39 protein-coding genes and 3 tRNA genes are annotated in these 47,563 nt (G+C 66.0%); 16 read left to right on the top strand and 26 right to left on the bottom strand.

Going from position 1 to position 47,563, the window contains the following annotated elements; translation table 11 throughout:
- Positions 1-75 precede the first annotated feature (75 nt).
- Genes pgsA through NNJEOMEG_RS18350 form a run of 3 tightly spaced genes read right to left on the bottom strand, consistent with a single transcriptional unit; the run spans position 76 to position 2,267 of the window.
- Complete coding sequence (pgsA, locus tag NNJEOMEG_RS18340; RefSeq protein WP_173086926.1) at positions 76-630, bottom strand: CDP-diacylglycerol--glycerol-3-phosphate 3-phosphatidyltransferase; 555 nt, start codon at positions 628-630, stop codon at positions 76-78.
- A 32-nt stretch (positions 631-662) separates the two neighbouring features.
- Positions 663-1,598 (bottom strand): Mrp/NBP35 family ATP-binding protein, encoded by a 936-nt coding sequence (locus tag NNJEOMEG_RS18345; RefSeq protein ID WP_173086927.1) that lies wholly within the window; start codon positions 1,596-1,598, stop codon positions 663-665.
- Between the two features lie 24 nt (positions 1,599-1,622).
- Positions 1,623-2,267: a protein-L-isoaspartate(D-aspartate) O-methyltransferase gene (locus NNJEOMEG_RS18350; protein WP_268885703.1), complete on the bottom strand. Its 645-nt coding sequence runs from the start codon at positions 2,265-2,267 to the stop codon at positions 1,623-1,625.
- 134 nt (positions 2,268-2,401) lie between these two features.
- Between NNJEOMEG_RS18350 and NNJEOMEG_RS18355 the strand changes: the two genes are divergently transcribed.
- Positions 2,402-2,833: a CBS domain-containing protein gene (locus NNJEOMEG_RS18355; protein WP_173086928.1), complete on the top strand. Its 432-nt coding sequence runs from the start codon at positions 2,402-2,404 to the stop codon at positions 2,831-2,833.
- Between the two features lie 95 nt (positions 2,834-2,928).
- On the opposite strand, the gene NNJEOMEG_RS18360 is transcribed toward NNJEOMEG_RS18355, so the two are convergent.
- Positions 2,929-4,152 carry a M24 family metallopeptidase gene (locus NNJEOMEG_RS18360; RefSeq protein WP_173086929.1) on the bottom strand — a complete coding sequence of 408 codons (1,224 nt, stop codon included), beginning with the start codon at positions 4,150-4,152 and terminating at the stop codon, positions 2,929-2,931.
- On the opposite strand from NNJEOMEG_RS18360, the gene NNJEOMEG_RS18365 reads away from it, so the two are divergent.
- From NNJEOMEG_RS18365 to NNJEOMEG_RS18385, 5 genes are all read left to right on the top strand, one after another.
- Positions 4,151-5,026, top strand: a complete 876-nt coding sequence (locus NNJEOMEG_RS18365; protein ID WP_173086930.1) for a DMT family transporter — start codon at positions 4,151-4,153, stop codon at positions 5,024-5,026. The genes NNJEOMEG_RS18360 and NNJEOMEG_RS18365 overlap by 2 nt on opposite strands.
- 97 nt (positions 5,027-5,123) lie before the next feature.
- Positions 5,124-5,522, top strand: a complete 399-nt coding sequence (locus NNJEOMEG_RS18370) for a CoA-binding protein (protein ID WP_235957031.1) — start codon at positions 5,124-5,126, stop codon at positions 5,520-5,522.
- A 1-nt stretch (position 5,523) separates the two neighbouring features.
- Positions 5,524-5,979: a YkgJ family cysteine cluster protein gene (locus NNJEOMEG_RS18375; protein WP_173086932.1), complete on the top strand. Its 456-nt coding sequence runs from the start codon at positions 5,524-5,526 to the stop codon at positions 5,977-5,979.
- Complete coding sequence (locus tag NNJEOMEG_RS18380; protein ID WP_235957032.1) at positions 5,976-6,755, top strand: DnaJ domain-containing protein; 780 nt, start codon at positions 5,976-5,978, stop codon at positions 6,753-6,755. The genes NNJEOMEG_RS18375 and NNJEOMEG_RS18380 overlap by 4 nt, the downstream gene beginning before the upstream one ends.
- Before the next feature lie 13 nt (positions 6,756-6,768).
- Positions 6,769-7,212, top strand: a complete 444-nt coding sequence (locus NNJEOMEG_RS18385; protein ID WP_173086933.1) for a hypothetical protein — start codon at positions 6,769-6,771, stop codon at positions 7,210-7,212.
- A 795-nt stretch (positions 7,213-8,007) separates the two neighbouring features.
- Here NNJEOMEG_RS18385 and NNJEOMEG_RS18390 read toward each other — a convergent pair.
- The 14 genes from NNJEOMEG_RS18390 to NNJEOMEG_RS18455 all read right to left on the bottom strand — a co-directional run bounded on the left by NNJEOMEG_RS18390 (position 8,008) and on the right by NNJEOMEG_RS18455 (position 24,405).
- Positions 8,008-8,457 (bottom strand): metal-dependent hydrolase, encoded by a 450-nt coding sequence (locus NNJEOMEG_RS18390; RefSeq protein ID WP_173086934.1) that lies wholly within the window; start codon positions 8,455-8,457, stop codon positions 8,008-8,010.
- Between the two features lie 114 nt (positions 8,458-8,571).
- On the bottom strand, positions 8,572-9,729 hold the full coding sequence (locus tag NNJEOMEG_RS18395) for a SufB/SufD family protein (RefSeq protein ID WP_173086935.1): 1,158 nt from the start codon (positions 9,727-9,729) through the stop codon (positions 8,572-8,574).
- Between the two features lie 13 nt (positions 9,730-9,742).
- Positions 9,743-10,501, bottom strand: a complete 759-nt coding sequence (locus tag NNJEOMEG_RS18400; RefSeq protein WP_173086936.1) for an ABC transporter ATP-binding protein — start codon at positions 10,499-10,501, stop codon at positions 9,743-9,745.
- Positions 10,502-10,595: 94 nt separating this feature from the next.
- Complete coding sequence (locus tag NNJEOMEG_RS18405) at positions 10,596-11,318, bottom strand: rhomboid family intramembrane serine protease (protein WP_173086937.1); 723 nt, start codon at positions 11,316-11,318, stop codon at positions 10,596-10,598.
- Between the two features lie 59 nt (positions 11,319-11,377).
- Positions 11,378-13,069, bottom strand: a complete 1,692-nt coding sequence (locus tag NNJEOMEG_RS18410) for a dephospho-CoA kinase (RefSeq protein ID WP_173086938.1) — start codon at positions 13,067-13,069, stop codon at positions 11,378-11,380.
- 231 nt (positions 13,070-13,300) lie between these two features.
- Positions 13,301-13,567, bottom strand: coding sequence for a 30S ribosomal protein S20 (gene rpsT / locus NNJEOMEG_RS18415; protein WP_173086939.1), 267 nt, complete (start codon positions 13,565-13,567; stop codon positions 13,301-13,303).
- Between the two features lie 107 nt (positions 13,568-13,674).
- Entirely contained in the window at positions 13,675-15,759 is a 2,085-nt protein-coding gene (glyS, locus tag NNJEOMEG_RS18420; RefSeq protein WP_173086940.1) for a glycine--tRNA ligase subunit beta, read from the bottom strand.
- Positions 15,760-15,771: 12 nt separating this feature from the next.
- Complete coding sequence (gene glyQ / locus NNJEOMEG_RS18425; RefSeq protein WP_173086941.1) at positions 15,772-16,641, bottom strand: glycine--tRNA ligase subunit alpha; 870 nt, start codon at positions 16,639-16,641, stop codon at positions 15,772-15,774.
- A gap of 24 nt (positions 16,642-16,665) precedes the next feature.
- Positions 16,666-17,418 (bottom strand): DNA repair protein RecO, encoded by a 753-nt coding sequence (gene recO / locus NNJEOMEG_RS18430; RefSeq protein WP_173086942.1) that lies wholly within the window; start codon positions 17,416-17,418, stop codon positions 16,666-16,668.
- 30 nt (positions 17,419-17,448) lie between these two features.
- Positions 17,449-18,408: a helix-turn-helix domain-containing protein gene (locus tag NNJEOMEG_RS18435; RefSeq protein ID WP_173086943.1), complete on the bottom strand. Its 960-nt coding sequence runs from the start codon at positions 18,406-18,408 to the stop codon at positions 17,449-17,451.
- Between the two features lie 25 nt (positions 18,409-18,433).
- Complete coding sequence (locus NNJEOMEG_RS18440; protein WP_173086944.1) at positions 18,434-19,396, bottom strand: SurA N-terminal domain-containing protein; 963 nt, start codon at positions 19,394-19,396, stop codon at positions 18,434-18,436.
- Between the two features lie 96 nt (positions 19,397-19,492).
- Complete coding sequence (locus NNJEOMEG_RS21070) at positions 19,493-20,410, bottom strand: peptidylprolyl isomerase (protein WP_268885704.1); 918 nt, start codon at positions 20,408-20,410, stop codon at positions 19,493-19,495.
- 2 nt (positions 20,411-20,412) lie between these two features.
- Positions 20,413-23,859 (bottom strand): transcription-repair coupling factor, encoded by a 3,447-nt coding sequence (mfd, locus tag NNJEOMEG_RS18450; RefSeq protein ID WP_173086946.1) that lies wholly within the window; start codon positions 23,857-23,859, stop codon positions 20,413-20,415.
- A gap of 69 nt (positions 23,860-23,928) precedes the next feature.
- Positions 23,929-24,405 carry a chemotaxis protein CheW gene (locus NNJEOMEG_RS18455; RefSeq protein ID WP_173086947.1) on the bottom strand — a complete coding sequence of 159 codons (477 nt, stop codon included), beginning with the start codon at positions 24,403-24,405 and terminating at the stop codon, positions 23,929-23,931.
- Positions 24,406-24,602: 197 nt separating this feature from the next.
- Between NNJEOMEG_RS18455 and NNJEOMEG_RS18460 the strand changes: the two genes are divergently transcribed.
- Positions 24,603-24,824 carry a hypothetical protein gene (locus NNJEOMEG_RS18460; protein ID WP_173086948.1) on the top strand — a complete coding sequence of 74 codons (222 nt, stop codon included), beginning with the start codon at positions 24,603-24,605 and terminating at the stop codon, positions 24,822-24,824.
- Between the two features lie 84 nt (positions 24,825-24,908).
- On the opposite strand, the gene icd is transcribed toward NNJEOMEG_RS18460, so the two are convergent.
- Together icd and NNJEOMEG_RS18470 are read right to left on the bottom strand one after the other, a co-directional pair.
- The gene (gene icd / locus NNJEOMEG_RS18465) at positions 24,909-26,057 is read right to left on the bottom strand and encodes an NADP-dependent isocitrate dehydrogenase (protein ID WP_173086949.1); all 1,149 of its coding nucleotides are present in this window, start codon (positions 26,055-26,057) and stop codon (positions 24,909-24,911) included.
- A 58-nt stretch (positions 26,058-26,115) separates the two neighbouring features.
- Positions 26,116-26,526, bottom strand: coding sequence for a gamma-glutamylcyclotransferase family protein (locus NNJEOMEG_RS18470; protein WP_173086950.1), 411 nt, complete (start codon positions 26,524-26,526; stop codon positions 26,116-26,118).
- 83 nt (positions 26,527-26,609) lie between these two features.
- Between NNJEOMEG_RS18470 and NNJEOMEG_RS18475 the strand changes: the two genes are divergently transcribed.
- Positions 26,610-27,701 (top strand): hypothetical protein, encoded by a 1,092-nt coding sequence (locus NNJEOMEG_RS18475; RefSeq protein WP_173086951.1) that lies wholly within the window; start codon positions 26,610-26,612, stop codon positions 27,699-27,701.
- Between the two features lie 62 nt (positions 27,702-27,763).
- On the opposite strand, the gene NNJEOMEG_RS18480 is transcribed toward NNJEOMEG_RS18475, so the two are convergent.
- Positions 27,764-27,840: transfer RNA gene (locus NNJEOMEG_RS18480), tRNA-Asp, on the bottom strand.
- Between the two features lie 224 nt (positions 27,841-28,064).
- Between NNJEOMEG_RS18480 and NNJEOMEG_RS18485 the strand changes: the two genes are divergently transcribed.
- Entirely contained in the window at positions 28,065-28,541 is a 477-nt protein-coding gene (locus NNJEOMEG_RS18485) for a chemotaxis protein CheW (protein WP_173086952.1), read from the top strand.
- 84 nt (positions 28,542-28,625) lie between these two features.
- On the opposite strand, the gene NNJEOMEG_RS18490 is transcribed toward NNJEOMEG_RS18485, so the two are convergent.
- The 5 genes from NNJEOMEG_RS18490 to NNJEOMEG_RS18510 all read right to left on the bottom strand — a co-directional run bounded on the left by NNJEOMEG_RS18490 (position 28,626) and on the right by NNJEOMEG_RS18510 (position 34,118).
- A tRNA-Asp gene (locus NNJEOMEG_RS18490) sits at positions 28,626-28,702 on the bottom strand.
- 626 nt (positions 28,703-29,328) lie between these two features.
- Positions 29,329-31,050, bottom strand: a complete 1,722-nt coding sequence (locus NNJEOMEG_RS18495) for an alpha/beta hydrolase family protein (RefSeq protein ID WP_173086953.1) — start codon at positions 31,048-31,050, stop codon at positions 29,329-29,331.
- Between the two features lie 140 nt (positions 31,051-31,190).
- On the bottom strand, positions 31,191-32,318 hold the full coding sequence (locus NNJEOMEG_RS18500; RefSeq protein WP_173086954.1) for a hypothetical protein: 1,128 nt from the start codon (positions 32,316-32,318) through the stop codon (positions 31,191-31,193).
- Between the two features lie 75 nt (positions 32,319-32,393).
- Entirely contained in the window at positions 32,394-33,701 is a 1,308-nt protein-coding gene (locus NNJEOMEG_RS18505; RefSeq protein ID WP_173086955.1) for an alpha/beta hydrolase family protein, read from the bottom strand.
- A gap of 341 nt (positions 33,702-34,042) precedes the next feature.
- Positions 34,043-34,118 (bottom strand) — tRNA-Val (locus NNJEOMEG_RS18510).
- Between the two features lie 167 nt (positions 34,119-34,285).
- Here NNJEOMEG_RS18510 and NNJEOMEG_RS18515 point away from each other — a divergent pair.
- The 7 genes from NNJEOMEG_RS18515 to NNJEOMEG_RS18545 all read left to right on the top strand — a co-directional run bounded on the left by NNJEOMEG_RS18515 (position 34,286) and on the right by NNJEOMEG_RS18545 (position 46,930).
- A complete protein-coding gene (locus NNJEOMEG_RS18515) occupies positions 34,286-35,191 on the top strand; it encodes an alpha/beta hydrolase (protein WP_173086956.1) in 906 nt (301 codons plus the stop codon).
- A gap of 36 nt (positions 35,192-35,227) precedes the next feature.
- On the top strand, positions 35,228-38,296 hold the full coding sequence (locus tag NNJEOMEG_RS18520; protein ID WP_173086957.1) for an ATP-binding protein: 3,069 nt from the start codon (positions 35,228-35,230) through the stop codon (positions 38,294-38,296).
- Positions 38,296-39,696 carry a sigma-54-dependent transcriptional regulator gene (locus tag NNJEOMEG_RS18525; protein ID WP_173086958.1) on the top strand — a complete coding sequence of 467 codons (1,401 nt, stop codon included), beginning with the start codon at positions 38,296-38,298 and terminating at the stop codon, positions 39,694-39,696. Before NNJEOMEG_RS18520 ends, NNJEOMEG_RS18525 begins: the two co-directional genes overlap by 1 nt.
- A gap of 872 nt (positions 39,697-40,568) precedes the next feature.
- The gene (locus tag NNJEOMEG_RS18530; RefSeq protein ID WP_173086959.1) at positions 40,569-41,951 is read left to right on the top strand and encodes an FAD-binding oxidoreductase; all 1,383 of its coding nucleotides are present in this window, start codon (positions 40,569-40,571) and stop codon (positions 41,949-41,951) included.
- A gap of 4 nt (positions 41,952-41,955) precedes the next feature.
- On the top strand, positions 41,956-43,245 hold the full coding sequence (locus NNJEOMEG_RS18535) for a (Fe-S)-binding protein (RefSeq protein WP_173086960.1): 1,290 nt from the start codon (positions 41,956-41,958) through the stop codon (positions 43,243-43,245).
- Between the two features lie 30 nt (positions 43,246-43,275).
- On the top strand, positions 43,276-44,910 hold the full coding sequence (locus tag NNJEOMEG_RS18540; protein ID WP_173086961.1) for an L-lactate permease: 1,635 nt from the start codon (positions 43,276-43,278) through the stop codon (positions 44,908-44,910).
- A gap of 121 nt (positions 44,911-45,031) precedes the next feature.
- Positions 45,032-46,930 carry a methyl-accepting chemotaxis protein gene (locus tag NNJEOMEG_RS18545; RefSeq protein ID WP_173086962.1) on the top strand — a complete coding sequence of 633 codons (1,899 nt, stop codon included), beginning with the start codon at positions 45,032-45,034 and terminating at the stop codon, positions 46,928-46,930.
- Positions 46,931-47,563 lie beyond the last annotated feature (633 nt).

Genomic DNA, 47,563 nt, shown 5'->3' on the forward strand with positions numbered 1-47,563 from the left:
CAAAGCCGCCCTGCTCCAGGCTGCGCTTCGCGCAGGGCTGCTGAAAAAGCCGCAAAGCCGACTTTATCAGCAGCCTCAGGTCCTGGCCGGAGGCCAGGACCTGAAAAACGTATACATGTAATTGGCCCCGGACCCGATGGTCAGGCCCAGCGCCACATAGAACAACATGAGCCCCAGCGGCTGCGGGTCGAGTCCCCACGTCGGGTAGTGCAGGATGAGCGGGCACAGGGCGAACGTCTGGATGATGGTCTTGAGCTTCCCGAAGCGGTCCGCCGCGATCACCACGCCCGCGTCCGAGGCCACGGCGCGCAGGCCCGTCACGGCCATTTCGCGCCCGATGATGGCCGCGGCGGCCCAGGCCTCCACCCAGTCCAGGCGCACAAGCATGATGAGCACCGAGCAGATGAGCAGCTTGTCCGCCAGCGGATCCAGGAACTTGCCCAGGTTGGTCACCAGGCCCATGCGCCGCGCGATGATCCCGTCCACCACGTCGGTCACGGAGGCCAGGATGAACACCACCGTGGCGGCCACGCACATGCCCTCGCCGGGGAAATAGAGCATCGCCACCAGCACGGGCGCCACGGCGATGCGCGCCAGGCTCAGGATGTTGGGCAGGTTCAGGCCTTCCATGGCGTCCTCCTTCCGCGCCGCTTCGGGGCGCGTCAGTTCCTCAGAGTGGCGTGGGCCTCGATGCTGGACTTGGCCGCGCGGTCGATGTTGGCGGCCAGGGACTTCAGGGCCTCCTTCACCGGCGAGGGTTCATCCATGAGCACCACCGGCCTGCCCACGTCGCCGGCGACCACCGTCACAGGGTCCAGGGGCACGGCGCCCAGGAACTCGATGCCGTATTTCTTCGCCAGCTCCTCGCCGCCGCCCTTCTTGAAAAGGGCGATCTCCTTGGTGCAGTGCGGACAGATGAGCCCGCTCATGTTCTCCACCATGCCCAGGATGTTGGCCTTGGCGTACTGCAGGAAGTTGATGGCCTTGCGCACGTCGGCCAGGGAGACTTCCTGGGGCGTGGTGACCACCACGCACAGGGCGTCGGGGATGGTGCGCAGCACGGTCATGTGTTCGTCGCCGGTGCCCGGGGGCGAGTCGATGACCAGGTAGTCCAGGTCGCCCCACTGCACGTCGGAGATGAACTGGCGGATGGCCGAGGTCTTCATGGGGCCGCGCCAGAGCACGGCCTGGTCCGGATCCTTCAGCAGCGATTCCATGGACACCACGAAGAGGTTCTCGCCGTAGGCCTTGGGCGAAACCTCGCCCATGGCGCTGGCTTCCAGGTTGCCCGAGAGGCCCAGCATGCGCGGCACGCTGGGGCCGTGCAGGTCCACGTCCAGGATGCCCACCTTGTTGCCCATGGCGGCCAGGGCGGCGGCCAGGTTCACGGCCACGGAGCTCTTGCCCACTCCGCCCTTGCCGCTCATGACGAAGAGCTTGTAGGTGATGCGCGAAAGCGCCGTGCTGATGCGCGCGTTCTGGCGCGCGGTCTTCTCATCGGCGCAGCCCGAGGGGCTGCCCTTGGAGGAGCAGGCCGAAGCCTTGGAGCAGCTGCCGCAGGCGCTCTGGCTCTCCTCCCCCTTCTTCTTGATCTTCATATCCTTGCCATCCTTTCCGGCGCTCTACCAGCCGTGCTTCCCCACCAGGTCCACGAACGTCACCTGGCCCAGGGTCTTGCGGCCGATCCTGCCGTCTTGTTTCTTCACCATCACCAGCGTCTGGCTGCGCCGTTCCGCGCCCACGGGCATCACCAGAAGCCCCGGGTCGGCCAACTGCTCCAGGTAGGACTGGGGCACCTTGGGGCCACCGGCCGTGACAAGGATGCGCTCGAAGGGCGCGTGTTCCGGCCAGCCCATGGTCCCGTCGTCAAGCTTGAGGTGCACGCTCCCCAACCCCATGGCCGCCAGGCGGTTTCCCGCCAACTTGTGGAGTTCCGGCACGCGCTCGACGCTGTACACCTGCGCGCCCATCTCGGCCAGCACGGCCGTCTGGTAGCCCGAGCCCGTGCCGATCTCCAGCACCTTCATGCCCGGGCCCACGTCCAGCAGTTCCGTCATCCAGGCCACCACGTAGGGCTGGGAGATGGTCTGGCCGTATCCGATGGGCAGCGGATGGTCCTCGTAGGCCTGGGGCTTGAGGGCCTCTTCCACGAAAAGGTGGCGCGGCGTCTTGCGCACGGCCGCCAGCACCGCCGGGGAGCTTACCCCACGGGCGATGATCTGTTCGCGCACCATGCGCTCGCGGCTTCGTCTCGGGTCGATGTCCACGGCTTCTCCACTGCGACGGCAAGGGGCATTACCCCACTTTGCGCCGGGACGCCAGACGCCCGGGCCGTCTTTACAGCCTCCGCCCCCGCTGCTAATGCTCTAATCGGGCAAAGACCCGAACCAGGAGAACCTCCATGCTCACCGTGCAAGACCTCATGACAACCCAGGTGTTCACACTGCTCGAATCCGACACGCTCTACACCGCCCGGCAGATCATGGAGATGGCCCGCGTGCGGCACGTGCCCATCGTGGACGCCCAGGACCGCTTCATCGGGCTCATCACCCACCGCGACATGCTGGCCCTGGCCGTCTCCAAGCTTTCGGAGATCGACCAGTCCACCCAGGACGAACTCGACGCAGGCATCCCCCTCAAGGAGACCATGCGCCAGGACGTGGCCACCGTCGCGCCGGACACCCGCCTGCGCGACGCCGCCCAGATGCTCCTGGAGCACAAATACGGCTGTCTGCCCGTGGTGGACGACGGCAAGCTGGTGGGCATCATCACCGAGGCGGATTTTCTGCGCCTGACCATCAGCCTCATGGACGCCCTGGACGAACGTGGCTGACGCCTCCGGGTAGACGCCCGGACGCTCCGGACGGACTCGGAAAGCCCGGACGACGAGGATCGACGCGGCCGGGTCGGCGCCCGGTCGCGACGGCCCTACTCCACGGCGATCATCCCGAAGGCGTCGCCCGTGATGCAGGTCGAGCCCGTGGCCGTCACCTCGAAGGTGTTCTCCACGCCCACCATGCCCACGCCCGGCACGCCCATCTTGGGCTCCACGGCCATCACCATGCCCTCCTCGAAGGGCTCGTCGAAGCCCTTGGCGAATACCGGCCAGGCGTCCACCACCAGGCCGATGCCGTGGCCCAGGAAGGGCACCTTGTTGCCGCCAAGGCCCATGAACCCCTCGGCGAAGCCCGCGCGTTCCGCCCAGGCCCGGCAGTGCTCCCATATCTGCGAGGGGATCGCCCCGGGCTTGAGGTTTTCGGCCGTCCAGGCCTGCACGTCCATGCAGAAGGAATGGGCGCTCTTCACCGCGTCGGGGATTGAGGCCTCGGGACCGCCCCAGTAGACCTGGGTCTTGTCCGTGACGTAGCCCTCCAGGGCGAAGCCGCAGTCCACCGAGAGGGGCTCTCCCTTCTTCCAGACCTTGCCCGCGTAGCCCATGAAGGGCACGGCCGGATGCTCGCCGCGAAGCCCCAGCGGCCCGTTGAACACGCTGGGGTAGTTGCCCGAATCGCCCGCCGACACATGCCCCAGGAAGATTTCCTCCCCGGGCGCGTCCATGCGCACCATGCCCGAGTGCCCCAGCTCGAAGAAGGCCTCCCACACCTGGTGGGACACCTCGCGCTCGCTCATGCCCGGACGCAGGCGGCCCGGCAGCAGCTCCGTCATGGCCCGGTTGTGGCGCTCTCCGCACAGGCGCATCTTGGCGAGCTCCCACGGACTCTTCACGGCCTGGGCCTTTGCCAGAGCCATGTCCCCCGCCACGAAGCGCACGTCCTTCACCCGGGAGGTGAAGAGCGTCGCAAGGTTCCAGGGCAGCGCGGCCATCTCGGCCGCAGCTACGGGCGAAAGGGGCGATCCGGCCTCGGCGCACAGCCCGGCCACGTCGCCGTAGGAGCGGAAGGGGACCACCGTCATCAGAGGCGATTCCAGCCGCGCGCGCTCGATGCCCTTGCGCACCATGAGCACCGGCTCGCCCTCCATGGGCAGCCACAGCAGGCCGTTGCCAAAGGTTCCCGTCAGATAGTAGATGGCCAGCCGGGAAAAGACCACCAGACCGCCCGCCTCGGGGGCTAGCCGCGCCAGGTGCGCCCTGCACGCCGCGTGACGCCGGGCCATTTCACCCGCCGGAAGGATTTCCAAGGCTTCGAACATGTCCAAGACTCCGTTTCATGCCGCCGCGCTCGCGGCGCTTCTGGCGGCCATGCTGCTCTGGGGCGGTTCCTTCGTGGCCATGAAGGCCGCCGTCCAACACCTCGATCCATGGCTGATCGTCCTGGGCAGGATGCTCCTGGCCACCCTGGCTTTCGCCCCGCTTGCGCGGCGCATGCCTCCGCGGCCCCTGGTGCGCGCGCACCTGCCGGGGCTTCTACTCATGGCCCTGGCCGAACCCTGCTTCTATTTCGTCTTCGAGGCCAAGGCGCTCACCCTTACCCAGGCATCCCAGGCCGGGGTCATCACGGCCATGCTGCCGGTGATGGTGGTCTGCGCGGCTGGGCTCTTTCTGGGCGAACGCACTTCGGCGCGGGGCTGGGCGGGCCTGGCCCTGGGCGTGGCCGGGGCAGGCATGCTCTCCGCCTTCGCGCCCGAAGATGCATACTCGCCCGACCCCCTGCTGGGCAACCTCCTGGAGATGGCCGCCATGGGCTGCGCCACGGTGTACACCCTCATGGTCAAGCGCCTGGCCCCGCATTTCTCCCCGGCCTTCCTCACGGCCTTCCAGGCCGCCACGGGCACGGTTTTCTTCCTCCCCGCGCTCTGGTTCTCCCCCTGGCCCGCCACGTTCACCTGGCAGGGGCTGGCCGCCATGGGCTACCTGGGCCTCTTCGTGAGCGTGGCCGCCTACGGCTGCTACAACTTCGCCCTCTCGCGCCTCCCGGCCTCCCGTGCCGCGGCGGCCGTGAACCTCATCCCCGCCTTCACCCTGGTCATGGGCTGGCTCCTCCTGGGCGAAACCATCCAGGGCTGGCAGTGGGCCGGCATCGCCCTGATCCTGGCGGGAACGCGTCTCACCGGACATACCCCTTGAGGCCGCCGGGGTTTGGCGTTAGAAACCCCGATGCCGGGCCGTCGCCCGGCATCAAGGATATCAAAAGGCGGCTCAGATGCTGTTGAACGAAGCCGATATGCGTGAGGCCCTCGCCGGTTGCCGGTCCGTGGCCGTTGTCGGGGCCAAGGACAAACCGGGCAGCCCCGTGGACCGCGTGGGACGCTACCTGCTCGAAAAGGGCTTCACGGTCTACCCCGTGCACCCCGTGCGCAAGACCGTCTGGGGCCTCCAGGCCTTCCCCACCCTGGCCGACGTGCCCGGTCCCGTGGACATCGTCAACCTTTTCCGCGCCGCCGAGCACTGCCCCGCCCACGCCCGGGAAACCCTGGCCCTGCCCACGCTCCCCAGAATCTTCTGGATGCAGCTGGGCATCTTCAGCTTCGAGGCCCGCTCCATCCTGGCCAAAAGCCCCGTGATGGTCATCGAGGACAGCTGCCTCATGGTGGACCACCGCCGTATCTTCCCCGACGCCTGACATGGAAGCGAACAACCTGGCCTTCGACTGCCGCCGCTGCGGCCACTGCTGCAAGGGCGCCGGGGGCATCGTGCTCACCGGCAAGGACCAGCAACGCCTGGCCCTCCACCTGGACCTCCCCCTCGACCGCTTCCTGGCCGACCACACCGTGCGCAAAGGGGAGCGAGTCCTCCTGGACGTGCGCGACGACGGCTTCTGCATCTTCTTCCAGGACGGCTGCGGCGTGCACCCCTCCCGCCCCGACATCTGTCGCGCCTGGCCCTTCTTCCGGGGCAACCTCCTGGACGAATCGAGCTGGGAACTCTGCCTGGAATACTGCGCGGGCATCAACCCCTCGCTCCCCCACGAGGAATTCGTGCGCCAGGGCCTGGCAACCCTGCGCGAACAAGGCGTGGGCGGCTGCGGCGACCCCGACGCGCCCAGCGCCCTGCGCCTGGACGGGATCGCCAAACCGTGAACGTCGCCGAGGCCCACAAGATCCTCGGCCTCGCTCCCGACGCCGGGCCGGAGGAGCTCAAGAAGAGCTACCGCCAGCTGGCCTTCCGCTACCACCCGGACCTCCACCCCGGCGATCCCCTCGCCAAGCGCAAATTCCAGCACCTCAACGAGGCCTACCTCCTGCTCAAGCAGGTGATGGCCGAAGGCCCGCCCAAGGCCGCACGGCGTCCCGACCGCGACAAGGAACCGCCCAAGGCCGACCCCAACGCCAAGCGCAAGGCCAAGGCCGCCTACTCCAAACAGGCCTACACCAAGGCCGACGACCCCGGCGATACAAAAACCAACTACTACTTCCGCCGCGAAGACGTGCTCACCGACCTGCTCAAGGACTCCTTCGCCCGACAGGTCTTCGAGGACATCTACCGCGAGCTCCACAAGCCGGGAGCAGCCCCGGGCCAGACCCAGGCCCAGGACAGCGCCAGCCGAACCCTGGACATCCGCGCCGGAAAATCCCGCCTGCGCATGGACCTCTCCGGAGGTCTCATGAACGGGCTCAAAGGCATGCTCCTCAAGCAGCTCGACGACGAACAGACCGTCCAGGTGCCGCCCACCTCCATCCTCCCCGGCGCGAAGCTTCGCGTGGGCGTCTCCCAAGGCCTCTCCGGCGAAAGCCGCACCGTGGAGTTCACACTGCCCAAGGACTACACCCTCGGCCAACCCATCCGCCTCAAGGGCCTCGGCCGACGCCTCGGCCCCTGGAAGGGCGACCTCTACCTGCGCCTCACCCTGGGCTGAAACCGGATTACGCGTGCACAAGCTCTACGTCCTCCTGCTGGCCCTCTCCATCCTCCTGGCGCTCCTGCTCTTCGCCTTCCTCAAACCCCTGCGAGCCGCCCAAATGGCCGGTGGCCCCTGCGACTACGACCAATTCCCCGGCACGGCCCACATCCTGGAAGCCGTACCCGTACCCGCCGAAAAGGGCGCACCCTCGCACGCCCCCCAACGCTACCGCGTCCTCATCAGCTTCGAGCCCGCCAAACGAGTGGACAACCCCCTCTACCAACCCGCCAAAGCCCACGAATTCACCCTCGCGGGAGGGGGACGCCCCACCAGGCCCTTCCTGGAAAAGTACCGCATCCGACCCGGCGCGACCTTCCCCGCACAACTGATGCTCATCCGCAAAGGAACCTGCACGCCCGTCCTGTTCACCCTGGAAGGCGTGGACGCCGCCGACCACGACGCCCACCGCTGACAAAGACGCGGCGGCAACACGGTCGCGCAACAGGCCCCCGGCGGCAAGGGCTTCGCCCGGATCAGACGGGGCTTCGCCCCGGACCCCGGCAGGGCTCCGCCCTGCACCCGTATATGGCCCCGCCCTCGCGACGTCGGATGGTACGGACAGGTAAGAAGCCTCCGGCGGGCAAAGAGGGCTCCGCCCTCTCTGCACTCACCCGCCGGGGGGAGAGCCTCCCCCCGGACCCCGGCAATTGCTTCGCGTCGGCGGGAGGGGCGGCAGGGCCGGGTGGCGGGGCGGTCGGAGAATATGCCTCCGGGCAAAGGGCTACGCCCTCCGCACTCCCACTCCGCTTCGCGGGCTTCACCAGCGACGACAGTCTGGCCAGCAAGACCTTTGCGGCTGCGCCGCCTTTCGCGCGGGAATTCGCGCAAAGCCGCGAATCCCCGCGCGGGGGGCCGTGGCGCTGCGCGCCAGATTTTCGAGCAAGATCCGTTTCTTGGAATTTTGAGGATAATTCCTTGTTCATCGTCGCTTGCGACGATGGCAATCCGCCGGGATAAGCGCTGCTTTGAGCGTGTTCCCGGCGGTTGTCTGCTGCTGCCCGGGCGTTCGGGGTCTGTCCGCCCCCTCTCACACAGGCCTACCCGGTGAAACCCGCGAAGCAACTGCCGGGTCCAGGTGGGGCTCCCCCTGGCGGGTGAGGTCTGGAGAGGGCAGCGCCCTCTCCAGCGGGTCCAGGGCAGAGCCCTGGCCGCCGGAGGCTTCTTCCTCCGACTGCCCTCCCGCCACCGAGACGACTGTCTTACCGGATCAAAATTCCCCGTCCAGGAGCAGGTGCGAATAATAACCCAGCACGGCGGCGAGGTAGAAGGGCAGCAGGACTTTCAAGGCGACGCCCATGAGCATCATGGGCGCGATGAGGATGGGGCTGGGGATGACGAGCCCGGCCCACCAGGTGTGGGTCCATCCCCGATGGGAACCGATGGCGGGGAGGATGGCGCAGAAGCCCAGGAGCGCGGCATAGCGGTACTGTTCGCGCAGGATGAGCACTGCGTCGGCGGCCAGGGCCACGCCGTAGTAGAGGTGTCGGCCTTTGGAGCTGGTGTCCACGTCGGGGAAGAGCGCGCCCAGCACGGCCAGGGCGGCCATGAGGGCCATGGTCTTGGGATCGGGTTTGTAGAGGCCGAGCCACCACGCTCCGCCCAGGGCGGTTGCTGTAGCGGCCAGGGCTCCCGCGATGTGTCCTTTGTAGCCGGGCATGTGGGGCGGGGCTAGCAGTTCGCGGCGGGAAGTTCAAGCCTGGTGGCCGTTTGAGAAAAGGCCGGGCCGGAGCATCGTCCCGGCCCGGCCTTGCGATCGAGGGCGGTCAACGGTTTAGAACATGTCCTTTTCGCATTCGGAGATGGTCTCGTCGATGACCTTCTTGAGCTTGTCGGGCAGGCCCATGATGTCCACGTTGAGGAATCCGCGCACGATGGTGGAAGTGGCTTCCTCCTCGTCGAGGCCGCGCGCCATGAGGTATTCGATCTCTTCCTGGGCGATCTTGCCCACGGCGGCCTCGTGGGAGAGTTCCACGCCGTCCACGGTGGCTTCCAGTTCGGGGATGGCGTGGATGACGCCGCCGCCGAGGATCAGGCCCTTGCACTCCAGGTGTCCGCGCGCGGGCACGGCGTTGCCGGCGATGTGGCCTCGGGCGATGATGGTGCCGCCGGTGGTGATGGTGCGCGCGATCATTTCGCCTCGCGTGTCGGGCGCGGCCAGGATGATACGGCTGCCGGTGTCCAGGTGGGAGCCCGTCGGGGCCACCATCACGGAGTTGAAGCGGGCCACCGCGCCCTCTCCCGCCAGGGTGACGGTGGGGTACATCTGGAGGTCGCGCACGGGCTTCAACAGCACGTAGTTGTTGAGGAACACACCGCCCTCCTCCACCTTACCGGCGGAGCGCGGGCGCACAACGGTGTTCTCGGCCCAGTTGTGGATCATGGTGAAGGTGAGCTTGGCGTTCTTCTTCACGAAGAATTCGGAGATGCCCAGGTGCGCCGCGCCCTTGGAGGAATGGGCCACGGAGCATCCGGTGATGATGTGCAACTCCGAGTCTTCCTCGACAACGATGATGTTGTGCACGGCCTGACCGGTCATGTCGCCCTTGATGAACAGGCAGGACTGCACGGGCTCCGTGATCTTCGCGCCCTTCTCGGTGCGGATGAAGTATCCGCCGTGGAGGTCGCTGGCGGCCTTGCGGGTGAAGTCGTCCTTGTCCTTGTCGACAAGGGTCCACATGTATTCCTTGAGGCCGTCGTACTTGGCCATTGCGGACTTGATGTCCAGGATCTCCACGCCGGGGCGCTTGCTCTTGCAGTGCACCGCTCCGTGGTCCATGTGCATGTAGGTGCCGCTGACGGCGCTGGCGGCCACGTCCACGCCCGCCATGAGCAGCTGGTGCTTATCGGCCTCGTCGAGGGTGTTGAGGTCGGCGATCTGGCCCGGGGCGGGGGCGGCGAAGTCGAACTGCGAAAGGTCGATGGGCTTCATGGGAAACTCCGTATCAGGCCAGGCAGCGCAGGCATTCCTGGTAGCCGAAGCGGCTGACGTGGTCGAGGATGTCGCGGGGGTTGGATTCGCAGCAGAGCTTGCCTTCGTACATCACCTGACCGCGGTCGGCGTTGATGTATTCGAGGATGTAGCCCGTGTGCGTGATGATCAGGCCGGCCACGTGGCGTCCGCATTTGGCCATGCGCAGGCTGCGTTCGGTGCCCATGGCGCATTCGCCGCCCAACAGTTCGCGCACGGTGTTGCCGATGAGCTTCATGTTTTCCAGGTCCACGCCGGACTCGGGCTCGTCGAAGAGCACCATGTGGGGCTGCTGGGCCATGAGCTGGAGCAGCTCCGAGCGCTTGATTTCGCCGCCGGAGAAGCCCGCGTTGACGTCGCGGTCCAGGAAGGTGTCCATGTTCACGCGGTGCGCCAGGGCGTCCACGGCCACGGGCCTGCCCTGGGCGGTCATGGAGACCAGGTGGCGCAGCTTGAGGCCGTGGATGGTGGGCGGGCGCTGGAAGGACATGCCGATGCCCAGCTTGGCGCGCTCGTGGATGGGGGCGTGGGTGATGTCGTGCCCCCGGAACATGATGCGCCCTTCGGTGATGGTATAATTGCCGAAGCCCATGAGGGTCATGAGCAGGGTCGTCTTGCCGGAACCGTTGGGTCCGAAGAGGATGAAGGTCTCGTTTTCCTTGATTTCCAGGTCGATGCCCTTGAGCACCTCCCGGTCGCCGATCTTCACGTGCAGGTTTTCGATACTGAGCATGGAAGCCTCGTTGTTGGGGGGGACGCCTTGGCCAGCGCGGGCCAAGCGGGATGGATACGCGCGGACGCCCGCGATGTCCAGAACGGCGGCCGGGTCACTCCCGCCGGTAGGCGCGGCTCTCGGGCAGGTAGCAGTAGCGGCAGTCCCGCTTGGACAGAACGCTCACGAGGAACATGCCGAAGGCGAAGCCCCCTGCGTGGGCCCACCAGGCCACGGATTGGCCGTCCACTCCTGCTCCGGTCTCCGAGAGGCCGGACCAGACCTGGATAATGAACCAGAGCCCCAGAAAGAGCGTGGCCGGCACTTCGACGATCCACGGGATGAAGATGATGGGAATGAGCACGATGACGCGCGCGTGGGGGAAGAGCCGGAAATAGCCCCCCATCACCCCGGCGATGGCCCCGGACGCACCCACCACGGGCATGCGCGAGTCCGCGTTGAAGGCCACGTGCAGGGCCAGGGCGGCCAGACCAGAAAGCAGGTAGAACAGGGCGAAGCGCCGGTGGCCCAGGGCGTCCTCAACGTTGTCCGCGAAGACCCAGAACACCCACATGTTCAGGAGAAAGTGCATCCAGCCGCCGTGCAGGAACATGTAGGTGACGGCCGTGGACCATGCCCCGCGGGGATAGCCCATGGCCAGGGCCAGTTCCGGGCTGGTGAAGCGCAGCGGCACGGCCCCGTGCAGGTTGAAGAGCAGGGCCTGGCCGCGCTCCGTGAGGAAGAGCTCCCCCACGAACACCGCCGCGTTCAGGAAAAAAATCGTCCAGACCACGAGAGGCACGCGGATGCGCGGGATGTTGTCCTTGAGGGGGATCACGCGCCACGCCCCGGGGCGCGGCGCGAAACCCGCGCGAGAGGATCGGGAGCCGTCATCATCTAGGAACAATACCCCTTCACGCGCATCCAGGCAAGCAGGGAGGCGACGCCGGCCCGGCGCAGGCCCGCAAGATCACGGAGCAGACGGGCGGCGGCCCGGTCCACGGCGGCAAGGTCCGAGGCGTTCTCCACCACGAAGGCGCAGGCAGCGAGCTTCTTCTCCCGGGGCCACTGCCAGGAGTCCACCTGTGCGGACAGGGCGTCGTCCCAGCCGCGCTTCTTGCGCAGGCGTTGATGGCGCAGGTCATCCGGGCAGTCCACGCCGACCACGAGGTCCACGGCCCCAGCGCCGGTCCATCCCGCCTCCAGGAGCATGGGGACCTCGGCGAAGGCCACGCGGACGCGCGTCTGCTCGCGCCAGAAGTCCTCCAGGCCGCCGCGCACCACGGGATAGAGCAGCTCCATCACTTCGCGGCGCAGGCTCTCGGAGGCGCGCATGGCGGCCAGGAGCGCGGCCTTGTCCACCCCGCCACGGGCCTCGGGCACGAAGCGTTCCCCGAAGCGGGAGCGCAGGAGGTTCGCGCCGTCGCGGCCCGGCTCGTAGAGCGCGGCCACGTAGCGGTCGGCGCTCCACGCGGGCAGGCCTCGGGCCTCGAAGGCTGAAAGCAGCGCGCTCTTGCCCGAGCCCGGGAGCCCCACCACGCCCACGCGCTGGCAGCCGCGGCCAAGATGGAGCAGCACGCGCCAGAAATCCCCGGGCGGCGGACAGACGAAATCGAGGCGTTCCGGAACGCCCTCCTCCGACTCGCTGGAACCAAAGGCCGGATGCGGCAGCCCCAGCTTCCAGGCGTGGAGCATCTGGCGCGAGGCCAGCTTGTGCAGCAGCGGGTCGGAGCGCTTCAGCTCGGCCTGCTCGCGCGAGGCGTACACGACGTCGCCCAGCAGGGGATGCCCCGCATGGGCCAGGTGCACGCGGATCTGGTGCGTACGCCCGGTGTCGATCTCCACTTCCAGCAGGCTCGCCCGGCCCGAGGGGGCGCTCCAGGCCACGCGCCAGCGGCTGTGGGCCTCGCGGCCGCCGCGCTGCACGCACATGCGCGTCTTGTGGGAGGGGTCGCGGCCGATGGGGGCGTCGGAAGAGCCCACGTCCCGGGCGGGCCTGCCGTGCACCAGGGCAAGATAGGTCTTGGAGACCTCGCGCCCGGCGAAAGCCTCGGAGAGGCGCAGACGCGCGGCCTCGTGGAGCGCCACGGCCAGGAGCCCCGAGGTGTCCTTGTCGATGCGGTGGACGATGCCCGGGCGCTGCCCTTCGATGCGCGCCAGTTCGGGAAAGTGGTGCAGCAGCCGGTTGACCAGCGTGCCTTCGGGACAGCTGGGGGCGGGGTGCACGGTGAGGCCCGGGGGCTTGTCCAGCACCAGGAGGTGGGCGTCGCGGTAGAGCACGTGCAGCCCGCCCTGCTCGGGCGCGGGCGTGTCCCGCGCTTCGGGGATGTCCAAGGTCAGGGCCTCGCCGCCGCCCAGCTTGTGGGAGGGACGCGTGACGCTCTGACCGTCCACGCGGGCCAGCCCCGCCTTGATCCACTCCTGGATCCTGGAGCGGGCCACGGGGCGGTGGGCCAGGAGCGCGGTCCAGACCTGATCGAGCCTGCCGGGCTCCGGGGCCGCGGCAGATTCGCGGGAGGCGACGGAAAGCTCGGCCGGATCGGCCGTTTCGAGAACCGGGACGCGTTTCTTGGTGCGGGAAGAGGCCATGCGTTGTGGGATGCCCGGAAAGCCGCGCGGGGTCAACGATTGGAAACACTCAGCCACCGGCGCGGCTGAGGCGCACGGCATGGCGGGATGCCTGGCCCGCGACGGAGACGTCCGTAGCGGCCCGCACCCGGCGGCGCAAGCCGACAGACTGCGAGGCGAAAGGCGCGGGACAAAAGGAAAGAGCCCGCACGGCCACGCCGGCGGGCTCGGGAATGCTTCGTCTGCCGGTGGCTAGACCGCGAGCTTGTTCACGGCCAGATTCAGCCGGGAAACCTTGCGGGCGGCGGTCTTCCAGTGGATGATCTGTTTGGAGGCGGCGCCGTCGAGCACGGCGGTGGCGGCCCGCAGAGCGTCCTGGGCGGCGGCGGTGTCCTTGGACTCCACGGCCTCGCGCACGGCCTTGATGGCGTTCTTCACACGGGTCTTCATGGCGCGGTTGCGGGCACGGGCGATCAGGCTCTGACGGTGCCTCTTCAGCGCGGACTTATGATTGGCCAAGGGATTTCCCTCCTCGCTTCAATTTCAAAGACGGATTTAATAGGCCGGAGTGCGACGGGTGTCAAGCATTTCCCGTCGAATTTCCCGGCCGCCGCATACATTTTCCGCTAGACCTGCAGGGCCGAGAAGTCGGCTAGCCTGCCCAGGCGGTCCACCAGGGAGCGCAGGAGGTTGAGCCGAGCGCGCCGCTGGCCCTCGTCCTCGCACATCACCATCACGTTGTCGAAGAAGGCGTCCACGCTGGGGCGCAGCTCTCCCAGGAGCCCGAAGAGGGCGTCGTAATCGTCGTCTGCCCAGAGGGTCTCGAAGCGGGCCGCCGTGGCCTCCAGGGCCTCGGCCAGGGCCAGTTCGGCGGGTTCCACAAGCAGGGACTTGTCCACCTGGCCCGTAAGCTCCATGCTGGAGGCCTGCTTGCGGATGATGTTGGCAGCGCGCTTGAAGGCCAGCACCGCCTGGTCGAAGCCCTGGGACTTGCTGAAGCGCGTCAGGGCCGCCGTGCGGGCCTCCAGGGACCATGGGTCGGTGAAGCCCGCGCCCAGGGCCGCCTCGGCCACCTGGGGCCGCACGCCGCGTCCCAGAAGCCAGGCCTTCAGGCGCGAACCGAAGAACTCCACGAGCTTTGCACGGGCCTCCTCCGGGTCGAGCTTCCAGGTCACCCCTTTGTAGTCCGCGAAGGCGGCCCGGGCCAGTTCGCCCAGGTCCAGGCGCAGGCCGTGCTCCACAAGGATGCGGCACACGCCGAGCGTCTGGCGGCGCAGGGCGTAAGGGTCCGCCGCGCCGGTGGGGATCATGTCCAGGCCGAAGCATCCGGCCAGGGTGTCCATCTTGTCGGCAACGGCCAGGAGCGCGCCGCCCAGGTCGGCGGGCACGGGGCTCTCAGGGCCAAGCGGCAGATACTGCCCGGCCACGGCCTTGGCCACGGCCTCCTTCTCCCCCTTGCGCCGGGCGTAGATGCCGCCCATCACGCCCTGGAGGTCGGCGAACTCGCCCACCATCTCGGAAACCAGGTCGGCCTTGCAGATGCGGCCCGCGCGGGGCAGGCTGGCGGCCATTTCCGGGGCCAGGTGCGCGGCAAGCCAGGCGCAGAGGGTCTCCACGCGACGGCTCTTGGCCCCCATGGAGCCCAGGGGGGCCAGGAAGGTCACGTTTTCGAGCTTGGCGAGCCACGCGTCCAGGCTGGCCTGCAGGTCGGTCTCCCAGAAGAAGCGGGCGTCCTCCAGTCGGGCCTTGAGCACGCGCTCCCAGCCCTTGCGCACCAGGGCCACGTCGGTGGGCTCGATGCCGGAGGTGGTCAGGAAGTGCGGCAGGAGCTTCCCGGAGGCGTCCTCCACGCCGAAGCTCTTCTGGTGGCTCTCCATGCTGGTGAGCAGCACCTCGCGGGGCAGCTCCAGGTAGCGCGGGTCGAAGTTGCCCAGGATCACCAGGGGGCGCTCCACCAGGCCGCAGACCTCTTCCAGCAGGCGCTCGTTGACCACGGGCTTGCCGCCCACGGCCCGGGCGGCCTTCTCGCACTGCTCCAGAATGGAGACGCGCCGGGCCTTGGCGTCCAGAACCACCCTGCCCTTTTCGCCCAGCGTGGAGAAATAGTCGTCCGCGGAGCCCAGTTCCCAGGGGCCCGGGCCCATCACCCGGTGTCCGCGCGTTGCGCGCCCGGAGGCCACCCGCGCCACCTCGAAGGGGACCACCTGGTCGTCGAGCAGGGCCACGATCCAGCGGATGGGCCTGCCGAAGGTGTAGTCGAGGCTGCCCCAGTGCATCTTCTTGGGGAAGTTCAGGGCCTTGAGCGCCGCCGGGCAGATTGCGGGCAACAGGTCCAGGGCCATGGCCCCGCCGGTGGCCTTGCGCACGGCCAGGTACTGCCCCTTGGGGGTGTCCACGGTGAACACGTCGGAGAAATCCGCCCCCTGGCCTTTGGCGAAGCCTAGGGCCGCGGCGGTGGGATTGCCCGAGGCGTCGTAGGAGGCGCGCACGGGGGGGCCGGTGACCACCTCCTCCTCGCGGCGCTGCACGGCCTCCAGTTCCGAGACCAGGGCGGTGAGGCGACGGGGCGTTGCCCAGGTCTCCACCTTTGCAAAGCCGAGCTTGTGCTGTTCCAGGAGTCCGGCCAGGCCCTGGCGCAGCTCGGCGCACAGGGAGGCCAGGAAGCGCGACGGCATTTCCTCGAAGCCGATTTCCAACAGGAAGGATGGCATGTCTTGCGTCCTTTAGCGTTGCAGGAGGGGGTGGCCCATTTCGGCGCGCTGGGCGGCGTAGAGCCTCGCCAGGGCGGAGGCCAGGGCGCGCACGCGGGCGATGTAGCCCGTGCGCTCGGTGATGGAGATGGCCCCCCGGGCCTGGAGCATGTTGAAGGTGTGCGAGCAGCGCAGGCAGTAGTCGTAGGCGGGCCAGGGCAGGCCCAGCTCGCAAAGGCGCTTGCACTCGGCCTCGCAGGAGTTGAAAAAGCCGAGGAGCATGGCGGCGTCGGCGTGCTCGAAGTTGTATTTCGAGTGTTCCACCTCGCCCTGGTGGTGCACCTGGCCGTAGGTCACGGAGTCGTTCCAGGCCAGATCGTAGACGGACTCTTTCTCCTGGAGATACATGGAGATGCGCTCCAGGCCGTAGGTGATTTCCACGGACACGGGCGAGAGTTCGATGCCGCCCACCTGCTGGAAGTAGGTGAACTGCGTGACCTCCATGCCGTTGAGCCACACCTCCCAGCCCAGGCCCGATGCGCCCAGGGTGGGGGATTCCCAGTCGTCCTCGACGAAGCGGATGTCGTGGGCCTCGGGGGGCACGCCCAGGGCGCGCAGGCTCTCCAGGTAGAGATCCTGCACGTTGTCGGGCGAGGGCTTCAGAATCACCTGGAACTGGTAGTAGTGCTGGAGGCGGTTGGGGTTCTCGCCGTAGCGGCCGTCGGTGGGCCTCCGGGAGGGTTCCACGTAGGCCGCGCGCCAGGGCTCGGGGCCGATGCCGCGGAAGAACGTGGAGGGGTTGAAGGTCCCCGCGCCCACTTCCAGGTCGTAGGGCTGGACGATCAGGCATCCCTGCCTGGCCCAATAGGACTGCAGGGTGAGGATGACGTCTTGGAAGTTCATGAAGGCTCCTCTGGGGTTAAGGCGTCAGAAGCGCCTAAACGAGCCGTGGTCCCAGGTCAAGCCCAGGTGGTATTCCACGAAAAGGTCCACGGACCGGGCAACTTCGCCGCGCGCCCGGGCCGGGAGTGACATGTCCGCCCAGCGCGCAGGGCCATGCTCCGACAGGTCGCGCAGGGCCTGAAGGGCCTCGCCGCCCAGGATTGCGGCGGCCCCTTTGCCCCAGCGCCGGCACTGCGAACAGTGGAGCCTGCCCTGCTCCACAAGGAACAGCGAGGGGGGCGGGGCCTGGTCCAGCAGGACGCCGCAGCGGGCGCAGGCGGTGAAATCAGGCCGGAAGCCCTGGTCGAAGGCCATGCGCGCGCGGAAGAAGAGCGGCAGGAGTCCGCAGGGGTTGCCCCCGGCTTCCAGCGTGTCCAGGGTCTCCAGCGTCAGATCGTACACGGCCTCGCTGCCCGGGTGCCCCAGGTGGACGGCCTCCAGAAACTTCAGGCAGTTCACGGCCATGCCCAATCGCTCCTGATCCTGGCGCAAGCGCGGGTGGGCGCGCACGAGCGCCCCTTCCAGCAGATAGGTGTAGCCCTTGGCCGCATCGGACTTCACCTTGAAGGTCACCACGTTGAGCGGGTCCAGGCAGCCCAGGAAACGCCTGCGGCTCACGGACCCCCCGAAGGCGAAGGCATTGAAGACGCCCTTGCGCGGCGAGAACAGCTTGAGCCAGGCGTCCACCTCGCGGAAGCGCCCCACCTTGAGGACCAGGGCTTTTTCGATGGACTCCATGGCTCGCGGCCGCCCGTCAGCCGCCGGGGGCTAGGGGAAGGTGATGGACCGGCCGTCGGCCTTGCCGCCCTCCAGGGGATAGTCCTTGCCGTTGAACTTGATGCCCACGGCCGGGGCCTGCTGGAAGCGCAGGGTGGCCTTGCCGTCGAAGCGCAGCACGAGGCGCTGTCCCTTCACCAGGGTGAAGGCGCGCTTCTGACCGTCCTCAAGGGATGCCTCCAGCACGGCGGCCTGCGTGGCGTTGACCTCCAGCGCCTGCTTGCCCTGGCTGGCGAACTGGGCCTCGGAGGCGAGGGCCTCGGGGCTCACGGCCGTTTCGGCCTGGGCGGGCGGCAGGGGGAAGGGGCGCGCCGGGCCGGAGCCGGTGGCCAGGAGTTCGCGGGGAACCTGGGCGTCCTGGGCCTGGGGCGCGGGGGGGGCCGACGGCGAGGCGGGGGCGGGCTCGGCCTTGGGTTCGGGCTTCGGGGTCGGCTGCGCCGGGGCCGGAGCGGCCGACTGTTGCGGGGCCTGGACCTCGGGCTTGGAGGCGAAGAGGCTTGTGAGGCTATCCAGGGAAAAGCTCGCCCCCATGTTGGAGAAGAAGAAAAACCACACCAACCCGGCGAACACGGCCACCAGGGGCAGGCCCAGCCAGAGGGAGGGCTTGAAGCCGGAAGCTCCGGAGGAGACGTACCCGGACTTGCGCTCCTTGATGGGCTGGGGGCTCTCGCGGTACTCCGCGCCCGGCCCGCTCTGGAGCTGGTCTTCGTCCACGGCGTAGTGCCTGGAGAGCACCTCGCCCATCGCCTCGGGGTCAAGGCCCAGCAACCGGGCGTAGTTTTTCACGAAACCCTTTGCGTAGACCGGATGGGGCAGGTCCTTGGTAAGCCCCGATTCGATCGCGACAAGGTATTTCTTGCTGATTTTGATTTCGGCGGCCGCCTTTTCCAGGCTCAACTCACGCCTTTCACGCTCCTGACGGAGCAGCGCGCCCATTTCCTCGAGGGTCATCACGCGTCCTTGATTACTTTCTGGCTCACAGGTTGATCTTGATGACCGACTTCGCCCGGAGCTTGTCCATGTAGTCGGTGAACTGCTTCTCTAGCTTTTCCTTGTAGAGTCGATCCTGGATCTCGTCGCGCACGGACTCGTACGAGGGGCCGCCCGAGGCCTGCGCGGCGGCAGCCGGCGCGTCGGGAGCGGCCATGGTGAGCAGCACCGGCTTGCCGTCGAGCATCACCGGCTCGCTCACGCCGCCCTGAGGCACGTTCCTGATCGCCTGAGCCAGTTCCGGGGCGAGGTCCTTCAGGTCCACCTTGCCCAGGTCGCCGCCCTGCTCCGCGCCGGGGCCGATGGAAAACTTGCGCGCGGCATCAGCGAAGGAAATCTGCCCGGAGACGATGCGCTGGCGCAGGGCCTTGGCCTCCTCCGGCTTGGCGAGCATGATGAGCCCGATGCGCTGCCCCGTCTGGACGCGCAGGCCGGACTTGTTCTGCTCGAAATAGGCGCGGATCTCCTCGTCGGTGACCACCACCTTGCGCTGGACCATGTAGCCCAGCAATTGTTTCTTGAGGATGTCGCGCTTGATGGCGTCGGCGAATTGTTTGCGGGTCATTCCTTCGAGCCGCAGCTGCTGGACGAACTGGGCCTCGGAAAGCCCGCCCTTCTCACGCAGTTCCCTGATGCGCGTCTCCACCTCGGCGTCGCTGATGTTCACCTTGAGCCGGACCGCCTCCTGCTTGAGCAGGATGTCCTCGATCATGGCCTTGAGCATGCGCTCCTGGAGTTCGCGGAGGATGGGGTCGGAAGGGTTGAACGGTTTGCGTTCCACCTGGGTGACGTAGTTCTTCACGCGCTCGTTGAGATCGAACAGGGTGATCATCTCGCCGTTGACCTGGGCGACGATCTTGTCCACCACCTGCTGCTGCGCGGCAGATGCGGGACTGGCCAGATACAGCGAAAGGACGGCGGCAAGGAATAGGCGGGAAACGACGGGCAAGGGCATCCTCCACGGAGGCAGATTGGCGAATGGGGCCGTGCGGCCTTCGGCTGGGACCTTGTATGCGCTTTTGGGAAGGCTTGCAACGAATCTGCGTCAACGTCCCGCGGACGCCGTAAGGCCGGGATTGATCTGGATCACCGAGGTGTTCAGGGCCTGGGTCAGCCAACGGGTGAACTCCTCGGAGAGTTTGGCCTCGGCAAGACGCTTCTCCACAAGTCCGTAGACCTGCACCAGCCCCTCCGCGCGGGCCTCGCCGCGCTCCAGCACCACGAAGGCCTCCCAACCGATGCCGCCCTGGACGGGCGACCCCGCCTCGCCGGGTTTGAGTCTGGCCAGGGCCTCGCGCCACTTGGCGGGCAAAGCCGTTTCCTCCAGCGCCTGGGACTGCACGTGTACCTCGTCGAAGACGCCCAGCACCCCGGCCGGGTCCGCTGCGCCGCGCGCCGACTCCAGGGCCGAGCGCAACGCTTCGGGAGTCTTCGATTCCACCCGCACGAACTTCACCCACGCGGGCTGCACGAACTCCTGGCTGGCGCTCTTATAGTAGGCCTGCACCTCTTCGGGGGCAAGGCTCACGCGCGGCCGGAGCACCCGCTGCGCCAGGGCGTCCAGGGCCAGGCGGCCGCGCAGGCGCTCGCGCCACGAGGCGAGGTCTATGCCCTCTTCGGTCAGGGCTTCCTCGAAGGCGTTGCCCGGATAGCCCGATCGCACGGCCGTCTCGGCCGTGACCAACTCCGCCTCGGTGATCTCCAGGCCGCGCCTCGTCAGCTCCTGGTGGGCCAGCTCCTCCACCACCAGCAGGGCCAGGGCCCGGCCATACTCCGCCGAGAGGCTTTCCAGGGCCTTGCCGGTTTCCAGGGGGGGCGAATAGGGGCTCAGGCCGTGTACGAACTCCACCGTGCGCACCATGATGGGGCGTCCGTTCACCCGGGCGGCCACGCCCTGGTCCCTGGGCTCGGGCTGACAGGCGGCGGCAAGGAGCAGCGCGGCGGCCAGCAGGAGGAAACGCATGCTCACGGCAGAAGGCCCGCCAGATCCTGGGCGGCTCGCTCCAGGGCGCGGCGCGTGGGGAGCGCCTGATCGAGGCGCAGTTCCAGCTTCGCAGGGGGGAAAAGCTTCGCCTCGGCCGGGCGGGCGGCGATCCAGGCAAGGAGGGCCTGGGGGTCCACGGCCTGGGATTTCTCGTCCCAGGTGAGGGCCACCTTGGCGGCGTGCACGTCGGCGCGGCGCACGCCCAGGCGGGTGAGCACGCGTTTGAGCCCCAGCACGGCCGCGAAGTTCTCCAGTTCCTCGGGGGCATGGCCGAAACGGTCGCGCACGCCGGCCATCACCTCGGCCAGCCCGGCCTCGCCCTGGGCGGCCGTGAGGTTCTTGTAGAGCCGCAGGCGCTCGCGGGGATCGGGCACGTAGGTCTCGGGGATGCGAGCGGGGATGGAAAGGTTGAGCTCCGTCTCCACTTCCTCACGGGCCGGTTCGCCCTTGACCCGGCGGACCTCCTCGTCAAGCATCTCCAGGAAGAGGTCCAGGCCGATGCGCGCGATCTGGCCCGACTGGGCCTCGCCCAGGATGTTGCCCGCCCCGCGCAGGCGCAAATCCTCCATGGCGATCTGAAAGCCCGCGCCCAAGTAGTCCATGTCCAGGATCACCTGGAGTCGCTTGCGGGCCAGCTCGGGCACGTGGTCCAGGGAGGAGACCACGAAATAGGCGTAGGCCTGGCGTTCGGAGCGCCCCACGCGCCCGCGCAGCTGGTAGAGCTGGCCCAGGCCGAACATGTGGGCGTTGTCCACCACCAGGGTGTTGGCCCGGGGGAAGTCCAGGCCGGATTCCACGATGGCCGTGCACACCAGCACGTCGATCTCGCCGTGCCAGAAGCCGTGCATGGCCTCTTCAAGGTCCTTCTCGGCCATCTGGCCGTGGGCCATGCCGATGCGCGCGCCAGGGGCCAGCTTGCGCACCAGATCGGCTGCCTGGGGCAGGCTCTGCACCCGGTTGTGCACCCAGAACACCTGCCCTCCCCGCTCCAGCTCACGGGCCAGGATGTTGGCCAGCATGCGTTCGTCGCGGTCCACCAGAGCGGTCTCCACGGGCTTGCGGTCCGCCGGGGGCGTTTCCATCACGGAGAGGCCGCGCAGCCCCGAGAGCGAGAGCTGCAGCGTGCGCGGGATGGGCGTGGCCGTGAGCGTCAGCGCGTCCACGTTGCGCTTGAGAAGTTTGAGCTTCTCCTTGTGCTTCACCCCGAAGCGCTGCTCTTCGTCCAGAATGATCAGGCCCAGGCGGGGGAAGCTCACGTCCTTGGAGAGCATGCGGTGCGTGCCGATGAGGATGTCCAGCTCGCCCTTGGCCGCGGCCTCGGTGACCATCCTGGCCCGCTTGGGCGGCACGAAGCGCGAGAGCATGCCGATCTGCACCGGAAAACCCTCGAGACGTTTGGAGAAGTTCTGGTAATGTTGTTCGGCCAGCACCGTGGTGGGGCACAGAAGCGCCACCTGCTTGCCGTCCAGCACGGCGCGGAAGGCGGCGCGCATGGCCACCTCGGTCTTGCCGAAGCCCACGTCGCCGCAGACGAGGCGGTCCATGGGCTCGGGGCGCTCCATGTCCTCCAGCACCTCGGCGATGGCGCGGTCCTGGTCGGGGGTCTCCTCGAAGCCGAAGGTGGCCTCGAATTCCCAGTAGAGCTCGTCCACGGGGCCGTAGGCGTAGCCCTTGGCCACGCGGCGGTAGGCGTACATCTCCACCAGATCCTGGGCGATGCGCTCGATGGCCTTGCGCGCCTTCTCCCGGCTGGATTTCCAGCGCGTGCCGCCCAGGCGGTCCAGGGAGGGATCGGCCCCCTCGGGCCCCTTGTAGCGCTGCACCAGGTTCAAGCGGTCCACCGGCAGGTAAAGGCGGTCGTCGCCGTCGAAGACCAGCAGGAGGTAGTCGTTGGCGGCCTGATCCACCGAGAGCCTCGAGAGGCCTTCGAAGCGGGCCAGGCCGTAGTCGCGGTGCACCAGGAGGTCGCCCGGGTTCACGTCGTCGAAGGCGGCCAGACCCTTGAAGCCCTTCTCGGGACGGGAGCGCGCCTGACGTTCCGCCCCGGGCTGGAGCACGTCCTCGGGCAGCACGAGGCAGTTGCACCAGGAGAGCTCCATGCCCCGGCGCAGCGGCGAGACCAGCGCGTGGAGCCCGGGCTTGCCCGGCGCGGGCTGCTCCAGGGAGAGGGCCACGCCCTCGTGCTCGCAAAGCTTGAGGAACTTGCGCCGCGACTGCCGCGAATGGAACGACAGGAGTACCTGGCGGCGCTCCTCCTCCCAGCGGCGCAGGCCCGCCACCAGGGTGGACCAGGGCCTGCGGGCCTCGTCGGGACGCCAGAAGAGGTCCTGGAAATTCTCGATCTTGCGCTCGGGCAGGTCCACCCCGTGCTTTTCGTGGCCGATCACCAGATCCTCGAAGACCAGCTGGGACTTGTCGCGCCAGGTGCGCCGGGCCATGGCCTCGGGCCAGAGCAACTGATGGCGCGGCCAGGGGAAGCCTTGCTGCTGGGAGGTCTTCTCCAGGGTGGTCACCCAGCCGAACTCCTGCTCCTCCAGGCGGGGGCGCAGATTGGAGGACTGGGCCAGCACGTAGACGGCGTTCCCGGGCAGCCACGCCTCCAGGGGCACGGGTTGGTCGTAGAAGAGGCCGGGAAAGATGGTCCCATCGCCCTGGAGGAGCATTTCCTCCATGCGGGCCTGGGCGGCGCGGCCCAGTTCGCCGGTCTGGGCCAGCCTGGCCCAGTTTTCCCGGGCGCGCGTCACGAAGGGCTCGGCCAGGATGGCAGGGGCCACGGGCAGGATCACCGCGCGCTGGGCCGGGGCGAGCGAACGCTGGGAGTTGGCGTCGAAGGCGCGCAGGCTCTCCAGGGTGTCTCCGAAAAATTCCAGGCGCAGGGGGTGTTCGTGCCCGGGAGGGTAGATGTCCAGGAGGTCGCCGCGCAGGGCCATCTCGCCGGGCTGGGAGACCATGCCCACCCGGCGGTAGCCCCAGGCCGCGGCCTGTTCCAGCACCATGTCCGGCGCGAGTTCCTCCCCGGCGCGCACCTCCAGCACGGAGTGCTCCAGGGCCTGGCGCGGCGGCCATTTGGGCAGCAGGTTCTCCACGCTCAGGCAGAGCACCTTGGGCGTGACGGTGTTGGCCGCCGCATGGAGGAAGGCCCAGCGCCTGGCCCAGGAGGCCAGGCCCGGCGGACCTGGCACGTAGGACGGCAGCGCGGCCCAGGGGCGCTCGTCCAGGGGCTCGCCCCCCGGCGGGAAGTGCAGGGCGAGAAGGGCCGTCAGCTGGGCCAGGTCGGCCGCTCCGGGGGCCACGAGCACCACGGACCGGCCCTTGTGGACCAGTTCACGGCACAGGGCGACGACGGACCCCGGTCCGCTCTTGTAGATGCTGACCGTCTGGGACTTGCCGGAAAGAAGGGCGCCGAGAGGACTGTCTGGATGGGCCATGGGCCTTGCGCGCGAAAGCCGCCGGACCCGTGAGGGACCGGCGGCGCAGCATGTTCGGGGTCGAAAGGCCTAGACGCCTATGAGGTTTTCGCGTTCCTCGTGGGAGAGGAGCTTGTCCAGGTCGAGCAGGATGAGCAGCCGGTCCTCCAGCTTGCCCACGCCGCTGATGTATTCGCTTTCCAGGCCGGAGACCACGGGCGGCGGCGGCTCCACCGTGCTGGAGGGAATGCGCAGCACCTCGGAGACCGAGTCCACCACGAAGCCAACGATCATGTTGTTGATTTCGATCACGATGATGCGCGTGTGCTTGTCGTGCCCCCGCGAGGAGAGTCCGAAGCGCCTGCGCAGATCGATGATGGGAATCACCTTGCCGCGCAGGTTGATCACCCCTTCCACGAACTCGGGAGCGCGCGGGACCTTGGTGATCTCCATCATGCGGATGATTTCCTGGACCTTGAGGATGTCCACGCCGAATTCTTCTTCGCCGATGGAAAACGTCACCAGCTGCATGAGTTCGGCGTCCTGCTTTTTCTGAGCCTCGTCCATCCTGGTTCCTCCGGGTATGGGCACTGGCGGCACCGCAAAACGCGGATGCCCGCAAGCTCTTCGTGTAGCTCCAAAAACGCCCCCTGGCAACCCCGGACCAGGACAGCCGCGCGCGGGGCAATGACGAAGCTTGCAAAAAAACGCCGCTCGTTTAAGGATGAAGCGCCGGAAACGTCCGGCGGAGGCATTTTCCGACCATGGGACAGCACTACCCCGAGAACGATCCCTACCCGCTCGAGGACCAGGTGAAGAACCTGGCCGACGACGAACTGCTCGACTTCTGGGAAGAAGCGCAGTTCATCGAGGGCGGCCCTTCCGAAAACGCCTGGAACGCCCTCCCGGCTTCGCTGGACTACGAGCGCATCATCCTCCAGGAACTCATGCTGCGCTCCTGCATGCGCGGAGTCGGCCCGCGCTGACCCGCCCTCCCCTGAAAGCCAGGGGCGGCGGAGCCATCCGGCCCCGCCGCCCTTTCATTTCGTTTCCGACCCGAAGCTGAAGCCCTAAAAGTTCTTCTGGAGCAGTTCGCCGAAGGCCTTGCAGCCCACGGTGGTGGAGCCCGGGATCTGGGAGGCCAGGTCCACGGTGACGGTCTTGGCGCTGATCACCTTGTCCATGGCGTCGTGGATGAGCTTGGCGGCCTCGAACCAGCCCACGTGCTCCAGGAGCATGGCCCCGCAGAGCACCAGGGAGCCGGGATTGGCCTTGTCCATGCCCGCGATGGTGGGCGCGGTGCCGTGGGTGGCCTCGAAGAAGGCCAGGCTGGCGCTCATGTTCACGCCAGGGGCCAGGCCGAGGCCTCCCACCTGGGCGGCCAGGGCGTCGGAGATGTAGTCGCCGTTCAAGTTCGTGGTGGCGATCACCGAATACTGCTCGGGGCGGATGAGCACTTCCTGGAACATGGCGTCGGCGATGCGGTCCTTGATCACCACGGGCTTGGTCCCGCCTTCCTTGGCCTGCTGCTCGGTCATCACCTGGTCGGCGAACTCCTCGGCGGCCAGTTCGTAGCCCCAGGCGCGGAAGCCGCCCTCGGTGAACTTCATGATGTTGCCCTTGTGCACCAGGGTGACGTTGGGCTTGCCCTGGCTCACGGCGTGCTCGATGGCCTTGCGGACAAGGCGCTTGGAGCCAGCGGGGGTCATGGGCTTGATGCCGATGCCGGCCGTGGCGTCCACCTTTTTGCCCATGGACTCCAGGAATTCGATGAGGCGTTTGGCCTCGGGGGTTCCGGAGGCCCATTCGATGCCCGCGTAGACGTCTTCGGTGTTTTCGCGGAAGACGATCATGTCCACCAGGTCGGGGCGCTTCACGGGGCTCTCGATGCCCTGGAAGTATTTGATGGGCCGGATGCAGGCGTAGAGGTCCAGCACCTGGCGCATGGTCACGTTGAGGCTGCGGATGCCGCCGCCCACGGGGGTGCCCAGGGGGCCTTTCATGGCCAGCTCGGCCTTGGCCAGGGCGTCCAGGGTCTCCTGGGGCAGGTAATTGCCGGTTTCCTTGAAGGCTTTCTCGCCGGCAAGCAGCTCGTGCCACGAAAGCTTGCGGGAATCGCCGTAGGCCTTGGCCACGGCGGCGTCGATGACGGGACGCGCGGCGGCGAAGACCTCAGGCCCGATGCCGTCGCCGACGATATACTCGATGGTCTTGTTCATGAAGCGCTCCTGGACGATCTTTGTGAACAAAAGCGCTTAAAGGCCGTGGGCGGCCCTGTCAACCGCCGGGGCGCGACAGCCAGTCGCCGCCGGGCACGGGCTCGGCCAGGGGCGAGCCGTAATGGATGTAGGTCCAGCAGGGGATCTGAACCCTTTGGTCCATGCGGACGGGGACGATCTCCCGGCGGTAGCCCTCCGCGCGGCCGGTATGGCCCTCCAGGGCGTCCAGGGCGCGGACCGCGCGCGCGGAACGGATGAGGAACACGTCGCCCCGGATGCGGTCCCGGGCGGGCTCGCGCAGCACGTAAGGGAACCCCGCCGCGAGCATGGAGAAGCGCTCCACGGTGAGCCCGCCGCCCACATGGATCACGCCGGGGCGGCCGTCCAGAAAGACGGCGTGGTTGCGCTGCCCGGGGCGCAGCGTGCCGTAGAAGAAGAAGTGGCGCACCACAAAAGTAAGCCTATGCATATCAATAATCGCATCCAATGCACAATAAAGTTGACGGTTTCAGCAAAAAAAATAGCATCATGAAAACGGCACAGGAGGGAGCTATGCTGGAACTTTTCAGAAAACTCTACGTAAGTTTTGATAAGTACAGAAAAACATACAAAGACAGATACCTTGCCTACCTCAGTATATATGTCGGAATTATTGGCATAGGCATCTCACTCATCCTGTTTGCATTCGACACAAAGTCCATAAACGCAATATTTGCCTTTCAAAACGCAGCAATCGTGTGTTGCTCAATATTTATTATAATATATCTCATTAGAAGACACAATATATTCACAACACAACTACACTCACTTGTAAAGTTTTCAAGATTTATATGCAACGTAAACAACAGCATCATCAACAAGAAAAACAGTTTTCGTTTCAAGACAAATCGCGACAACGACGCATTATACAGCAATATGAAAGATATTTTCAAGAAAGTAACAGACGATCTGCGCATTGAATTACTGTCATACTACGAATCCATCGGAAAAAACCGAGACAATGACCTGAGCGTAGCCATCAGACTAATTTGCAAAAGAAGCGACATTCAACACTTCATCGACAACTGTGACAACGAAAACAACTACCCTATCAAAAACTTCTGCGTCAATCCAAAAGCAGATCTTGTTATCGCAACATGCTGGAGAGATTGGTATACATTCAAAGAGCTAAACAGATCAAAAATAACAATATACGACATCGACCAAAACACACCATACTGGTCTATCATAAAAACACAGTCACCATATTCTTGTATTTACAGATGCAACGACATCGCCGCTACAGACGCATCGTTTTTGTGTCAGAACGAAAACTGGAGGAAACATTACAACGCGACGCTTGTAGCCCCAATCAAGTACCCACCTTTCTACCTGAAACCGGGAGAGATCCCGCACAGCAACCACCTGGGGTTTATCACGGTCGACAGTAAAAACGCCGGAAAGTACGACCTCTTCGACGACGAGATCGCTCAAAACCTTCTTAGATTCGTCGCAGGTGAGATGCTAGATACCATCATCGCGTATACGAAACTAAGTCAAACAAAGACGCCGGTTGATTTTGTGGGTAGCCTAGTCTCGGACATCATCGAAACGCGCGCCAAACAGGAAGGACAAGACTTCGAAGCCCAGGACAACGCCTCATAGCAGCGAGCAAATACAAGAAACTAAAGGAAAAGGCCCGAATTTCTTCGGGCCTTTTCCTTTAGTGGCGCGAGGGACGGGACTTGAACCCGCGACCTCCGACGTGACAGGCCGGCGTTCTAACCAACTGAACTACCCCCGCGCTTGCCGGTGCGGTTTCCCGCACCGGGAAGAGCCTTCTATAAGCCCCGGCAAAAAAGGTCAAGCACTCTTTCGCCCTGACCCGAAAAAAAACGTCTGCCGCGCCGGACGAGACGAGCGCGGAATTTTCGCTGGAAATCGGCGCAAAATTCACGCATTCAGGAAAAGGACCCGGTATGCTCCCGGGCGTACACAGGCCCTCGACGTCAACCCAGAGGTCACGCAATGGACATCGACAGCCAGAAGAAAGACGGTTCCCTGCTCCAGTTGGTCACCTTCACCATCTCCAACGAGGAGTTCGGCATCGACATCCTCAAGGTGCAGGAGATCATCCGCACCATGGAGATCACCAAGGTGCCCCGCGCCCCGGATTTCGTGGAAGGGGTGATCAACCTGCGCGGCAAGGTGATACCCATCATCGACCTGCGCAAGCGCTTTTCCATGGAGTCTCGCAAGCACGACAAACAGACCCGTATCGTCGTGGTGGACTTAAACGCCATGATCGTGGGCTTCGTGGTGGACGGAGTCTCCGAGGTGCTGCGCATCCAGTCCAACACGGTGGAGCCGCCCCCGGCCGTGGTCTCGGGCGTGGACTCCGAGTACATTTCCGGCGTGGGCAAGCTCGACGACCGCCTGCTCATCCTCATCGACCTGGACAAGCTCCTCACCTTCGAAGAGCAGCAGAGCCTCGCCGGGGGCTGATCTTGAAACGTCACTAGAAACGCGAAAGGGGCCCGGATCGACGATCCAGGCCCCTTTTCGTGGTCTTGCGACCTTGGTTTCTAGTGGCGCGAGGGACGGGACTTGAACCCGCGACCTCCGACGTGACAGGCCGGCGTTCTAACCAACTGAACTACCCCCGCGCGTGCGTTTCACGCCTGTGCCGCACCGTTGTCTTGCGACGTGTTCGTGGTGTGGCGTTGCTCATCTGCATGAGCACCCAGCCCGGCAACAAAACATCGTCTATGAGATGCGTTGCGCCTGCAAGGCGACTGACCGGCGTTCGACGGCGACCGACTCTTTAGGCCAATCGTCCGACCCTGTCAACATTTCCGTGGACATTTCCTCCCAAAATCACCCCCGAAGAACGTTCTGGAATCCGCGAAAACGATCCGACGTCGAATGAATGCGTCGCAACGCAGACCATCGCCGCCGACAAGGACGATCAACGCATCGCTTGCGCCATACGTCGCCATCAGGGGTTCCGGAGCATGCTGCGATAAACGTGCTGCGTTCATTCTTCAGTGTGCTTGAAACAGAATGAAGACGTTCTCCATTACAAGGAGCCCCATTCGCACTCTCCACAGGGAACGGTCGAGGCTCGCAGCGTCCGCACGAAAGGCGAGCCCCGGACGCCTCCTTGCCAGCGCGGGAAACGGCTAGGACCGCCCGCCCCGGAAAATCTTGGCGTCCGGGACCCTCAGCGCCAGGCCATCACGGCGTTACGGCGCACGCAACGCCCGGTCAACCCGGGCGTCACGCGCCGTCGTTACTGCCTGGGCCTGGCCCGCTCGTCCAGCCAGTCCAGGATGCGCTCGCTGGACGCCAGGGGTGCGCCCAACTGGCAGTGGAACTGCGTGCCCCTGGACGCGTCGAACTCCATGTATGTTTTCTTGGCCTTCACTCCGTTGAAGAACAGCTTGGACTGGGCATTGGAGGCGGCCACCTGGTCCTCGCTGGAGTTGACCACCAGCATCTCCGTCTCGATCTTGCCCATGGTGTCCGCCTGGTTGAACCGCTTGAGCTTGGAGAACAACGCGCTCGGGGTTTTGGCCTCGAAGGTCCAGAGCATCTGGCTGATGAACTGGTTCAGCTCCGGGTGCCTGGCCATCTCCTGGGCGACGATCTCGTCCACCCTGGCCGCCTGGGCCGGAACGTCCACGCCCTTCTGCACTTCGGCCGGGAATTTGGTCATCACGCCCTCGAAGGGGCTCACCACCCCGCCGTCGGCGATGCCCCACTGGATGCGCTTCTCGAAGGCCAGGGCGCGCGGCACGAGGTAGCCGCCCATGGAGTAGCCGATGATGGCCATGCGCCTGGGGTCCACGCCCGGCAGGGTCATGGCGAAGTCCACCACGGGGGTTACCACCTTCTCCCAGTCGGAGCGGAAGGGCAGGTTCTGCTTGACGATCATCTCGCCCTGCCCTGGGCCTTCGTAGATCAGGCAGGCGTAGCCGCGCTTCACGGCATGGGCGGCGAGGATGAAGTAGAGGTCCTCGGCGGTGCCGTCCAGGCCGGTCTGGATGAGCAGCAGCGGGCGCTTGCGGTTCGTGTTGTCCGGGGTCACCAGGTAGCCCGGCAGGGTGGTTTTCTCGTAGGGGATGCGCACGGGCCTGATGCGCCCTTCGGAGAGTTGGGCCGCCTTGAGGAACGTGTCGCGTCCGTCCTGCCAGGCCGTCGCGCCGCGCGGGTCGCTGCCGAAGAGGTAGATCGAGCTGGCCCGGAAGTATTCCGTGGCCCGGAAATACTGCTGCATGGCGCTTACGGCGTGCCCGGCGGCGGCGTCCCGGTCCGCGGCGTCGCGCACCCGGCGGGCCATGGCGTTCCAGGCCTGGTACCAGCTCTCTTTGTCGTAGTCCTTCACCTGGCTGGTGATGGTGAGCATCTCGCCCAGATCCGCCCCGCCCGCCGCGATGAGCCCCGCCCTCCAGAGGCACTGGAACACGAAAGCGCCGTCGTTGAAGAGGAATCTGCCCATGGCCCGGTCGGCCATGTCCCGCAAGGGCTTCTCGGGCTTGCCGCGGTAGTTGTCCCAGCGGGAGACTTCGCCGCTGATGTACACCTGTCCCTGCAAGGGGAAGTGGGTGTGGACGAAGACCCATTTCTTGTCCAGGCCGGTGTTCTTGGAGAGCGAGTCCGCCAGGGCGGACATCATGGCGCCCACCTGCTCGTCGGTGAAGAACCCGGGCACGTAGAGGTCCACGAAAAGGGGTTTGTCCTTGGCGGGCTGGCCCATGGCGTGCACGGCGTCGAAGGTCTGCCAGTAGTAGGTGACGAACTCCTCGCCCAGTCCCGTGGCCTTGGAGACTTCCCGGCTCACGGCGGCCAGCACGGCGGGAACGTCGAGGCCGGATTTGGGATAGGTGATGCGCACCATGGGGTCGGCCGGATCGATGCCGCCACTGGCGGCGGCGTCGGCCGCGGGGCAGGACAAGACGGCCAGCACGACGAACAGCGACGCGAGGACGTGTCTCGGGGTAACGGGCGTCATTGGCGGAATACCTCCTGGGAACGGTTTCCCGCGCATGCGGGAGGGCGGACGTTTCGGCCCCTGGCGGGACTGGCCCGCGCCGCGTCCGCCGGTCGCCGGAGAGCGGCCGGGGACGCGCGCGGCGCGGGCTCTTTCGGGCCTTATTGCACCGGGATGGTCAGCTGCGGGGGCAGGGAAATGCCCTTCTCCTCCATGAGCGTGAAGGCCAGCATCAGGAAGGAGAACACCCGTTTGGTGGAGAGGTCGTGGTCGTCCACCCAGAACCAGTGCCCCCGGTAATGGATGGCCGCGAAGGCGTCGAAGGGTTTGGCCATGCCGCTCTTCACGGTCACAGGGTTCATGACGGCCGCTCCCGGGGCGTCCGCCGCCGCGGGCAGGGCACGCTGGGTGGCGATGTCCTCCACTGGGATGTCCGCGCGGGCGGCCACGGCGGCCATGATCTGCATGAGCGAGAAGGCCTGGATGGCGATCTGGCGACGGTTCTGGACTTCGGGTTCTCCGGTCACCTCGTATTCGTGGACCGCCGGGTCGAGGTCCAGGATCGTACGCAGTTCGGAGACGAGCGCGGCCACTTCCTGTGAGGGCTTCCTGCCGCCCAGCACCAGGTAGAGCCGCCCCTCCGCGCCGCCCTGACCGGGCTCCACCCGCACGCGCAGGGCGTTCTCCGTCTGCAGGAGGGCGAGTATCTCCACGGCGCGCCGGAAGCCCTCGTGCGCGGACGCGGTTCCGGTGGCCGTGAGCGAGGCGTTGCGCAGGCCGTTGACGGAACGGATGCCCAAGTTGAACAGGAACTGGGCCGACATGCCCGTGTCCAGCCCAGCCATGACGTTGCGCACCGGCAGGGCGGACATCACCCCCCTGCGGAAGGGCGTGCCGGTCATGGGCTTGTAGGTGATGGTGGGGCGGTCGGTGTAGCGGGCGCTCAGGCCGAACTCCAGCCTGCCGAAGTTGCCCAGCACGGGGTTGTTGTTGGTGGTGATCTGGGTGGGGCCGTCGTAGAAGGAGCGGGAAAAGCCCGCGTTGCCCCCGGACTCCACCGTGTAGCCCGCCACGATGTCGCCAACCTCCATGAAGAAGATGGGCTCCGCGTAGCGGATCTTCACGATGTTCATGAGGATCTGGCGCTTCCAGGACTCGGTGAACGAGGCGTTGTAGTCGGTGCGGTCGGTGAGCATCCGGCCAGGCCCGATGGAGGAGCATCCGGCCAGGACGGACAACGCGGCCAACAGTGCGAACAAGGCTGGATTGCCGCGTGAAACCATCTTCATGAGCACATCCTCCCGGTGTCGGTGGAAAGGGCGGCGCGCCCTCTACCAAGGGTGCGCCGTCCGGTTTGGTCCCATCTACTTCTTGAACACGCCGTCGAGCCAGTCGAACACCACCTGGCCCACCAGGCTGCGGTTCTCCATGACGCAATGGTTGGAAGCGCCCTCGCTCAGCGGCGTGACCACAAAGCTTTTCAGGGGGTTGGGCAGGCCGTCGATGCAGATTTTCTGCTGGCGCTTGGTCTCGTCCCCGCTGTATTCGCCCTCACCCACCACCACCAGGGCGGGGATGGTCACCTGGGCGGGGTCGAAGCTGAAGCCCGTGTTGGCCTCCACCAGGCCGGGGATGTTGTCGAAGGGCACGCCCCAGCGCCAGGCCACCATCTTCACGGTGTTGCCGTGGAAGCTCGTGAAGCCGGCCACCTTCTCGGGCGTGGCGGTGACCACCGGGGTCATGCTGGCGAAAAGGGGCCTGGCGTCCACCACGCAGGCGTTCATGACCACGGCCTTGATGCGCTTGTCGTGCTGGGCGGCCTGGGGGGCGAAGCCGCCGCCGCCGGAGATGCCGTAGACGGCCAGGCGGGAGCGGTCCACGTCCTTGCGGGTCATCAGGTAGTCAACGGCCTTCTTCACGGCCAGGTGCATCTCGGGCCGGAAGACCTTGCCCTCCAGGGGCATGATGCCCTGGCCGGGCAGGTCCAGGGTCATGAAGTTGTAGCCGCGCTCGATGGCCTGGGGCATGATGTAGAAGATCAGGTCTTCGGCGAAGGTCTCGCCGCCGCCCAGCATGAGCAGGGTCTTGCGGGGCTTGTCGTCCTTGGCGGCCTTGCGGAAGTAGCCCGGCAGCACCGTGCCCTCGAAGGGCAGCTCCACGTATTCCATGGGAGGATCGATGAGCGCCGCCGCCTGTTTCATGTTCTCGCGGGCCTTGACCGCCGTGGGCTTCAGGCGCGGATCGTCGGCCATCATGGCCAGGGTGCCGAAGCGGTAGTAGTTGGAGGCGCGCAGGAACTGGTCGCGGGCGCTCACCGTGTGGCCGGCCGCAAGGGATTTCTGTCCCCTGGCCTCGACCAGGCCCGCCATCTGGATCCACTGTTCCTGCCAGCTGGCGGCGTCGCCGTCCTTGATCTTGGCGGCCACGGCGAAGGCCTCGCCCGTCTCGGCCCCGCCGTTGCCGGTGGAGCCCAACACGAGCGAGCCGAAGGTGAAGTCCATGTCCGGGTCCTGGAAGTGGTAGCGCACGTAGGGGGCGTGCATGTCGAATTCCTTGGCCGGGGCCTTGGTCGCATCCGCCGTGGCGACGCCGCGGGTCCGTTCGGCGGTGCAGGAGAGGATAAGGCCCGACAGCAACACGACGCCAGCCAGCCACACGCGAGTTCCGCTCATGGTTCGATCCTTCCCGGTTGTGCGTTTCAGGCCGGGGGGGGTGAGAAGGGCCGACAGGCCGCTCGTCCGCCCTCGGGGCATGATCGATTCTGCTAGCATGTCCACGCTAACAAAAACCTTACAGGATCGCGCTGGCGAAATTTTCGCCCCGAAAAATTCCGTGCGGGCAGGCGCGGTTGCGTGTCGCAGGGAAAGGCTTCGTTGCGGCCAGCCTCCCCGCCGCGTCGTGCGGGGACAGGGACCCGTCATGGTCCACGGCCGGGCCGGGAAGGCCGCGCGGCGTGCAAAAAAAAAAGCAGCAATACCCCACTTCGGACGGATATTGCTGCATCGGATGCGCGTGGTAGGCGGAACAGGGCTCGAACCTGTGACCCCCGGCTTGTAAGGCCGGTGCTCTTCCAGCTGAGCTACCCGCCCACTTGGCAAAAAAGTTTTATTATATATCATGGCAGGAAGCGTCAAGCCTCATGCGGGGAGCGTTCCAGGACGCCCCAAGCCGCCACGCCCCCCTTGCGCCGCGCCACGCCGTGCCGTATCGCCTCTTCAAGAGACAGCCGACCGGCCCGGCGTCCCGGGAGCGCCCCATGTTCGTCACCGCCTTGTCCATCCTCCTGATCCTGGCGGCCTGCATCGCAGGCCTGACCTACGCCGTCTATTGGCACGAAGCCCGCCGCGAGCCCCATCCCGCCCTTCTGGAGTCGATGCGCTGCAACGGCGGGCTCCTGCGTTGCGCGGCCATGGGCTTCTTCTCCAGTTTCGCCAGCGTGCTCACCGTGATCCTGGCCAATCCCCTCGCCCTGGCGCGGGGCCTCTGGCGGCCCGCCCCGGACCCGGGGTGCGCCCGGCCGCCGGTGCTCCTGGTGCACGGACTCTACCACAACGCCTCGGCCTGGTGGCTCTACCGCCTTCTCTTGCGCCGCCGTGGATACGTCAACGTCTTCGCCTGGGACTACGACACCCTGGGCGGCGACTTCGAAGACCTGGCGCAAAGGCTCAGCGCTGCGGTGCGCGAGCTTTCCGCGCGATGCGGCGGCGAGCGCGTGGTGCTGGTGGGCCACAGCCTGGGAGGGCTGCTTACGCGCGCCGTGCTGGCGGATCCGGCAGCCGTGGCGTGCGTGCGCGCGGCCGTGGTGCTTGGCGTGCCCAACCGGGGGAGCGTGCTCGCGGCCCTGGCCGTGGGCTCGCTGGGACGCAGCCTGCGTCCCGACGGCAGGACAACCCGATGCGCGGACGCCCTGAACGCCCCTCTGGAACTGCCCAAGCTCAACGTCTATTCGCCCCTGGACAACATGGTGGTGCCCACCAGCTCCCTGGAAATTCCCGAGCCCGGCTGGACCCAGCGCCGCACCGCGCCCATCGGCCACGCCGGGATGCTCTACCACACGCCCACAGCGCGCATGGTCCTGGATTTCCTGGAAGCCCACGCCGGGAATTGCGAGAGGAAACGCCCGGGCGCCGCGCGGCTTGAAGAGCGCGACGCCATGGTCTAGAAGGAGTTGGCCCGGACGCCGTCCGGCCCCACGACCATGCCATCCGCAAGCCCCCAATCCAGGCCATACCCGGCCTTTCGCTGGCCCGCCAGAGTTCTCGCGGTTCTCCTCACCGTTCTGGCCTGCCTCGGCTGGGCCGGCGTCTCCCTGGCCCAGCCCGACATCAACAAGAAGAAAATCCTCTACCTCAATTCCTACCACAACGGATACGCCTGGTCCGACCAGATCCTGCAAGGCCTGCGCGACGCGCTGGACAAGTCCACCCTGCCCTACGACCTGCAGATCGAATACATGGACTCCAAGCGCTTCTACGGCACGAGCATGAGCGACACCCTGGCCACCCTCTACCGGGAGAAATACCAGGGCGTCACCTTCGATGTGCTCATCGCCTCCGACGACAACGCCTACCAGTTCCTCCTGGAGCACCAGCCCTCGCTCTTCCCCGAAACCCCCGTGGTGTTCTGCGGCGTCAACGACTACGATCCGGCCACCCTGCGCGGCCACTCCAACTTCACCGGCGTGGTGGAGACCACCGACATCAGCGCGAACCTCCAGCTGGCCCACCGCCTGAGCCCGGAGATCACCCGGGTGATCGTGGTGTCGGACATGTCGCTCACGGGCCAGGCCATCCGCAAGCAGGTGCAGCGCGCCGCCGCCCGCGTGAGCAAGCTCTTCGCCTTCGAATACTGGGAAGTGCACACCCTGCCGGAACTCCTGGAAAAGACCGACGCCCTCTCCCCTTCGGACATGATCTTCCTCATTCCCATCTACCTGGGTTCGGGCAAGCAGGTGTTCTCGGTGGAAGAGGTCTGCGAGATCGTCTCGCGGCGCTCGCCCGTGCCCATCTACAGCGCCTGGCAGTTCATGCTGGGCCACGGCATCGTGGGCGGCAAGCTGCACTCGGGCCAGGGCGAGGGGCAGATCGCGGGAAACATGGCCCTGCGCATCCTCTCGGGGGAATCTCCCGCCAACATACCCGTCGTGGACAAGTTCGACGACCCCTACCTCTTCGACTACCTGGCCCTCAAACGCTTCAAGATTCCAGAGGACGCCCTGCCCCTGGGCTCCACACTGATCAACGAACCCCTCACCTTCTACACCATCAACAAGCAGGTGGTGTGGGTTGGCCTGGTGGGCTTTTTCCTGCTGGTGTTCATCCTGGTGCTGCTCATCACGTCCATCGTGCAGAAGCGGTCGGTTGAACTCCAGATCAAGAACCAGCTCTCGTTTCTGCACATCCTCATGGACACCATCCCCCTGCCACTCTCCTATAAGGGCGTGGACGGCAGCTTCCTTGGCTGCAACCTGGCCTTCGAGAAGTGGTTCGGCGTGGCCCGGGGCGACCTGCTCAAGAACCTCCAGCACCCCCTCGCCCGCAGGCATGACGCCGCCGAGCGCCACCTCCTGCGCGTGCCCGGCGTGCTGAGCTACGAAACCGACATGCAGGACTCCGCGGGGGCAACCCACGGCGTCATCGTGAGCAAGGCCACCTACCTTTCGGCCAAGGGCGAGGTGGCGGGCGTGGTGGAGGCCATCCAGGACATCACCCTGCGACGCGAGGCGGAAAAGGCCCTGCGCCGCTCCCAGGCCATGCTGCGCACCGTGCTCGACAACATCCCCCAGCTTGTCTACTGGAAGGATCGCGACCTCAACTTCATGGGCGTGAACCGCTCCTTCGTGGACTTCTTCGGCCTGGACAACGCCCAGTCCATCGTGGGCCGCCGCGTGGGGGCCATCATGCCCCTCGAAGCCTCCGATTCCGCCGAGAAGGTCAACCGGCGCGTGCTGGCCTCGGGGCATTCGGTGCACCGCCGCGAGTGGACCATCGAACTGCCCGGCCGCGACCCCGTCACCCTGGAGATGACCGTCGTGCCCCTGCACGACGAAACCGGCGAGATCATGGGCATCCTGGGCACCGCCGAGGACGTGACCGCCAAGCTCTCCCTGGAGCGCCAGCTGCTCCAGTCTCAGAAGATGGAGGCCATCGGCGCGCTGGCCGGGGGCATCGCCCACGACTTCAACAACATCCTCACCTCCATCATCAACTCCACCGAACTGGCCCTCATGGACCTGGCGGAAGACTCCGAAACCGCCCAGGACATGGAGCGATCCCTCAAGGCGGCCCGGCGCGGCTCGCGGCTTGTGCAACAGATCCTGGCCTTCAGCCGCCCCTCCCAGCAGGGCTTCGCCCCCACCGACATGGCCGAGGTGGTCCACGAGGCCCTGGCCATCTTCGCCGCCACACTGCCGCGCAACATCACCCTCTCCGAGAACATCCAGGTCAACCCCGCCATCGCCTTCGCCGACCCAACCCAGGTGCACCAGATCGTCATGAACATCTGCGCCAACGCCTTCCAGGCCATGCGCGACACCGGCGGACATCTCGCCCTGGAACTCGTGGAAGCCGACCTGGACGAGACGCACGCCGAGATGGTCAACGTCCAGCCCGGCCGCTACCTGCGCCTGGCCGTCTCGGATTCGGGACCGGGCATTCCCCCGGACATCATGGACCGCATCTTCGACCCCTTCTTCACCACCAAGGCCAAGGGCGAAGGCACGGGGCTCGGCCTGGCCGTGGTGCACGGCATCGTCAAGTCTCACAGGGGCGGCCTGCGCGTGGCCAGCCAGCCCGGCAAGGGCACCACGTTCGAGATCTACCTGCCCAAGCAGGGCGATTTCGACGCAAGCTTCCCCCGCGCGCTCATAGCCGCCAAGGCCGCCGCGCGCCGTGGCGACGAGCGCATCCTTTTCGTGGAGGACGACGCCGACCAGCTCACCGTGATCCCCCGCGTGCTGAGCCTGCTGGGCTACGAGGTCACCGCCGTGAGCGGCGCGCAGGAGGCCCTGGACGCCGTGACGGCCCTGCCCGGCGCGTTCGACGTGGTGGTCACCGATTTCGACATGCCCGCCCTCTCCGGCGTGGAACTGGCCCAGCGCATCGAGGACATCGCCCCCAACCTGCCCGTGATCCTCGTCTCCGGCAGGCGCAGCGCCTTGACGGCCGCCCAGCACGCGGGCAACATCCGCACCGTTTTGCTCAAACCCTACAACGGCGAGGAGCTGGCCGGCGCCATCGGCCTGCTCCTGGACGAGAACCAAGCCTGATGTCCACCATCCTCGTCATCGACGACGACCCCGAAATCCGGGGCACCTTCCAAAGCCTCTCCCGCCGCATGCGCTTCGATTTCCTGGGAGCGGGAACCCTGGCCGAAGGCCTGGCCCTCCTGCGCACCAGCCAGGTGGACGTGGTGCTCCTGGACATTCGCCTGCCCGACGGCAACGGCCTGGAAGCACTCCCCGCCGTGCGCCGGGGCGACAACCCTCCCGAGGTGATCATCCTCACGGGACTGGGCGACCCCGACGGCGCCGAAGTGGCCATCTCCGGCGGCGCCTGGGACTATCTGGTGAAGCCCGCGCCCATCAAACAGACCATGCTCTCGCTCACCAGGGCGCTCAAGTACCACAAGGAGAAGGAGCAGGCCGGGGCCACCGTGGCCCTGCGCCGCGAAGGCGTGGTGGGCTCGAGCCCGCGCATGGAGGCCTGCCTGGACCAGGTGGCCCAGGCGTCCCGCCTCACCGGGCCGGTGCTCGTCACGGGCGAGACGGGCACGGGCAAGGAACTCATGGCCCGCACCGTGCACGCCAACTCCATGCGCTCCTCCGGCGAGTTCGTGGCGGTGGACTGCGCCTCGCTCACCGAAACGCTTCTGGAGAGCACGCTGTTCGGCCACCGCAAAGGCTCCTTCACCGGCGCGGACCAGGACCGGCCAGGCCTGGTGAAGCTGGCCGACGGCGGCACCCTTTTCCTGGACGAGGTGGGCGAAATGCCCATGACCATCCAGAAGGCCTTTCTGCGCGTGCTCCAGGAGAAGCGCTTCCGCCCCGTGGGCGCGAGCGTGGAGATCCAGAGCGACTTCCGGCTCATCGCCGCCACCAACCGTGACCTGGAGGAAATGGCCGCCAGGGGCGAGTTCCGCCAGGACCTGCTCTTCAGGCTCAAGACCTTCGTCATCGCCCTGCCGCCCCTGCGTGAGCGGCGCGAGGACATCAAGAGCCTGGCCGCCTCGCACCTCACGGACCTCTGCGAGCGCTACGGCCTGCCCACCAAGGGCATGGGCACCGATTTCTCGGACATGCTCATGGCCTACTCCTGGCCCGGCAACGTGCGCGAACTCTTCGGCGTGATGGAGCGCTCCCTGGCCTCCGCCGGGAACGAGCCCACCCTCTACGCCAAGCACCTGCCCGTGGAGGTGCGCCTGCACGTGATGAAGGCCAACATGGAGCGCGTGCGCCCCGCCGAGCCCGCCGCTCCCCTGCCTGGCCCCGTGGGGCTCTGCGCGGGAATGCTCACAACGCTCAAGGCCTTCAAGGAAGCCAAGGAGCGCGAATACCTGGACGCCCTCCTCTTCCAGTGCGGGAAGGACCTCCAGGCCATGCTGGACACCTCGGGCCTTTCGCGTTCGCACTTCTACGCGCTTCTCAAGAAGCACAACATGACCCTCTAGCGGCCGGATGGCAGATACGCGCGATGGCCTCCAGAAGCCGCCGCCGCGCCGACAGCCTTCCCGAAGCGGTCGGGAAGTACGGGGGGCGAAGCCTCCGCCCGCCGCGCTCCGTGCCGTCCGTTCGCCCACGTTCCCTGCCGTCCGACCGCCCGCACCGATCCTTCGAGACCTCTCGCCGCCGCGCTGCATGGCGGGATTCCGCATGAGAGACGCCCGGCCGACGGGGATTCCTCCCTACCGGCCCGACGTCCGATCCTGCTGGAACGCGCAACGACTCGCGGTTGAACCCGTGCCAAGCAGGCGCGGCCCAAAGGCCCCAAGGGTCTGATGAACCGCCACGTCCTGCGCTGGAAGCGCTGTCAGGCGGACCGGACGCCTCTGTCCCGATGCGGCATTGCCCCGGAGAGGACTTAACCGCCTTATTGTCCACATTTTCACAATGCTGTCGTCGCGCACATAACTTATTGATATAATGCAAACAAACGATTTCAAAAAAGGTCTTTTGCGCAGGAGAACGGCATCTCTCCGCAAAATGAACCCTGACTCGCAAGGCCAGATCATGAACCTTGACCAGTCAACTTCCCGTCTGAAATCCCGGACGCAGGCAGACCATCCGGGAAACCGGACTACCGCCGCGGCACGCAACACGCCTACTAACAACAGAGAATATAAAGACTAATTTTCTTCAGACAGAGATTGAGATTAATTTCCCAAAGACGCCGACTGGAGACGGTAACATCTCCAGCACATTGAAATAAAAGGTAAATCAAAGAAATGCGATCTTGGCACGATTGTTGTTAAGGACGGCTGACCGAACCCTCCTTGACCGGGGAGGGTGATGCAACCTCAAAACGACCGGGAGAATCACCAGCATGGTCAGCCAGTCCCTCAAACAAGCTTTTGTCGGCATAGTCGGCGCTGAAAACGTCATGGACGCCGAGGCGGACAAGCACTCCTACTCCTACGATGCCGCCGTGCTCGATCCGGTGCTCCCCGCCCTGGTGGTGCGCCCCTCCGAAATGGACCAGGTGGGCAGGATCGTGAAACTGTGCAACGACAACGGCCTGCCTCTCACCGTGCGCGGCGCGGGCTCCAACCTCTCCGGCGGCACCATCCCCTCCAAGGGCGGCATCGTGCTCCTGAGCAACGCCCTGAACAAGATCCTCGAAGTCAACGAGGAAGACATGTACGCCGTGGTCCAGACCGGCGCCATCACCGCCAAGTTCGCCGCCGCCGTGGCCGCCAAGGGCCTGTTCTACCCCCCCGACCCGGGCTCCCAGGCCGTCTCCACCCTGGGCGGCAACGTGGCCGAGAACGCCGGAGGCCTGCGCGGCCTGAAATACGGCGTCACCAAAGACTACGTGATGGGCGTCAACTTCTTCGACGTGGAAGGCAACTACTGCAAGTCCGGCTCCAAGACCGTGAAGTGCGTCACCGGCCTGAACATCCCGCAGCTCATGGTGGGCTCCGAGGGCACCCTGGCCGTGATGAGCGAGTTCATCCTGAAGCTCGTTCCCCCGCCGCAGGCCGCCAAGTCCATGATGGCCATCTTCCCCGACATCATGACCGCCTCGCGCACCGTTTCGGCCATCATCGCCGCCAAGGTGGTTCCCTGCACGCTGGAGTTCATGGACAACTTCACCATCGGCGCTGTTGAAGGCTTCGCCAAGGTGGGCCTGCCCACGGACGCCGGGTCGCTCCTGCTCATCGAAGTGGACGGACACCCCGCCCAGGTGGCCGAGGAGGCCGAAAAGGTCGAGGCCATCTGCAAGGCCAACGGCTGCACCCGCATCCAGGTGGCCAAGGACGCCGTGGAGCGCAACAAGGTGTGGGAAGCCCGCCGCGCGGCCCTCTCCTCGCTCGCCCGCCTGCGCCCCACCACGGTGCTGGAAGACGCCACCGTGCCCCGCTCCAAGATCCCGGCCATGATGCAGGCCCTGGACAAGATCGCCAAGGAATACAAGCTGACCATCGGCACCTTCGGCCACGCGGGCGACGGCAACCTGCACCCCACCATCCTCTGCGACCGCCGCGACAAGGAAGAGTTCCACCGCGTGGAAAAGGGCGTGGACGCCATCTTCGAGGCCGCCCTGGGCCTGGACGGCACCCTCTCCGGAGAGCACGGCATCGGCCTGGCCAAGTCGCGCTGGATGGAAAAGGAAACCAACCGCGCCAGCGTGCTCTTCTCCAAGCGCATCAAGGCCGCCGTGGACCCCAAGAACGTCCTCAATCCGGGCAAGATTCTGGGGGAGTAGCGACATGGCCGACCTCAACCACATGCTCAAACTGTTGAACGAGCTCGACGACCAGATCGTCGGGTGCATGCGCTGCGGCATGTGCCAAAGCGTGTGCCCGGTGTTCGCCGAAACCGGCCGCGAGGCCGACGTGGCGCGCGGCAAGATCGCCCTGCTGGAGTTCCTGAGCCACGAGATGATCAAGGACGCCGAGGCCGTGAAAGAGCGCCTGGACAAGTGCCTGCTCTGCGGCTCCTGCGCGGCGGCCTGCCCCTCCGGCGTGAAGGCCCTGGACATCTTCATCAAGGCCCGGGCCATTATCACGGCCTACCTGGGGCTCTCCCCCGTCAAGAAGGCCATCTTCCGGGGTATGATCACCAAGCCCGCCCTGTTCAACAATCTCCTGGCCCTGGGCTCCAAGTTCCAGGGCTTCTTCACGACCCCGGTGAACGACATCATCGGATCGTCATGTTCCAAGCTTCTGTCGCCGCTTCTGGGAGACCGTCACCTGCTCTCCCTGGCGGACAAGCCCCTGCGCGGCAACGGCACGATCGACACCGCGCCCGGACTGAGCGGCTTGAGGGTGGCCTTCTTCTACGGCTGCGTGGTGGACAAGATGTTCACCAGCGTGGGCGAGGCCGTGCTCAAGGTGCTCAGGCACCACGGCGTGGGCATCTACATGCCCGTCGATCAGGTCTGTTGCGGCGTGCCCTCCCTGGCCTCAGGCGACCTCAAGAGCTACGAGGACCTGGTCCGCATGAACCTCAAGGTGTTCGGCAAGGGTGATTTCGACTACATCCTCACCCCCTGCGGCACCTGCACTTCGGCCTTCCATCACATCTGGCCGTTGATGAACTCGGGGTTCTCGCAGTCCGAACGGGAGACCATCGCCATGCTCGCCGACAAAGCCATGGACATCAACGCCTTCATCGCGGACAAGCTGGGCGTTTCCAAGGCGGAACCGGCGGCGGGGGCCAAAACGGTCACGATCCACGATCCCTGCCATCTCAAGAAGAGCCTTGGTGTGAGCGGGCAGGTGAGGACCGTGCTCGGCGCCAACCCCAACCTGAAACAGGTGGAAATGGCCGGTTCGGACGTCTGCTGCGGCTGCGGCGGTTCGTTCAACCTGCAGCATTACTCCGTCTCCACCAAGATCGGGAAGAAGAAGCGCGACAGCATTGTGGCTACCGGGGCCGACGTGGTGGCCGCGGGATGCCCGGCCTGCATGATGCAGATCGCAGACATGATGTCCCAGGCCGGAGACCGCATCGCGGTCAAGCACCCCGTGGAACTCTACGCTCAGACCCTGGGCTAGAATTCAACCAACCCATTGAAGGAGGAACTGATGAGCGCATGGTTGCAGGTCTACAAACCGCTGGGTGACAGCTATGTCATGTCAGCGCTGGTCGCGGGCATCCCCATCTACATTCTGTTCTACATGCTCGCGGTCAAGCGCGCCAAGGGCCACGTGGCCGGCGCCGTCGCCAGCTTGGCCGCCCTCGTGCTGGGCATCGTGTTCTGGGGCATCCCCGCCTCCACCGCCATCGGTTCCTACACCTACGGCTTTGTTTACGGCCTCTTCCCCATCGTGTGGATCGTCGTCACCGCGGTGTGGGTCTACAACATGACCGTTGAATCCGGCGAGTTCGAGATCATCAAGAACTCCCTGGCGACCATCACCGACGACCGCCGCCTCCAGGCCGTGTTCGTCGGCTTCGCCTTCGGCTCCTTCATCGAGGGCACCGCCGGCTTCGGCACCCCCGTGGCCATCACCGCGGCCATGCTCGCCGGCCTGGGCTTCAACCCCCTCTATGCCGCGGGCATCTGTCTGCTGGCCAACACCGCCCCCGTGGCCTTCGGCGCGGTGGGCATCCCCATCACGGCCGTGGCCGGCGCCACCAAGCTCGACGAACTGGTCCTTTCCCAGATCGTCGGCCGCCAGCTGCCGTTCCTGTCCGTGATCGTGCCCATCTGGCTCTCCGTGACCATGTGCGGTTTCAAGCGCACCATGGAAGTCCTGCCCGCCCTGCTCGTGGCCGGCGTGGCCTTCGCGGGCACCCAGTTCCTGATGTCCAACTTCCACGGCCCCACCCTGCCCGACATCCTGTCGGCCATCGTGACCATCATCGCCCTGTGGGCCTTCCTGCGCGTCTGGAAGCCCAAGACCACCTTCCACTTCGCCGATGAAGCGCCTTCCACCGGCAAGGCCACCAGCAACTACTCCGCTGGCGAAATCCTGCGCGCCTGGATGCCCTACCTGATCCTGGCCGTGCTGGTGCTCATTCAGGGCTGGCCTTCCATCAAGAAAATCCTGGCCGCCGCCATCAACATCCAGATCGAATGGCCTCTGTACCACAACATGGTGGCCAAGATGGTCAACAACGTGGCCACCCCCCAGGCCGTGAAGTACGCCTTCCAGCCCCTGGCCGCCGCCGGCACCGCCATCCTGCTCTCGGGCCTGCTCTCCGTGTTCATCATGCCCGGCTACACCATGGGCAAGGCCATCGCCTGCTTCGGCAAGACCTGCAACCAGCTCCGCTGGCCCATCATCTCCATCGGCAACATCGTCGGCCTGGCCTTCATCATGAACGCCAACGGCATGTCCACCTCCCTCGGTATGGCTCTGGCCGGCACGGGCGTCATGTTCCCGTTCTTCGCCCCCATCCTCGGCTGGCTGGGCGTGTTCCTGACCGGTTCGGACACCTCGTCCAACCTGCTCTTCGGCAACCTCCAGAAGACCACCGCTCTGGAAATCGGCGTGCGTCCCGAACTGTGCGTGGCCGCCAACACCTCCGGCGGCGTCACCGGCAAGATGATCTCGCCCCAGTCCATCTCCGTGGCCGTAGCCGCCACCGGCCTCCACGGCAAGGACGGCGACATCTTCCGCTTCACCCTGTGGCACTCCGTGGCCATGGTGCTCTTCGTCTCCTGCCTGACCATGCTCATGGCTTATCCGCTCAAGTGGATGCTGCCCGGCTAGGCGCACATCCCGCATCATCCTGGGGGGCCGTCCGGCCCCCCTTTTTTTTCTTGCCCAAGGAGTGCCGTTTCGGGTTATTGTAACCAGAATTGAATTCTTTCCATTCCAGGAGGATCGATCCATGACCTCAGCCAACCCCCGGGCCAATGGATTCCGCCTCTTCTTCCGCCGCCTTTCCATCTCCTGGCGCTTCGCCCTGCTCATCATTCTCTTCTCGGCCTTCGTGGGTGGCGTGGTCACAGCATTTTACCTGGGCATCAAGCAGGTGCTCGACCACAACGTTCTCGCGGCCCAGAATATCATGATCGAAGGTGAAAAGCAGAAGCTCGCCATCGCCTCGGACTCCATGGCCCTCTCCATCGGAGAGGCAATCAAATCGCAGGCCGACCCGGCAAAACGCATCGACCTCATCCGCCAGATGGTCGATCCCATCCGCTTCGAGGCAGACAAGTCCGGCTATTTCTTCGTCTACGAGAACACCACCAACGTGGCCCTACCCACCCGCAAGGAAACGCAGGGCAAGGACCTCGCCGATTCGAAAGACAAAAACGGCGTCTACTTCGTGCGTGACCTCATGCTCAAGGCCAAGGCGGGCGGGGGGTTCGTGGAATACGTCTTCCCCAAGCCCGGACAGGGCGACCAGCCCAAACTCGCCTACGCCACCATGATCCCCGGCACCACCATGTGGATCGGCACAGGCGTCTACATCGACAACGTGGAACGCCAGAAACAAGTCATCCGCACGGAAAGCGAAGAACGCATCCGCTCGATCCTCACCAGGATCTTCACCGGCATCGCGATCACCCTGGTGATCATCATCGGCCTGTGCGGGCTGATCATCTCCACCATCACCGGCCCCATCCGCGAGGCCACCGCAGCCGCGGAACGCTGCGCCAAGGGCGACCTGGACATCAACCTCGACGCCCAGGGCAACGACGAAGCCGCGCACATGCAGGCCGCCCTCAACACCATGGTGGCCACCCTGCGTTCCAACATCCAGGCCATCGAATCGAAAACCAGGGAAGCCGAGGAGAAGGCCGCCGCCGCGGAGCAGGCCCGGCTCATCGCCGTGGAGGCCGTCGACAAGGCTGAAAAAGCACGCTGCGACGGCATGGGGCATGCCGCCGCCCTGCTCGAAACCGTCGCCAACCACATCGGCGCCGACACCGAGGAGGTCTCGCGGCAGGCCTACGAAATCAAGGACCGCGCCGGACTCCAGAGCGACCGCATCCGTGAAACCGCCACCAACATGGAACAGATGACCGAGGCCGTCGTCGACGTGGCCAAGAACGCCGCCTCCGCCTCCTCTGAAGCCGAACAGGCCAAGGCCAAAGCCCTCGAAGGACGCAGCGTGGTGGAGCAATCCATACAGGCCATGCGCCAGGTGGCCGGACAGGCCCAAGCCCTCAAGGCCAACATGGACGACCTGGGCAAACGCTCCCAGGATGTGGGGCGCATCCTCACCGTCATTTCCGACATCGCCGACCAGACCAACCTCCTGGCGCTCAACGCCGCCATCGAGGCCGCACGCGCGGGCGAAGCCGGACGCGGTTTCGCCGTGGTCGCCGACGAGGTGCGCAAACTGGCCGAAAAAACCATGACCGCAACCAAGGAAGTCACCGAATCCATCACCGCCATCCAGGACTCCGCAAAGGACAGCATCGCCAACACCGACAAGGCCATCACCAGCATCGAACAGGCTCGCCAGATGGCCGACACTTCCGGCGCCGTGCTCGGTGAACTTGTCCAGGGCGCACAAAGCTCCGCGGACAAGATCCAAAGCATCGCCACGGCAGCCGAAGAACAATCCGCCGCGTCCGAGGAGATCAACCGATCCCTCGACTTCGTGCGCGAACTCACCACCCAGACCACCAACTCCGTGGAAAACGCCGCTCACGCCATCTCCGGCCTCGTCGACCAGGCAGGAGAACTCGGGCGCATCATCGACCAACTCAAAACCGAAGCCGGCTGCGCACTCGCCGCCGACTCACCCAAGCCCGCCCTGCCCCGCCGATCCTGACCCGCCCTCTTCGCGCCGTGAGCCATCCGAAGGCAGGCCTTCGGATGGCTCACGGCCATGACAACTCACCGCGATCGCTCAGTCACCCAACCGGCAGAATACTCCGACCTCCCCGCAGCGCTTCCGCGAGGGCGCAGCACTGCCCCAACCAGACCCGCCTTTGCTTCACGGTGACGCCCGGTGCGGTTACGGCGGTGGAGGGAGGGGAGGAGGAATAGCCTCCGGCGGCCAAAGGGCTACGCCCTTTGGAATCCCATGTTGCTTCGCGGGTTTCACCGGGTAGGCCTGTGTGAGAGGGGGCGGCTGGTCTTCAGACGTCCGGACAACAGCAGACACCCGCCGGGAACGCGCTCAAAGCAGCGCTTATCCCGGCGGACTGCCATCGTCGCAAGCGACGATGAACAAGTAATTATCCTTTAAAATCCGAGAATTGATTCTTGCTCGAAACCCTGGCGCGCAGTACCACGGCCCCCCGCGCGGGGATTCGCGGCTTTGCGCGAATTCCCGCGCGAAAGGCGGCGCAGCCGCAAAGGTCTTGCTGGCAAGACTGTCGTCGCTGGTGAAGCCCGCGAAGCGGAGTGGGAGTGCAGAGGGCGTAGCCCTTTGCCCGCCGGAGGCATATTCTCCGACCGC

Source organism: Fundidesulfovibrio magnetotacticus (assembly GCF_013019105.1).
In the GTDB taxonomy this organism is placed as follows: Bacteria; Desulfobacterota; Desulfovibrionia; order Desulfovibrionales; family Desulfovibrionaceae; genus Fundidesulfovibrio; species Fundidesulfovibrio magnetotacticus.

What these genes read in the sequence shown, in the direction of transcription:
- pgsA (WP_173086926.1), bottom strand. Translation starts at nt 630, where the DNA reads ATGGAAGGCCTGAACCTGCCCAACATCCTGAGCCTGGCGCGCATCGCC.
- NNJEOMEG_RS18345 (WP_173086927.1), bottom strand. Translation starts at nt 1,598, where the DNA reads ATGAAGATCAAGAAGAAGGGGGAGGAGAGCCAGAGCGCCTGCGGCAGC.
- NNJEOMEG_RS18355 (WP_173086928.1), top strand. Translation starts at nt 2,402, where the DNA reads ATGCTCACCGTGCAAGACCTCATGACAACCCAGGTGTTCACACTGCTC.
- NNJEOMEG_RS18365 (WP_173086930.1), top strand. Translation starts at nt 4,151, where the DNA reads ATGTCCAAGACTCCGTTTCATGCCGCCGCGCTCGCGGCGCTTCTGGCG.
- NNJEOMEG_RS18360 (WP_173086929.1), bottom strand. Translation starts at nt 4,152, where the DNA reads ATGTTCGAAGCCTTGGAAATCCTTCCGGCGGGTGAAATGGCCCGGCGT.
- NNJEOMEG_RS18370 (WP_235957031.1), top strand. Translation starts at nt 5,124, where the DNA reads ATGCGTGAGGCCCTCGCCGGTTGCCGGTCCGTGGCCGTTGTCGGGGCC.
- NNJEOMEG_RS18375 (WP_173086932.1), top strand. Translation starts at nt 5,524, where the DNA reads ATGGAAGCGAACAACCTGGCCTTCGACTGCCGCCGCTGCGGCCACTGC.
- NNJEOMEG_RS18390 (WP_173086934.1), bottom strand. Translation starts at nt 8,457, where the DNA reads ATGCCCGGCTACAAAGGACACATCGCGGGAGCCCTGGCCGCTACAGCA.
- NNJEOMEG_RS18395 (WP_173086935.1), bottom strand. Translation starts at nt 9,729, where the DNA reads ATGAAGCCCATCGACCTTTCGCAGTTCGACTTCGCCGCCCCCGCCCCG.
- NNJEOMEG_RS18400 (WP_173086936.1), bottom strand. Translation starts at nt 10,501, where the DNA reads ATGCTCAGTATCGAAAACCTGCACGTGAAGATCGGCGACCGGGAGGTG.
- NNJEOMEG_RS18410 (WP_173086938.1), bottom strand. Translation starts at nt 13,069, where the DNA reads ATGGCCTCTTCCCGCACCAAGAAACGCGTCCCGGTTCTCGAAACGGCC.
- glyS (WP_173086940.1), bottom strand. Translation starts at nt 15,759, where the DNA reads ATGCCATCCTTCCTGTTGGAAATCGGCTTCGAGGAAATGCCGTCGCGC.
- glyQ (WP_173086941.1), bottom strand. Translation starts at nt 16,641, where the DNA reads ATGAACTTCCAAGACGTCATCCTCACCCTGCAGTCCTATTGGGCCAGG.
- recO (WP_173086942.1), bottom strand. Translation starts at nt 17,418, where the DNA reads ATGGAGTCCATCGAAAAAGCCCTGGTCCTCAAGGTGGGGCGCTTCCGC.
- NNJEOMEG_RS18435 (WP_173086943.1), bottom strand. Translation starts at nt 18,408, where the DNA reads ATGACCCTCGAGGAAATGGGCGCGCTGCTCCGTCAGGAGCGTGAAAGG.
- NNJEOMEG_RS21070 (WP_268885704.1), bottom strand. Translation starts at nt 20,410, where the DNA reads ATGCGTTTCCTCCTGCTGGCCGCCGCGCTGCTCCTTGCCGCCGCCTGT.
- mfd (WP_173086946.1), bottom strand. Translation starts at nt 23,859, where the DNA reads ATGGCCCATCCAGACAGTCCTCTCGGCGCCCTTCTTTCCGGCAAGTCC.
- NNJEOMEG_RS18455 (WP_173086947.1), bottom strand. Translation starts at nt 24,405, where the DNA reads ATGGACGAGGCTCAGAAAAAGCAGGACGCCGAACTCATGCAGCTGGTG.
- NNJEOMEG_RS18460 (WP_173086948.1), top strand. Translation starts at nt 24,603, where the DNA reads ATGGGACAGCACTACCCCGAGAACGATCCCTACCCGCTCGAGGACCAG.
- icd (WP_173086949.1), bottom strand. Translation starts at nt 26,057, where the DNA reads ATGAACAAGACCATCGAGTATATCGTCGGCGACGGCATCGGGCCTGAG.
- NNJEOMEG_RS18470 (WP_173086950.1), bottom strand. Translation starts at nt 26,526, where the DNA reads ATGCATAGGCTTACTTTTGTGGTGCGCCACTTCTTCTTCTACGGCACG.
- NNJEOMEG_RS18475 (WP_173086951.1), top strand. Translation starts at nt 26,610, where the DNA reads ATGCTGGAACTTTTCAGAAAACTCTACGTAAGTTTTGATAAGTACAGA.
- NNJEOMEG_RS18485 (WP_173086952.1), top strand. Translation starts at nt 28,065, where the DNA reads ATGGACATCGACAGCCAGAAGAAAGACGGTTCCCTGCTCCAGTTGGTC.
- NNJEOMEG_RS18495 (WP_173086953.1), bottom strand. Translation starts at nt 31,050, where the DNA reads ATGACGCCCGTTACCCCGAGACACGTCCTCGCGTCGCTGTTCGTCGTG.
- NNJEOMEG_RS18500 (WP_173086954.1), bottom strand. Translation starts at nt 32,318, where the DNA reads ATGAAGATGGTTTCACGCGGCAATCCAGCCTTGTTCGCACTGTTGGCC.
- NNJEOMEG_RS18505 (WP_173086955.1), bottom strand. Translation starts at nt 33,701, where the DNA reads ATGAGCGGAACTCGCGTGTGGCTGGCTGGCGTCGTGTTGCTGTCGGGC.
- NNJEOMEG_RS18515 (WP_173086956.1), top strand. Translation starts at nt 34,286, where the DNA reads ATGTTCGTCACCGCCTTGTCCATCCTCCTGATCCTGGCGGCCTGCATC.
- NNJEOMEG_RS18520 (WP_173086957.1), top strand. Translation starts at nt 35,228, where the DNA reads ATGCCATCCGCAAGCCCCCAATCCAGGCCATACCCGGCCTTTCGCTGG.
- NNJEOMEG_RS18525 (WP_173086958.1), top strand. Translation starts at nt 38,296, where the DNA reads ATGTCCACCATCCTCGTCATCGACGACGACCCCGAAATCCGGGGCACC.
- NNJEOMEG_RS18530 (WP_173086959.1), top strand. Translation starts at nt 40,569, where the DNA reads ATGGTCAGCCAGTCCCTCAAACAAGCTTTTGTCGGCATAGTCGGCGCT.
- NNJEOMEG_RS18535 (WP_173086960.1), top strand. Translation starts at nt 41,956, where the DNA reads ATGGCCGACCTCAACCACATGCTCAAACTGTTGAACGAGCTCGACGAC.
- NNJEOMEG_RS18540 (WP_173086961.1), top strand. Translation starts at nt 43,276, where the DNA reads ATGAGCGCATGGTTGCAGGTCTACAAACCGCTGGGTGACAGCTATGTC.
- NNJEOMEG_RS18545 (WP_173086962.1), top strand. Translation starts at nt 45,032, where the DNA reads ATGACCTCAGCCAACCCCCGGGCCAATGGATTCCGCCTCTTCTTCCGC.